General features: G+C 60.9%; 56 protein-coding genes and 1 pseudogene (2 of these 57 cut by a window edge). 28 read left to right on the top strand and 29 right to left on the bottom strand.

Annotated features, from left to right (window positions below):
- Both LQK83_RS03110 and LQK83_RS03105 read left to right on the top strand, forming a co-directional pair.
- Positions 1-132: the end of a D-alanyl-D-alanine carboxypeptidase gene (locus tag LQK83_RS03110; RefSeq protein ID WP_230836280.1), read on the top strand. The gene continues 1416 nt to the left of window position 1, outside the view; only the last 132 of its 1548 coding nucleotides appear in the window; its start codon lies beyond the left edge, outside the window; its stop codon occupies positions 130-132.
- Positions 133-282: 150 nt separating this feature from the next.
- Positions 283-534 carry a hypothetical protein gene (locus LQK83_RS03105; protein ID WP_230835810.1) on the top strand — a complete coding sequence of 84 codons (252 nt, stop codon included), beginning with the start codon at positions 283-285 and terminating at the stop codon, positions 532-534.
- A gap of 7 nt (positions 535-541) precedes the next feature.
- Here LQK83_RS03105 and folK read toward each other — a convergent pair whose 3' ends face one another.
- From folK to folP, 3 genes are all read right to left on the bottom strand, one after another.
- The gene (gene folK / locus LQK83_RS03100; protein ID WP_230835809.1) at positions 542-1066 is read right to left on the bottom strand and encodes a 2-amino-4-hydroxy-6-hydroxymethyldihydropteridine diphosphokinase; all 525 of its coding nucleotides are present in this window, start codon (positions 1064-1066) and stop codon (positions 542-544) included.
- On the bottom strand, positions 1056-1400 hold the full coding sequence (gene folB, locus LQK83_RS03095; RefSeq protein WP_269065259.1) for a dihydroneopterin aldolase: 345 nt from the start codon (positions 1398-1400) through the stop codon (positions 1056-1058). Before folB ends, folK begins: the two co-directional genes overlap by 11 nt.
- Positions 1401-1477: 77 nt before the next feature.
- Complete coding sequence (folP, locus tag LQK83_RS03090; RefSeq protein WP_230835807.1) at positions 1478-2338, bottom strand: dihydropteroate synthase; 861 nt, start codon at positions 2336-2338, stop codon at positions 1478-1480.
- 145 nt (positions 2339-2483) lie between these two features.
- On the opposite strand from folP, the gene LQK83_RS03085 reads away from it, so the two are divergent.
- Positions 2484-3131, top strand: a complete 648-nt coding sequence (locus LQK83_RS03085) for a DUF922 domain-containing Zn-dependent protease (protein WP_230835806.1) — start codon at positions 2484-2486, stop codon at positions 3129-3131.
- A 724-nt stretch (positions 3132-3855) separates the two neighbouring features.
- On the opposite strand, the gene LQK83_RS03080 is transcribed toward LQK83_RS03085, so the two are convergent.
- On the bottom strand, positions 3856-4176 hold the full coding sequence (locus LQK83_RS03080) for a 2Fe-2S iron-sulfur cluster-binding protein (protein ID WP_109857464.1): 321 nt from the start codon (positions 4174-4176) through the stop codon (positions 3856-3858).
- Between the two features lie 117 nt (positions 4177-4293).
- Positions 4294-4713 (bottom strand): RNA polymerase-binding protein DksA, encoded by a 420-nt coding sequence (gene dksA / locus LQK83_RS03075; protein WP_230835805.1) that lies wholly within the window; start codon positions 4711-4713, stop codon positions 4294-4296.
- A 398-nt stretch (positions 4714-5111) separates the two neighbouring features.
- Here dksA and LQK83_RS03070 point away from each other — a divergent pair, with 398 nt between their 5' ends.
- The gene (locus tag LQK83_RS03070; protein ID WP_230835804.1) at positions 5112-5606 is read left to right on the top strand and encodes a SixA phosphatase family protein; all 495 of its coding nucleotides are present in this window, start codon (positions 5112-5114) and stop codon (positions 5604-5606) included.
- Positions 5607-5670: 64 nt separating this feature from the next.
- Here the strand turns inward: LQK83_RS03070 and LQK83_RS03065 are convergent, their stop codons facing one another.
- Complete coding sequence (locus tag LQK83_RS03065) at positions 5671-6738, bottom strand: citrate synthase/methylcitrate synthase (RefSeq protein ID WP_230836278.1); 1068 nt, start codon at positions 6736-6738, stop codon at positions 5671-5673.
- Positions 6739-6880: 142 nt separating this feature from the next.
- Between LQK83_RS03065 and LQK83_RS03060 the strand changes: the two genes are divergently transcribed.
- From LQK83_RS03060 to LQK83_RS03040, 5 genes are all read left to right on the top strand, one after another.
- Complete coding sequence (locus tag LQK83_RS03060; RefSeq protein ID WP_230835803.1) at positions 6881-8074, top strand: citrate synthase family protein; 1194 nt, start codon at positions 6881-6883, stop codon at positions 8072-8074.
- Positions 8075-8232: 158 nt separating this feature from the next.
- On the top strand, positions 8233-8874 hold the full coding sequence (locus LQK83_RS03055) for a hypothetical protein (RefSeq protein WP_230835802.1): 642 nt from the start codon (positions 8233-8235) through the stop codon (positions 8872-8874).
- Positions 8875-9016: 142 nt separating this feature from the next.
- On the top strand, positions 9017-10486 hold the full coding sequence (locus LQK83_RS03050) for a YcjX family protein (protein WP_230835801.1): 1470 nt from the start codon (positions 9017-9019) through the stop codon (positions 10484-10486).
- Complete coding sequence (locus tag LQK83_RS03045) at positions 10483-11526, top strand: YcjF family protein (RefSeq protein ID WP_230835800.1); 1044 nt, start codon at positions 10483-10485, stop codon at positions 11524-11526. Before LQK83_RS03050 ends, LQK83_RS03045 begins: the two co-directional genes overlap by 4 nt.
- Before the next feature lie 193 nt (positions 11527-11719).
- Positions 11720-12247 carry a hypothetical protein gene (locus tag LQK83_RS03040; protein ID WP_230835799.1) on the top strand — a complete coding sequence of 176 codons (528 nt, stop codon included), beginning with the start codon at positions 11720-11722 and terminating at the stop codon, positions 12245-12247.
- Here the strand turns inward: LQK83_RS03040 and LQK83_RS03035 are convergent.
- Both LQK83_RS03035 and LQK83_RS03030 read right to left on the bottom strand, forming a co-directional pair.
- Positions 12240-13103: a class I SAM-dependent methyltransferase gene (locus tag LQK83_RS03035; RefSeq protein ID WP_230835798.1), complete on the bottom strand. Its 864-nt coding sequence runs from the start codon at positions 13101-13103 to the stop codon at positions 12240-12242. The two genes, LQK83_RS03040 and LQK83_RS03035, sit on opposite strands and share 8 nt — an antisense overlap.
- Positions 13104-13298: 195 nt before the next feature.
- Positions 13299-13652, bottom strand: a complete 354-nt coding sequence (locus LQK83_RS03030; protein ID WP_230835797.1) for a gamma-butyrobetaine hydroxylase-like domain-containing protein — start codon at positions 13650-13652, stop codon at positions 13299-13301.
- A 193-nt stretch (positions 13653-13845) separates the two neighbouring features.
- Between LQK83_RS03030 and moaA the strand changes: the two genes are divergently transcribed.
- The 5 genes and pseudogenes from moaA (at position 13846) to mobB (ending at position 17647) form a co-directional block, all read left to right on the top strand.
- Entirely contained in the window at positions 13846-14835 is a 990-nt protein-coding gene (gene moaA / locus LQK83_RS03025) for a GTP 3',8-cyclase MoaA (protein ID WP_230836276.1), read from the top strand.
- 40 nt (positions 14836-14875) lie between these two features.
- A complete protein-coding gene (locus tag LQK83_RS03020; protein WP_230835796.1) occupies positions 14876-15550 on the top strand; it encodes a DUF1176 domain-containing protein in 675 nt (224 codons plus the stop codon).
- A 50-nt stretch (positions 15551-15600) separates the two neighbouring features.
- The gene (locus LQK83_RS03015; RefSeq protein ID WP_230835795.1) at positions 15601-16506 is read left to right on the top strand and encodes a DMT family transporter; all 906 of its coding nucleotides are present in this window, start codon (positions 15601-15603) and stop codon (positions 16504-16506) included.
- 10 nt (positions 16507-16516) lie between these two features.
- A pseudogene (gene mobA / locus LQK83_RS03010) lies at positions 16517-17086 on the top strand (molybdenum cofactor guanylyltransferase MobA); the annotation flags it as partial.
- A 30-nt stretch (positions 17087-17116) separates the two neighbouring features.
- Entirely contained in the window at positions 17117-17647 is a 531-nt protein-coding gene (mobB, locus tag LQK83_RS03005) for a molybdopterin-guanine dinucleotide biosynthesis protein B (protein ID WP_230836274.1), read from the top strand.
- Between the two features lie 29 nt (positions 17648-17676).
- On the opposite strand, the gene LQK83_RS03000 is transcribed toward mobB, so the two are convergent.
- The 3 genes from LQK83_RS03000 to LQK83_RS02990 all read right to left on the bottom strand — a co-directional run bounded on the left by LQK83_RS03000 (position 17677) and on the right by LQK83_RS02990 (position 21655).
- On the bottom strand, positions 17677-18915 hold the full coding sequence (locus LQK83_RS03000) for a DUF1501 domain-containing protein (RefSeq protein WP_230835794.1): 1239 nt from the start codon (positions 18913-18915) through the stop codon (positions 17677-17679).
- 4 nt (positions 18916-18919) lie between these two features.
- Positions 18920-20455 (bottom strand): DUF1800 domain-containing protein, encoded by a 1536-nt coding sequence (locus tag LQK83_RS02995; RefSeq protein WP_230835793.1) that lies wholly within the window; start codon positions 20453-20455, stop codon positions 18920-18922.
- A 177-nt stretch (positions 20456-20632) separates the two neighbouring features.
- On the bottom strand, positions 20633-21655 hold the full coding sequence (locus LQK83_RS02990; RefSeq protein WP_230835792.1) for a potassium channel family protein: 1023 nt from the start codon (positions 21653-21655) through the stop codon (positions 20633-20635).
- 253 nt (positions 21656-21908) lie between these two features.
- On the opposite strand from LQK83_RS02990, the gene LQK83_RS02985 reads away from it, so the two are divergent.
- The 7 genes from LQK83_RS02985 to LQK83_RS02955 all read left to right on the top strand — a co-directional run bounded on the left by LQK83_RS02985 (position 21909) and on the right by LQK83_RS02955 (position 29695).
- Positions 21909-23081: a hypothetical protein gene (locus LQK83_RS02985; protein WP_230835791.1), complete on the top strand. Its 1173-nt coding sequence runs from the start codon at positions 21909-21911 to the stop codon at positions 23079-23081.
- Between the two features lie 98 nt (positions 23082-23179).
- Complete coding sequence (locus LQK83_RS02980) at positions 23180-23929, top strand: restriction endonuclease (RefSeq protein ID WP_230835790.1); 750 nt, start codon at positions 23180-23182, stop codon at positions 23927-23929.
- 194 nt (positions 23930-24123) lie between these two features.
- Positions 24124-27048, top strand: a complete 2925-nt coding sequence (uvrB, locus tag LQK83_RS02975) for an excinuclease ABC subunit UvrB (RefSeq protein ID WP_330166258.1) — start codon at positions 24124-24126, stop codon at positions 27046-27048.
- A gap of 109 nt (positions 27049-27157) precedes the next feature.
- Positions 27158-27649 carry a histidine kinase gene (locus LQK83_RS02970; RefSeq protein ID WP_230835789.1) on the top strand — a complete coding sequence of 164 codons (492 nt, stop codon included), beginning with the start codon at positions 27158-27160 and terminating at the stop codon, positions 27647-27649.
- 149 nt (positions 27650-27798) lie between these two features.
- Positions 27799-28290: a histidine kinase gene (locus LQK83_RS02965; protein WP_230835788.1), complete on the top strand. Its 492-nt coding sequence runs from the start codon at positions 27799-27801 to the stop codon at positions 28288-28290.
- 98 nt (positions 28291-28388) lie between these two features.
- Complete coding sequence (locus LQK83_RS02960) at positions 28389-28976, top strand: nucleoside 2-deoxyribosyltransferase (RefSeq protein WP_230835787.1); 588 nt, start codon at positions 28389-28391, stop codon at positions 28974-28976.
- Between the two features lie 230 nt (positions 28977-29206).
- Entirely contained in the window at positions 29207-29695 is a 489-nt protein-coding gene (locus LQK83_RS02955) for a histidine kinase (RefSeq protein WP_230835786.1), read from the top strand.
- A gap of 202 nt (positions 29696-29897) precedes the next feature.
- On the opposite strand, the gene LQK83_RS02950 is transcribed toward LQK83_RS02955, so the two are convergent.
- From LQK83_RS02950 to LQK83_RS02940, 3 genes are all read right to left on the bottom strand, one after another.
- Positions 29898-31211 carry a L,D-transpeptidase family protein gene (locus tag LQK83_RS02950; RefSeq protein WP_230835785.1) on the bottom strand — a complete coding sequence of 438 codons (1314 nt, stop codon included), beginning with the start codon at positions 31209-31211 and terminating at the stop codon, positions 29898-29900.
- A gap of 250 nt (positions 31212-31461) precedes the next feature.
- Positions 31462-31971, bottom strand: coding sequence for a transcriptional regulator LdtR (ldtR, locus tag LQK83_RS02945; protein ID WP_230835784.1), 510 nt, complete (start codon positions 31969-31971; stop codon positions 31462-31464).
- A gap of 127 nt (positions 31972-32098) precedes the next feature.
- On the bottom strand, positions 32099-32584 hold the full coding sequence (locus LQK83_RS02940; protein WP_230835783.1) for a DUF6163 family protein: 486 nt from the start codon (positions 32582-32584) through the stop codon (positions 32099-32101).
- Positions 32585-32671: 87 nt separating this feature from the next.
- On the opposite strand from LQK83_RS02940, the gene hemB reads away from it, so the two are divergent.
- Complete coding sequence (gene hemB, locus LQK83_RS02935; RefSeq protein ID WP_230835782.1) at positions 32672-33685, top strand: porphobilinogen synthase; 1014 nt, start codon at positions 32672-32674, stop codon at positions 33683-33685.
- An 89-nt stretch (positions 33686-33774) separates the two neighbouring features.
- Positions 33775-34227, top strand: coding sequence for an RDD family protein (locus LQK83_RS02930; protein ID WP_230835781.1), 453 nt, complete (start codon positions 33775-33777; stop codon positions 34225-34227).
- A gap of 26 nt (positions 34228-34253) precedes the next feature.
- On the opposite strand, the gene dusA is transcribed toward LQK83_RS02930, so the two are convergent.
- Together dusA and LQK83_RS02920 are read right to left on the bottom strand one after the other, a co-directional pair.
- A complete protein-coding gene (gene dusA / locus LQK83_RS02925) occupies positions 34254-35264 on the bottom strand; it encodes a tRNA dihydrouridine(20/20a) synthase DusA (RefSeq protein WP_230835780.1) in 1011 nt (336 codons plus the stop codon).
- Positions 35265-35267: 3 nt separating this feature from the next.
- Positions 35268-35948 (bottom strand): TerC family protein, encoded by a 681-nt coding sequence (locus tag LQK83_RS02920; RefSeq protein ID WP_230835779.1) that lies wholly within the window; start codon positions 35946-35948, stop codon positions 35268-35270.
- Positions 35949-36122: 174 nt separating this feature from the next.
- Between LQK83_RS02920 and LQK83_RS02915 the strand changes: the two genes are divergently transcribed.
- On the top strand, positions 36123-36659 hold the full coding sequence (locus LQK83_RS02915; RefSeq protein WP_230835778.1) for a gamma carbonic anhydrase family protein: 537 nt from the start codon (positions 36123-36125) through the stop codon (positions 36657-36659).
- 46 nt (positions 36660-36705) lie between these two features.
- Positions 36706-37812 carry an alcohol dehydrogenase catalytic domain-containing protein gene (locus LQK83_RS02910; RefSeq protein ID WP_330166257.1) on the top strand — a complete coding sequence of 369 codons (1107 nt, stop codon included), beginning with the start codon at positions 36706-36708 and terminating at the stop codon, positions 37810-37812.
- Between the two features lie 6 nt (positions 37813-37818).
- On the opposite strand, the gene LQK83_RS02905 is transcribed toward LQK83_RS02910, so the two are convergent.
- From LQK83_RS02905 to LQK83_RS02895, 3 genes are read right to left on the bottom strand one after another with little or no spacing between them, the layout of a single operon-like run.
- Positions 37819-38214 carry a Fur family transcriptional regulator gene (locus LQK83_RS02905; protein ID WP_230835777.1) on the bottom strand — a complete coding sequence of 132 codons (396 nt, stop codon included), beginning with the start codon at positions 38212-38214 and terminating at the stop codon, positions 37819-37821.
- On the bottom strand, positions 38211-39119 hold the full coding sequence (locus LQK83_RS02900) for a metal ABC transporter permease (RefSeq protein ID WP_230836269.1): 909 nt from the start codon (positions 39117-39119) through the stop codon (positions 38211-38213). The genes LQK83_RS02905 and LQK83_RS02900 overlap by 4 nt, the downstream gene beginning before the upstream one ends.
- Positions 39052-39972 carry an ATP-binding cassette domain-containing protein gene (locus LQK83_RS02895; protein ID WP_230835776.1) on the bottom strand — a complete coding sequence of 307 codons (921 nt, stop codon included), beginning with the start codon at positions 39970-39972 and terminating at the stop codon, positions 39052-39054. The genes LQK83_RS02900 and LQK83_RS02895 overlap by 68 nt, the downstream gene beginning before the upstream one ends.
- 90 nt (positions 39973-40062) lie before the next feature.
- Here LQK83_RS02895 and znuA point away from each other — a divergent pair, with 90 nt between their 5' ends.
- A complete protein-coding gene (gene znuA / locus LQK83_RS02890) occupies positions 40063-41049 on the top strand; it encodes a zinc ABC transporter substrate-binding protein ZnuA (RefSeq protein WP_230835775.1) in 987 nt (328 codons plus the stop codon).
- Positions 41050-41148: 99 nt separating this feature from the next.
- Complete coding sequence (locus tag LQK83_RS02885; protein ID WP_230835774.1) at positions 41149-43074, top strand: O-linked N-acetylglucosamine transferase, SPINDLY family protein; 1926 nt, start codon at positions 41149-41151, stop codon at positions 43072-43074.
- Positions 43075-43241: 167 nt separating this feature from the next.
- Here LQK83_RS02885 and LQK83_RS02880 read toward each other — a convergent pair whose 3' ends face one another.
- From LQK83_RS02880 to LQK83_RS02840, 9 genes are all read right to left on the bottom strand, one after another.
- On the bottom strand, positions 43242-44849 hold the full coding sequence (locus LQK83_RS02880; protein WP_269065154.1) for a glycoside hydrolase family 43 protein: 1608 nt from the start codon (positions 44847-44849) through the stop codon (positions 43242-43244).
- 5 nt (positions 44850-44854) lie between these two features.
- Positions 44855-45907: an L-glyceraldehyde 3-phosphate reductase gene (mgrA, locus tag LQK83_RS02875; protein WP_230835772.1), complete on the bottom strand. Its 1053-nt coding sequence runs from the start codon at positions 45905-45907 to the stop codon at positions 44855-44857.
- Positions 45908-45980: 73 nt separating this feature from the next.
- The gene (locus tag LQK83_RS02870; protein ID WP_230835771.1) at positions 45981-47120 is read right to left on the bottom strand and encodes a Gfo/Idh/MocA family protein; all 1140 of its coding nucleotides are present in this window, start codon (positions 47118-47120) and stop codon (positions 45981-45983) included.
- An 11-nt stretch (positions 47121-47131) separates the two neighbouring features.
- A complete protein-coding gene (locus tag LQK83_RS02865; RefSeq protein ID WP_230835770.1) occupies positions 47132-47896 on the bottom strand; it encodes a sugar phosphate isomerase/epimerase family protein in 765 nt (254 codons plus the stop codon).
- A 92-nt stretch (positions 47897-47988) separates the two neighbouring features.
- Positions 47989-50451: a beta-mannosidase gene (locus tag LQK83_RS02860; RefSeq protein WP_230835769.1), complete on the bottom strand. Its 2463-nt coding sequence runs from the start codon at positions 50449-50451 to the stop codon at positions 47989-47991.
- Between the two features lie 70 nt (positions 50452-50521).
- The gene (locus LQK83_RS02855; RefSeq protein ID WP_230835768.1) at positions 50522-51607 is read right to left on the bottom strand and encodes an ABC transporter ATP-binding protein; all 1086 of its coding nucleotides are present in this window, start codon (positions 51605-51607) and stop codon (positions 50522-50524) included.
- A gap of 4 nt (positions 51608-51611) precedes the next feature.
- On the bottom strand, positions 51612-52538 hold the full coding sequence (locus tag LQK83_RS02850; protein WP_230835767.1) for a carbohydrate ABC transporter permease: 927 nt from the start codon (positions 52536-52538) through the stop codon (positions 51612-51614).
- The gene (locus LQK83_RS02845; RefSeq protein WP_230835766.1) at positions 52538-53437 is read right to left on the bottom strand and encodes a carbohydrate ABC transporter permease; all 900 of its coding nucleotides are present in this window, start codon (positions 53435-53437) and stop codon (positions 52538-52540) included. The genes LQK83_RS02850 and LQK83_RS02845 overlap by 1 nt, the downstream gene beginning before the upstream one ends.
- Positions 53438-53529: 92 nt before the next feature.
- Positions 53530-54765 (bottom strand): ABC transporter substrate-binding protein, encoded by a 1236-nt coding sequence (locus tag LQK83_RS02840; RefSeq protein ID WP_230835765.1) that lies wholly within the window; start codon positions 54763-54765, stop codon positions 53530-53532.
- 435 nt (positions 54766-55200) lie between these two features.
- On the opposite strand from LQK83_RS02840, the gene LQK83_RS02835 reads away from it, so the two are divergent.
- The gene (locus LQK83_RS02835) at positions 55201-56253 is read left to right on the top strand and encodes a LacI family transcriptional regulator (protein ID WP_230835764.1); all 1053 of its coding nucleotides are present in this window, start codon (positions 55201-55203) and stop codon (positions 56251-56253) included.
- Between the two features lie 15 nt (positions 56254-56268).
- On the opposite strand, the gene LQK83_RS02830 is transcribed toward LQK83_RS02835, so the two are convergent.
- Positions 56269-56282 carry the final stretch of an MBL fold metallo-hydrolase gene (locus LQK83_RS02830; RefSeq protein WP_230835763.1) on the bottom strand. Its footprint extends 838 nt past the window's final position, so the window shows 14 of its 852 coding nt (coding positions 839-852); the start codon falls outside the window, past its right edge; the stop codon is at positions 56269-56271.

The raw sequence follows: 56282 nt of genomic DNA, 5'->3' as shown, positions 1-56282 counted from the left end.
GTTGCAGCAATGTCTGACGGCGCCAAGGTCTACCGCGCTCGCTTCAGCGGCTTCCGCGGCCAGGATTCGGCAGTGAATGCCTGCAAGGCGCTCAAGCGCCGCGGCATCAGCTGCTGGGCAAGCCTGGAGTAGACCGATGAATTGGGTGCGAAACAACATCACGGCCGCACCGACAACCTCCCGCGTCGCGACAATCCACCGCCGCGCCGCCGGACCATCAACGACCCGGGAGCCCGCAAGTCCGCGGCTTACCCTCGATTTTTACTGCGTACGAGGCCTGTCATGTCGATGAACGAAAACTTCCAGGGCAACGAAACCAATGCCCTGCGTCCCTTCCGCAACATGCTGCATCCGCTGCACGAAGCGGCCATGCGGCTGGCTGGTGCCGGTGGCAAGGCGCGCACCCGCGATCTCGTGTCCATGCTCCTGAGCCACGGCGCCCGCGCTTGGCGCAGCGCGCAGCCGCGGACGCAGATCCACCTCTACACGACCGCCCCGAACGGCCGCCGTCCGGTGCGCATCCGTCTCGGGTGACAGTCGGTCAGGCCAGAGCCTGCCACCAGTTGCCGTCTTTCGAGACCGGCTCAATACCGCCCGCGTCAACCTTTGTCAGAAGGTCGCGGGCGTTTTGCTTTGCGATCACCGTATCCGGCGCATAATCGCAAAGCGGCTGCAGCACGAAGGCGCGCTCGACAATTCGGGGATGCGGCAGCAGCAGCCGCTCTGCGTCGCTCGTCACACCTTCATAGGTCAGAATATCGATATCGAGTGTGCGTGGCCCCCAGCGCTCGATACGCACACGGTTCATCTCCTTCTCGAGACCGAGACAGAGATCGAGAAGCGCTTCCGGCGACAGGCTCGTCTCGATCAGCGCGCAGGCGTTGAAGAACCAGTCCTGATCCGTCTTGCCCCAGGGGGGCGTCCGGTAAAGCCGCGAGACGGTGACGACGCGGCAATCCGCGCGGGCGTCGATCATCCTGAGCGCCGCCGCCATATTGGCCGCAGGATCTCCGATGTTTCCGCCAAGCCCGAGATTGGCCCGCCGAACACCAGGCTCAGGGGACATGCGTCACCGTCACTTCGACATAGTCGAGCACGCCCGGGACCGGCGCATTCGGCTTGCGCACCGTGATCTCGGCGCGCTTGATGTGGGGAAACTTCTCCGTCAGCCCGGTGGCAATGTCGGCCGCCAGCGCCTCGATGAGATAGCGCCGCTGCCCCAGCACGACCGATTCGATCACCTTGAAGGCCACGCCGTAATCGACGGTGCCGTCCAGCTTGTCGTCCTGAAGTGGCGCGTCCGCCTCGACATCCAGCCGGGCGTCGACAAAGAAGCGCTGTCCGAGAAAGGCCTCCTCGTCGAAGAAACCGTGACGGGCGAAGAACGCGCAGTTCTTCATGTAGATCGTATAGTGCTTCACCGGTTCATCCCTTTCGGCGCGTGGTGGATCGTGCGTTGCAGATCGCCGCCCCCAATTCAAGACGCAATCATAGCATCCGCCACGGCAAGCGCATCCCTGCTGCTTGCGACATCATGCACCCTGAACACGCTGGCGCCGGCAAGCCGCAGGATCGCACTGGTGGCCGCCGTCGCCACATCCCGCTCCGCCGCCACCGTCTGCCCGGTAATGTCACCAAGAAAGCGCTTGCGCGAGGTGCCTGCCAGAAGCGGCAGCCCCAGACCATGCAACGCACCAAACCGCCGCATCAACTCGATATTGATCGCCGCCGTCTCCTTGGCAAAGCCGAAGCCCGGATCAAGCACGATGCTCCCACGCGCAATGCCCGCCGCATCCGCAATCTCGAGCGAGCGGGCGAAAAACGCCAGCTGATCCTCGATCGCATCGGACAGAACCGCCCGTCCCCGCCCCGTATGCATGATGCAGACGCCTGCGCCATGCCGCGCGGCGACGGACGCAATCTCGGGCTCGCGCGTTAGCCCCCAGACATCGTTGACAATATGCGCGCCGGCGTTCAGCGCAGCCTCAGCCGTTTCGGCCCGGTAGGTATCGACCGAGATGACCGGCCCCGCGCCGCCAAACCGTTGGACAAGCGCCTCGATGACCGGCAGGATCCGGCTCCGCTCTTCCGCGCCATCCACCGCGGCCGCTCCCGGTCGCGTCGATTCGCCGCCGATATCGAGGATATGCGCGCCCGCTTCAGCCAGGCGCAGCGCTTGCGCGACCGCCGCCTCTCCGGTCTCGAAACGCCCGCCATCGGAAAACGAATCCGGCGTGACATTGACGATTGCCATGATCAGACCGCGCGGCCCCAAAACCAGAGAGCGCCCATGCGCCAGCGACCATTCACGCGGTTCGAAAAAGGCTCGGTCCTGCATCCCTGATCTCCGCCCTTAATACTTTCGCAACACCTGAGGCGGAATCGCGACCTCTATTGCTTTTTTTATTGCTCTCAACCTCGCTATGCATCAAGCTCGGCCCAAAGACAATGAACGGGAACTTTCGAAACGGGAGCTTGCGCGCATGAACTTTGTGTCGGTGTGGGCGTCTTGGCGCGTCTTGGCCTTTCTTGGAACCGTCCTGTGCGGTCTTGTCGCGCTGGCCTCGCTTGCCAAAGCCGATCCAAGCATCCGCAAATCCACCGTCTATTTCAGCGTCAGCGGCAGGACAGCCTCCGAACTCGACAATGCCCTGATGCGCAATGGCCCGAAGGTCGGCGGCATGGCGCGCCACCCGGGTGCCGCCCAGATCAAGTTCTCCGGCGATATCAAGTATAGCGAAACGAAGGGGCGCTGCTCGGTCGCGGCCGCGCGCGTGAACCTGAACCTACGGCTCATACTTCCCAACTGGAAGAACCGCGCCGGCGCGCCGCTGGGTCTTGCCGTTCTGTGGGATTCACTGGCCGGGGACATCCATCGCCACGAGGAGCGCCACGCCGAAATCGCCACCCAGCATGCGCGCCAGATGGAACAGGCGCTGAAATCGCTGCCTCCCCAGAAAACCTGCGAGGAAATGCAGGCTCTGGTCACACGAACGACCGATGAGCAGATTGCCCTGCACGACGAAGACCAGCAGCGCTTCGATCGCGTCGAGATGGCCAATTTCGAAGCCCGTATCATGCGCCTCATCAAGGAACGTCAGGCGCAGATGCAGGCCAGCGCCGCAAAGTGAACCGGACGCCAGCCAGCCAGCTGAACGCGAATTCTGCCCCTTTGCAGATTCCCGCCGGCGCCTCGGCCGGACTGCACAAGCGAAACCTCTAAACTGTATAAATCTGGATGCGCCTCCGGTCAGCTGGTCAGCTTGCCTCGGTCTTGGTCTGCTTCATGACAGGCGCGACGATCCATAGTCGCAATTCTCTGCCGCACTGACGAAACTTGCGCGAAGCAGACTCTGCCAACAGGCAATCACCCTGCAAAAGTTACAGTGGCAAAGACGTAACTCCTGAGTTACATTGATCTCTATCCAACGTCCGCGCGGCCACCGAGCCAGCGCCAGAGAAGACGGACCGGCGCTGAGGCGCCTGATTTTGAGACGGATGAGCCGTCGTGTTTCAGTTTGGTTGAGGCCGCGCGTCAGACTTGCGTCAGAGTTTGAGGGAGCTTGATCACTCCCTAGGACGGTTTGCGGGATATCGCATTTACACATTCGATCTGACGGCCGCGAGGGGAAAAGGCGGCGTCGGATCCGGGACATTCAACCTTCTCCTGGCGCGCGTCCTACAGACGACAGGGCGCATCCTCCCTCGCCCCTGGCGCGCCCGCCTGGCCTCGCTTGACGGTATCCGCAAGCGAGGCTTTTTTTATCCCATTCAATGAACGGTCGGAGTAGCCTCTTCGTCGACCATGCCTGAGAACGTGACGTGAGCGCGGAGTGTGCAAAGTAGCGCCTGAGGTCAGGCCTGCTTTTCAGGCACGCGTACGACGAGGCCGTCAAAAGCATCCGACATCTTGATCTGACAGGAAAGCCGCGATGTGGGGCGCACATCGAAGGCGAAATCAAGCATGTCCTCTTCCATCGGCTCGGGCGAACCAACCTTCTCGGACCACGCCTCGTCGACATAGACATGACAGGTGGCACAGGCACAGGCGCCGCCGCATTCGGCCTCAATGCCCGGCACCGAGTTGCGAACGGCATTTTCCATGACCGTCGAACCGGACTGCGCATCAATTTCGAAAGGCGTTCCGTCGAACGCGATGATTGTCAGCTTGGGCATGGGAAACCTGTATCCTTCAACAAATGCGCCCCGCTCCGGATCGAGATCCGCGCGAGGCGTAATCCTGCCGCAGGCCCTGCCTGCAAGCAATCTCGTCAATTCCTGCGACCAGAACGATCACTCGTCGCGATAGACCTTCTCGCGACGCTCGTGACGCTCCTGCGCCTCGATCGACAGCGTGGCGATCGGCCTCGCGTCCAGGCGCTTCAGCCCGATCGGTTCGCCCGTTTCCTCGCAGTAACCATAGGTGCCGTCTTCGATCCGAAGCAGAGCAGCGTCGATCTTGGAAATCAACTTGCGCTGGCGATCGCGAGCGCGCAACTCGATGGCACGGTCGGTTTCGGAGGAGGCACGATCGGCGAGATCGGGATGATTTGCGCTTTCTTCTGCGAGGTGATCGAGCGTCTCGCGCGCTTCGCGGAGAATTTCATTCTTCCAGTTGATCAGCTTGGCTCGGAAATAAGCCTGCTGATTGGGGTTCATGAACTCCTCGTCTTCAGAAAGGACGTACTTGCTAAGTTCGATAGTCTCACTCAACGCGATTCTCCTGGAGAACATCACTTTCAGCGGGTGTATAGCCACATTGGGGTCACAGTTCAAGCAAGGAATGCCGCCTTTCAACGGTTGAACAGGATAAAATCAGATCGCCTAAAAAATCGTCAAGCTTTTGAATAGGTGTGACAATTTGATGAACAGATTCGTGTCTGCACTGCGCGCACACCTCTTCGATCACGCATCTGTGCTCACATCTTGACGGCTGCTGTCATCTTAACCGTAGGGCCAACTTGACCGTCCTCGGGCGGCCCCCTAGATTTCGTCTCACGCGCCGCGGTCCGTTGAAAGACGCAGCCGGGACCCCGCGGCGACTATCTCATCCGGGCGGCTTCGCTCATCTTCCATACGTTCCGGCGCAAGGCGGTCCAGGCAACAGGTTCATGCAGACAACTCTTCCAACGGTCAGCCGCCTCTTTCTTCTCAGACACGCGCAAAGCGCGTGGCCGAAGCCCGGGGAGCGCGATTTCGACCGGCAACTGGACACAATAGGCAGGGCGGAAGCCGAGCGCATCGGGCGCGCCGCCGCCGGCATGGACCTGAGCCCCACCCTGCTGGTCTGCTCCACCGCCGAACGCTGCAAGCAGACGGCCGCCGCCTTCATGGCGGCCATGGAGCACGCGCCTGACGTGTCGCTCGATCCTGACCTCTACAGCGCCGGCCCGGATCACTATATGGCGATATGCCAAGCCGTGGCGAGCGGCAGCAGCGTCATGATCGTCGGACACAATCCGATGATCGAGGAAGCCTTCAACCGTCTTGCCGGCGCGCGGGTGGCAAGCAGCCATATCCCGGCCGGCTTTCCAACGGCAGGCCTTGCCGCCTTCACCCGCAGCGGCGACGAGCCCTGGCGGCTAGAGACACTGCTCACGCCCTGACGAGCGCCCGCTTATTGAGCCTAAAGCCCGTGCCTCAAGCCTCTTAGCCTCGCCCGCTTTTGTCTCAGACTGGAGCGGGTCCGACATAGCGTGATTGTGGACGAATGAGCCGCGCCACCTTGTCCTGCTCGAGCACATGCGCGGTCCAGCCGGCCATGCGGCCGCAGGCAAAGACATTGGTGAAACTTCTGCGCGGAAAGCCGACCGCTTCCAGAACAAGCGCCGTGTAGAACTCGACATTGGTCTGCAGAGGCTTCTGCGGCTTGCGCTCGGCCAGCAGCGCAAGCGCCTCGGCCTCGACCTTCTCGGCAAAGGCAATGCGGCCGCCCGTATCCTTGAGGCCTGCGACCGCCCGCTTCAGCGCATCTGCGCGCGGATCACGCACCCGGTAAATCCGATGCCCGAAGCCCATAAGCCGCTCGCCGCGATCCAGCGCGGCCACCAGCCAGGGACGAATATTATCCTCGCCACCAATGGAATCCAGCATGTCGAGAACGGGCCCCGGCGCACCACCGTGAAGAGGCCCTTTCAAGGCGCAAAGTCCGCCGATGACGGAGGAGAACAGGCCGGCCTGCGTCGAGGCGATGACACGGGCGGCAAAGGTCGAGGCATTGAGCCCATGATCAGCCACCGTGACGAGATAGGTCTCCAGTGCCGCGACCTTGTCAGCCGGCTGCTCCGAGCCATGCAGCATGCGCAGGAAATCCGCCGCAAGCCCCAGCGAGGCATCCGGCGCGACCGGCTCAAGTCCGCGCCCGCGCCGCGCGATTGCCGCCGCAAAGACAGGCGTCGCCGCCACAGCCACCAGGCGGTGACTTTCCGCTTCAGCATCCGGCAGAAGCGACAGAAGCAGACGCAAGGCCTCGACTTCGGAAAGGCCCTCAAGCGCCGGCAGGGCCGCCTTCATTCGATCAAAAGCCACCTCGCGCGCTGCGCCGAGCCGCATCCGGAGCCGTGCTTCATCGAGATTTTCGGGAGCAAGATCGCGCCAGAGTAGCGCCAGAACCGCCTCGAAGGACCAGCCGGCCAGCTGATCCAGTTCATGCCCGCGCAGAACCAGGCGTCCCGCTGCCCCATCGACATGCGACAGCACCGTCTCCGCGACCACAACGCCCTCCAGCCCGGGAGACACAACGTCACCCACCAGAGACTCTTTTGATTTCAAGGAGATATTCATGACTATTAACCTCGCGACAGATTTCGTGTTGACCGTCACGATCCTGTCAGCGAAGGATATATAGTCAATCTTGATTCAACCAATCAATGTGTATTCCATGGCTGCTCACGATCAATATGTCGATGCTGAAACCGCTGCCGAGCTTCTCGGTGTCAGCCGCGCCACGCTCTATGCCTATGTGAGTCGCGGTCAGATCCATACATCCGGTTCTGATGGCGATCCGCGCCGACGGCTTTACAGCGCCTACGACATTGACGAACTCAACAAGCGCAAGACCATCGGCCGGCGCCCCCGCGCCGTGGCCGAGACGACGCTGGACTGGGGCCTGCCGGTTCTTGCCTCCTCCATCTCGCTGATTGATGAAGGCCGGCTTTATTATCGCGGCCATGATGCCGCTCGCCTTGCCGAAAACTCGACGCTCGAAGACACCGCCCGCCTGCTCTGGGATTGCGGCGCGACCGATCCCTTTGCCGATCCCGCCAACATACCCGAACGCTTCGACCCTTATGTGACCAACCTCACGCGGCCGCTGCCTTTGACCGAACGGTGTCAGTCGCTGCTGCCGCTGGTCGCCGCAGGCAGAACGACCGCGTGGCAGCGAAGCGCACGCGCACTCTGGCCTGGCGCCGCCACTCTTATCCGGGCCATGGCAGGGGCGGCAAGCTGCAGCTCCGCAGACGGTGCGCCTGTCCACAAGCATCTCGCGCGCGAATGGGAATGCGGCGATTTCGGCGGCGATCTCATCCGCCGCGCGCTCATTCTGCTTGCCGACCACGAACTCAACGCTTCCGCCTTCGCCGTCCGCGTCGTGGCTTCCACCGGCGCCTCGCTGGGCGCTTGCCTCAATGCCGGCCTCTCGGCCCTGAGCGGGCCCATGCATGGCGGCACAACCAGCCTTGTCGAACTTCTGTTCGACGATGTCCGTCAGGCCGGGGGTGCCGCCGCTGCGGTCGAAACGCGGCTGCGGCGCGGCGACGGCGTGCCAGGCTTCTCGCATCCCCTTTATCCGGAAGGCGATCCACGCGCCGCGGCCCTCATGCCGCTGCTGCCTCGCGACGCCAGCCGCGACGATCTCATCGCGGTCATGGAAGACACGGCCGGCAAGCGGCCCAATATCGACTTTGCTCTCGTATCGCTGCGGCGCGCGCTGGGCCTCCCGCGTGGCAGCGCGCTTGCCCTCTTCGCCGTCGGCCGCTCGGTCGGCTGGATCGCGCATGCATTGGAACAGAACGCAGAAGGCGGCCTGATCCGGCCCCGCGCCCGCTATGTTGGTCCGGCGCCGGAAGATTGAGGCCCTGCAGTGAGATCTTCAGGGCCGACACCCAACGGGACTAAGGCCACAACTAAACGCAACCTTAAAATGAATATTTTCTTTGAAATAATCTAAGATTGAACATCATATACAATTTTGGATAGCTATGCGGAATCCCTCAACCAAAAGGAGTCCGCATGCGTATTTCCTATGTCGTTACGAGCATATTGCTGGCACTTTGTCTCACTGGCTGCGATCAGCCATCCCTCGCCGTTCGCGGCGATAGCACCGCACTGGCCTCGCGCAGCGGCATGGCGAAAATCTGGAACCTGCGTCCGAGCTGGGATTCAAAGCGCTGGTGGGTGATCGTCGGAAAGTCGTTCACGCCCGAACGCGCCGTCTTCAACGACGGCGTCGGTGGCCAGAGCATCCGCGCCCTGCGCGACAAGATGCTGGCCGACCACATTCACCGCGGTCTGCCCACCGTCATTTATGATCGGCGCAACGACGGGGAGGACCCTGTCCAATACGTTGCAGACCTGAAGGAAGCGGTGGCCACGCTGACGACGCGGGACTTTCTGATCCTGCCCCAGGTGCCGCAATCGGCCGGCTATCCTGAAACGCCGGACCAGATGGACGCCATGAAGGAAATCGACACACAGGTGCTCGCTCTTTGGCCTGAAAACACGTTCTCTCCCGCCGAGAGGAAGGCCTTCATGGATGCGCTCGCGCCGGACGAGACGCGCATCGATGGGCTCCATCGCAACGAAAAGGGCCAGATGATCGAGGCGGAATGGATTGGTCAATGGCTCCATCGGCGCATCGAAACCGGGTCGTAACAAACAGCGCGCCAGTCCTGGACCCCATCTGCGCAGGCGCAAGGCAACCGTCCTGAGCAGGAGGCGTCAAGGCCGCCTCGATTGAACCGGCGGGATGCCTAACCTATATCTTCGTCATGATCCCGCCGACCCGCGAGCCTGCATGACCCCTTCCCTGACATCGCTGACGGATGACGTGCTGATTGCGGCGGAGAACCTCGCCGATCTCGGCAAGGGTCTCGTCAATCCATCGCTGCGCCTCGGCGTTACCGGTCTGTCCCGCTCCGGGAAGACGGTGTTCATCACCGCGCTCGTCCATAATCTCGTCCATGGCGGCCGGCTCCCACTGGTACGCGCCCTGCATCAGGGCCGCGTCTCCTCCGTCCATCTCGATCCGCAGCCCGACGATGCCGTGCCGCGCTTTCAGTACGAAGACCATGTCCGCGACATGGTGGAAAAACGTATCTGGCCGGATAGTACCCGCTCGATCTCCGAGCTGCGGCTGACGGTCCATTACGAAAGCGCCAGCGGCTGGAACCGCTTCTTCCGACCCGGCACGCTGAATATCGATATCGTCGATTATCCGGGCGAATGGCTGCTTGACCTGCCTCTTCTGGGCCAGGACTATTCGGAATTCTCGAAGAACGCGCAGACGCTCTCCCGCTCTGACATCCGCGGCCCGCTGGCGCGGGAATGGCTGGCGCTCGCCGAGCGCATCGATCCGGACTCGTCTGCTGACGAGTTGGTGGTGCGCGACATGGCGCAGGCCTATGCGGCCTATCTCAAAGCCTGCAAGTCGGACGAACGCTCGCTCTCCATGCTGCCACCCGGCCGCTTTCTCATGCCCGGCGACCTTGAAGGCTCGCCGGCACTAACCTTTGCACCCCTCATCCGCCTCATTGACGGCCCTGCGCCGAAGGGCTCCTATCAGGCCATGATGGAGCGCCGTTTCGAAGCCTACAAGGCGATCGTGGTGCGCCCCTTCTTCCGCGATCACTTCGCCCGGCTGGACCGCCAGATCGTGCTGGTGGACACGCTGCAGGCCGTCAATCGCGGGCCGGAGGCGCTGAAAGATCTGGAACATGCGCTGGGCGACGTGCTTTCATGCTTCCGCGCCGGCAAGGGCAACCTGCTCTCCTCGATCCTGACGCGCCGCATCGACAAGGTGCTGATCGCCGCGACCAAGGCCGACCATCTGCATCACGAAAGCCACGACCGGTTGGAACTCCTCACCCGCCGTCTCGTCTCCGGTGCACTCACCCGCATCGGCATGTCGGGCGCCGGCATCGAGACGGTGGCGCTTGCCTCCGTTCGCGCCACCCGCGAGGCCACCGTCAAACATGGCGGCGAAGACCTGCCTGTCATCAGCGGCACACCGATCGACGGAGAAATCATCGACGGAGAACGCTTCGACGGCAAGCGCCGCACCGCTGTTTTCCCCGGCGACCTGCCGAAAGACCCCGAAACGCTGTTCGACAGTGCCGGCCACGCCAGCCTCCTGAAACCCGGCGATTTCACCGCAGTCCGCTTCCGCCCGCCTGAACTCGGCTCGGCAGCAGGGCTGGAACTGACTTTGCCGCATATACGGCTCGACCGCGCCATCGAATTTTTGATCGGAGACCGGCTGGCATGAGCGACGCCCCGCGCAAACCCATGAACTTCTCCGAAGCGCCGGAAACGAAAGTGGAAACGGCTACGCGCCGCCCCGCATGGTTCGACAACGGCGTGGTGGAAACGCCGTTGGAAGAGGACATCTTCGAGGCCGAAGGCATCGACGCGGAACGGCGGATTGCCGAAACCGGCACGCTGAAACCCGCCCGCCGCTTCCCCTTCTTCAAGATCTTCTCCGGAGCGCTCGGTGTGCTTGTGTCCATGGGCATGGGCCTCTGGATCGACAGCATCGTGAAGGATCTCTTTGGGCGCGAGGACTGGCTCGGCTATGTGGCGCTGGCCGCAGTCGCCGTTCTTGTCCTGTCTGCCATCGGCTTTGTGGCCCGCGAACTCTACGGCCTGAAAAGCCTGACCAACATCCAGACGCTGAAGCAGGAAGCGCGCGACGCCGCCCGATCGAAGAGCCGCGACGATGCCGCCAAGACGGTCAAGGCGCTCTCCGCTCATCTTTCGCATCGCCCGGAAACCGCGCGCGGCCGCAAGGCGCTGGAGGATCACGCCCGCGAGATCATCGACAATCCCGGCATGATGGCGCTCGCGGAAAGCGAACTTCTCTCCCCCCTGGATGAGGAAGCGCGCCGCATGATTGCCAATGCCGCCCGCCGCGTTTCCGTGGTCACTGCGGTGAGTCCACGCGCCTTGGTCGATATCGGTTACGTGCTTTTCGAGGCCGCGCGCCTCATCCGCATGCTGGCCTTTCTCTATGGTGGCCGGCCCGGTTTCTTCGGCCTGATCCGTTTGCTGCGCGAAACCGTGGCTCACCTTGCGGTGACGGGCGCAATTGCGGTCGGCGATGACGCGATCCAGCAGGTGCTCGGTCATGGCCTCGCGTCGAAGGTTTCCGCCCGTCTCGGCGAAGGCGTGGCCAATGGATTGATGACCGCGCGCATCGGCATTGCGGCTATGGATCTGTGCCGTCCGATGGATTTCGCGGAAATCCGTCGCCCAAAGGTCACAGACTTTCTGAATGTCCTGAAAGACGCGTCGAAAACCCCTCGGTGACGTTGGACAAGCGCAAAAATTTCGGTTACCGCCTCTGATCAGGAAGTGTTTCGAGTGCTTCGTTTTGTTGTTCGCGGGGATGTGGACAGCGTGAGGGAAACGGTCCCTGGACATCTGTTTTTCATAGTCCATTAACCAATCCGCGCGAGACTCCGAGACAGTTCCGGTGCCTATCCCCGTTGAAGGAAGTCCGATGTCCGCCAAGCTTTCCATCGCTGCAGCCGTTTTCGCGCTTGCTGCTGTTTCGCCGCTCGCAGCTCATGCCGGCGACCGCGAATTTTTCGACAGCACCGCCGGCATCTGGCAGGGGCCGGGCGAAATCGTCGCCGGCAAGTACAAGGGCACGAAATTCACATGCGACCTCAAAGGCGAGTCGAAGTCGACCGGCGCAGGTCTGAAGCTTGATGGCTCCTGCCGCGTCGGCGTATTCGCGCAGCCGATGTCTGCCACGATCGAACGCAGCGGCGAAAGCTACAAGGGCAGTTTCCTAGACGGTTCTGACGGCAAGGGTCTCGACATCGTTTCGGGCGCCGTTGTCGGCAACCGCGTCATCGTCGGCATCAACCGCAAGAACCTGAACGGCGCCATGATCGCCCGTCTCAAGGACAAGAACACACTGAACGTCACCATCTCCGTTCGCGTCAACGACAGCCTCGTGCCCGTCATCGGCATGACGCTCGGCCGCAAGATGGATCAGGCCTCGGTCAGCGCGGTCAAATAGGATCGGCACTCGACAACAAGTCGAGCTTTCGCGGAGCCGACGAGTGCCGGTTCTCGCTCTCCTGATCGTGACCCCGCACGGCGAGGACGTGGAAATACTCCACGTCGCAAGTCTCGCCACCGAAATCCAGCATTTCCCCCTGAGGTGAGAACAGGTCAAAACGAGCCTCGAAGCCCGCATGCGTCAATTGCCTGCGCAACTGTGCCGGCGTCGTCGCATAGACCATGATCCCGAAATGATGCGCATGGTGCAGAATGACATTGTGCTCACCCTGAATTTCGTAGCGGCGATACCAATGCTGACGGAACCATCCCATTGACCGCATGGTCAAGCGATACGCCAGACGCACAGGATCGGCCGTCCATGTCACCCTCGGGCTGAACCGCGACGTGCCAAAGCCGTTCCAGCCGCGATTAAAGGTCGAGAAGACAAAACAGCCTCCCGGCCTCAGAACACGGGCGACCTCGTTCAGAACTTGAAGACGGCCCTCGCCCTCCACGGAATCGATCCCGTTATAGCTGAAGACGACAAGATCGAATGATGCATCCTCGAACGCGGCAAGATTACGCGCATCCATGACTTCAAAGCGAAGCTCGGGCAGCAGCCGGTGCGACAGATCAATCATTTCCCGCGTGTAGTCGATCCCGACATAGCTGCGCGAGCGCGGCGCGAGAAGCTCTGCCGTCCGGCCCGCCCCCACCCCGATATCCAGAACACGCGCGCCCGAGGCTGCCGCCAGCGCCAGATCGAAGGCCTTTTCCTCGCCCTGATCGATATACCCGTGAATGGCGCGATAGTACCGCCGCTCCAGCGGATTTTTCCAGGTTCGACGATTGATAAGCTCGACCTTACTCATGACCAGACGCCAAAAACCGTTAATGACGGAAAACGGTTCCACGCTGGAAGCGGGCAGTCAAATTAAAGTTTCGTTAAGATTCTCCACGCATCAAGCGGCTATAAATCGTTGATTGCTCTTCTTGAAAGCAGCACCTTTTTTTCGGATAGCGCAAGCGCCCAAAGCACCTCCCGCACCGGCCTTATTGCGAACGAACTAGCCGCGTTCCATCCCTTTGACCGTGAGATCCGCCAGATAATCCGCAAACAGCGCATCCCCCTCCTCGCCCAGCTGGCGAAGATAGGTCCAGGTATAGATCCCGCTGTCATGCATGTCGTCGAAACCGATGCGGACCGCGTAGTTCCCGGATGGCTGCACGCTGATGATCTCGACTTGGCGCTTGCCCGGTACGGTCACCTTCTGGCCCGGTCCATGGCCCTGAACTTCCGCTGATGGAGACAGGACGCGCAGCATCTCGGCGGCAAGCGGAAACACCTTTCCGTCATCGAATGTCACCGTCATGGTGCGGCGATCCTTGGAGACCTTGATGGCGGTTGGACGGCTTGTCATGGCTCTGCTTTCAAAGATTTGATTGGCGCGTGGTCCGCCCCATATAATAGACAGAGGGAGCGGCGCAAAGCACCGTTTCCATTCCGTCGGAACGACTTGACCCGAAGCATTCCCGTCGTCACATTGGGGGCGGAGGAGTAAGACGTTGAACCAGCACAATCCGGTGACAGCCGACACGACCGCGCGCCCGCCCATGATCGACCCTTTCGGGCGTATGGTCTCATACCTGCGCGTTTCCGTGACCGACCGCTGCGACTTCCGCTGCACCTATTGCATGGCAGAACACATGACCTTCCTGCCGAAGCGCGATCTGCTGACGCTGGAAGAACTGGACCGGCTCTGTTCGGCCTTCATCGCCAAGGGCGTGAAGAAGCTTCGCCTCACCGGCGGCGAGCCGCTGGTGCGCAAGAACATCATGTACCTGATCCGCGAGCTCGGAAAGAAGGTCCATTCCGGGGAACTGGAGGAGCTGACACTGACCACCAACGGCTCCAATCTGGAGCGCTTTGCGCCGGAACTGGCCGAAGCCGGCATCCGCCGCATCAATGTCTCCGTCGATACGCTCGACACGGCGAAGTTCCGCGAGATCACCCGGCTCGGCGATCTCGGCAAGGTGCTGGCAGGTATCGAGGCAGCTCAAAAGGCCGGCATCAAGGTCAAGCTGAACGCGGTCGCGCTCAAGGATTTCAACGAGAAGGAAATCCCGGGCATGATCGAATGGGCGCATGGTCGCGGCATGGACATGACGCTGATCGAGACCATGCCGATGGGCGAGATTGAGGAAGACCGCACCGATCAATATCTGCCGCTCTCCAAGGTGCGCGCCGACCTGGCCGAACGCTTCACGCTGAGCGACATTCCTTTCCGCACCGGCGGTCCGGCCCGCTATGTCGAGGTGAAGGAGACCGGCGGCAGGCTCGGCTTCATCACGCCGATGACGCATAATTTCTGTGAGAGCTGCAATCGCGTGCGCCTGACCTGCACCGGTACGCTCTACATGTGCCTCGGCCAGAACGATGCGGCGGATCTCCGTGCGGTGCTTCGCGAAAGCGACGATCCGGAGGTTCTTTCCGCGGCGATAGACGAGGCAATCCGCCGCAAGCCGAAGGGCCACGATTTCATCATCGACCGCGATCATAAACGCCCCGCCGTGGCGCGTCACATGAGCGTCACCGGCGGGTGATCATGTCCGACACGATGGCAAAGAAGGAAGAAATTTGAACGTGCAGACGCTTTCTTCAACCCTTGCCGCAATCCTTCTTGCAACGGTAACCGCAACCGCCTTCGCTGAAGACAAGCCGGCTGAGCCCGCCAAGGCGGAGGACCCGGGCATCGTTGCGGCCACGAGCTTTGCCTTCGCTGCCGTTCCTGGTCAATGCGACGAGCGCACCGCCGACAATGCCAAAAAGGACGAGGATAGCGCCTACCCACTCACCTGGAAAGACAAGTATGGCGACCCGCCGGTCGAGCATAAGGCGACACTCTACGAAATCTATTGCTATTCCGGCGCCTACAACACGGCCTTCCTCTATGTCCTGAAGGACACCGAAAACAAGCTTTCCCTCATCTCCTTCGCCTCACCCACCTTCGATATCGCCTATGTGTCCGGCGACGAAACCGAAACGAAGCTGAAGCGCGATCCGACCGTTACCGGATACGCAGCCAGCTTTTTCCTGACCAACGCCTCCTTCGACGAGAAGACACAGACAATCTCCGAATTCGCCAAATGGCGCGGGATTGGCGACGCGTGGTCGGCGGGCGACTGGCAGTTGCGCGATGGCCAGTTCGTGCTGACGCGTTACGAGATCGATCCGATCTATGAGGCCAATCTGGATAACCCATCCCAAAAGCTGCAAGACAAGAGTTTCCAGCTTTTCCCGCCGATGAAAAAGAAATAAGCCAAGCTGATCAAGCAACACGAATCTCGAGCGCGGAAAGCACGCCGGAAATGCCCTTGTCGGACAATATAAAAGGCGCGCTCTACATGACCGCGGCCATGGCAGGCTTCGGCTTCAACGACATGCTGGTCAAGACGGCGACAAAGACGCTGGCGACCGGCGAGATCATCCTGATCCGCGGCACGATATCCACCTGCCTGATCTTTCTGCTGGCGCTGCATATGGGGGCGCTCAGGCCGCTGAAAACCGCGCTTCACCCGATGCTGGCGCTGCGCGTACTGGCGGAGGTCACGGCCACCTTCACCTATATCTATGCGCTGGGACAACTCCCGCTCGCCAATGCCGGCGCGATCCTGCAATTCCTGCCGCTCGCCGTCACGCTGGGCGCCGCGATCTTTCTGGGAGAGCCAGTCGGCTGGCGGCGCTGGGGCGCGATCATCGCCGGCTTCCTCGGCGTGTTGCTCATCATCAAGCCCGGCCCGGATGGCTTCTCGCTGGCCTCCCTCCTGGCGCTCGCCTGCGTCTTCGCCGCCGCCGCGCGCGACATCGCGACCAAGCGCCTGCCGCAGGGGATTCCCACGGTCTATGTCACGCTCCTGACCTCCTTTGCTGTCACCGCAGGTGCCGGCCTCTTCATCACCCCACTGGGTGGCTGGCAAACCCCGCCACTCATCGACGTGAGCATTCTCGCGCTCGCTGCCATCTGTCTGATGGTCGGCTATCTGGCCCTAATTACGGCGATGCGCACGGGCGAAATCTCCTTCATCGCGCCCTTCCGCTACACCTACATGATCTGGGCGCTGGCGCTAAGCTTCACGGTCTTTGGCGACCTGCCGGACATGTTCATGATGATCGGCTGCGCGATTGTCGTCGCCTCTGGCATCTATACATTCTGCCGCGAGAACCGCCGCCGGACCGACATGCCAGCCCAGTCGCTACCGCGCGCGCCGCATTGATGAGCAAACCATGAGCGAAGAAACTCTCCAGAAATTTCCTGGTCTGGTCCTGGCAGGCGGCCGCTCCACCCGCATGGGCGAGGACAAAACGGTCAAACGCTTAGCCGGCAAACCTTTGGCACAGATCGTTGCGGCGCGCCTCGCAAACCAGGTGCCCCGTGTCTTCATCAATACGTCCAATACGGCGCTCGACAGCCTTGGCTTCGACCTCCTGCCCGACGCGCTGGAAGGGCAGCAGGGCCCGCTCGCAGGCATCCTTGCCGGCCTGGACCATCTCGCCTCAAGCCTGCCGACTGCAACACACCTTGCCACCGTCCCCGCCGACGCACCTTTCTTCCCGGAAACGCTGGTCGCCCGCCTTGCCAGCGCCATTGTTGACCCCGAGACCATCGCCATGGCCGCCTATTGCGGCGATCCCGAACCGGCTTTCGCACTTTGGCCTGTGGCGCTCGCCGCCCGCCTGCGTCACTGGCTGGAGACCGGCGAGAGCCGCGCCATCCGCGCCTTCGCCGCAACATGTCAGGTCCGCCTCATCGATTTCGTGGATGAGCCCCCCCACAGCTTCTTCAACGTCAACCGCCCGCGCGATTTCGAGCGCGCCAGAGACCTGATGGGCCTTGGACACTCCCCGAAAATTCTGGGCATTTCCGGCTGGAAGAATTCCGGCAAGACGGGACTGACGGTCCGCCTCGTCGAGGAGCTGATCGCCCGCGGCTACCGCGTCTCGACCATCAAGCATGCTCACCACGACTTCGACATCGACAAGGTCGGCGCCGACAGCTTCCGCCACCGGCAAGCCGGCGCGCATGAAGTCACCATTGTCTCCGGCACCCGCTACGCCATCATGCGCGAGCTGCGCGGCAATCCCGAACCCGCCTTCGAGGAGGTGCTGTCCCGCCTTGCCCCCTGCGATATTGTCGTGATCGAAGGCTACAAGCGCGAACCGGTCCCAAAGATCGAGGCGCGGCGACTGGAGGCCAAGAGCCGCGTTCCGCTGGCTCCGGAAGATCCGCATATCGTGGCTATTGCGGCAGATCATGCGGTGGACGATACGGATCTGCCGGTGTTCGATCTGGATGACACGATGGCAATTGCGGATTTCACGGAGAGGCTGCTTGGATTTGCGGAGGTTAATCGATAAATCAGCGCGGAAGGTTTCAATCGCGCCCCTCACCCCACCTTCAACAACCCATCCAAGGGCTTGATAGCGCCGCTGTCCGGGAACACATCCCTCCCAAGCGCCGCTTCCTCGATCCCGAGATGATCGCGCAACGCGCCCTTCAGCACAGCCCGCAGGTCCGTCGTCGGCGCAAGATCGCGTTGCTGGAACAGTGCCTTGTCCGCGAGACCGGGCCAATCGGCGAGCACGCGGCCACCCTTGACCGCACCGCCGGCCAGGAACGCCACCGTGGCTGTGCCGTGGTCGGTGCCTTCCGTGCCGTTCATTCGCACGGTGCGGCCGAATTCGGTGGCCACGACCACGACAGTCTCGTCCCAGGCCGGCCCGAGCGAAACTTTCAGCGCCGCCAGACCCGCATCAAGTTCCGCCAGCGCCTTGCCGAGATTGTCACCTTCGGGCCGCTCGGTCGCATGCGTGTCCCAGCCATCGAGATCGATCGCGCCGATGCGCGGGCCATTGGGGTCGGTGAAGAGCTTTGCGACCATTTCCATGCCCTTGACGAAATTCGAATTCGCCTCCGGATGGGCGGCACCGGGCTGTCCCATGGCCGCATTCATCCCGGCATTGGCAACGGCAATACGTTCGAGATCGAGGCCGCGACCGAAGGCGTTGGCGAGCGTCGGGTCTGCCGACTTGTAGAAGTTCAAAAGTCGGGCCCGTGCATCCTCCGGTGCCGGCTTGACGCCACCGGCTGCCCAGGTCAGCGTCGAGGCGGGCCCGCGCATGATCAGCGGCACCGTCGGACCGATCGCCAGGCCTCCGGTTTTCACGCTGCCCGCCTTGCCCAACTGCGACATGGCGCGATTGAGCCAGCCGGTGCTCACGGCACCTGTACCCGGCATCCCGCTTTCCAGAACGTCCTGCCCGTCGAAATGCGAGCGGTCGCGATAGGGGGTCGCCACGGCATGGATCGCCAGCGCCTGCCCCTGGGCAAACATGTCATGCAGCGCGGCAAGTTTCGGGTTCATCACAAAGCCGCCGACGATGGGAAGGCCTGCCGGACTCCCGTCAGCACCCAGAATCAAGCCGGCCCGGGCGCGCTCGAAATCCGGATCGAAGGCCGGCTCGATGACTGCAAGCCCGTCCATGCCGCCGCGCAGCACGACCATCAGGAAGCGCGGATCGCGCCCCGGCGCGGCGCTGGCAAATTGTGGTGCGAAGGACCAGGCGGTGAAGGCGCTGGCGGTCAGCAGGAAGCCACGGCGGGTCGGATGCAGAAATTCGAACATGGTGTTACCTCACCTGAATTTCGGGGGACATGACAATCATGGCCAGCGCCTCGCGGCGGCTTGCGGCCCGTTTGATCGCCGTCTGCATGTCGGGCTTCAGCGCAGGACCGAAGAGCGCATTGGCGAGCTCCATCGGCTCAGGCGGGTTCTTCGGCTGTCCGGCGAGCTGAAGCGCATAGTCAAAGCGCTTGACCAGCGCATTGGGCGCGGCCCAGGCCATGTCGGTATCAGGGAAGCCGTTGGGAGAGCGCGGCGTCCAGAGTGGCTGCCCCAGCACCCGGGCAAAGTTGACCACCTTTTTCGGATCGGTATTCAGCGCGAGAACGCGCTCGCAGCAGATCGCCATGTCATAGGGAGAGATGACTTTGGCGGGCGCCAGGCTCCAGGCCTCCGGCGCTTTGACCAGCGTCATGAAAGTCTCGCGCAGATCGCCATCCGTTTCGTGGAAGCGCTTGGCGACCGTCTGAACCAGCGTCGGCGAGGCCTTGTCGCCGACGAAATGGCGCACCAGCTTGTCGGCGATATGTTGCGCGGTCGCCGGATGCGCGGCCAGCATGTCGAGCAGCGCTTCGCCCTGAGCCTCACCGCCCTCGGAAAAGGGCGTTCCCATCACCGTAAAGGCGCCGGGCTCGTGCCGGTTAGCGTCGAACTTGAACGCCCCGGGCGTCGGATCCTTGTCCCCCGCAATGCCCCAGCCGGTGATGATACGTGCCGCGTTGGTCACATCGGTCTGATTGTATCCGGCCTTCACGCCGACCGTATGCAGCTCCAGAAGCTCGCGGCCGAGGTTTTCGTTCAACCCCTTCTTCTGTTTCTGACCGGCCTTGGAATTCGGCCCGAAGGAAACCTGATTGTCGAGATAGTAAAGCATGGCCGGGTGATGCATGATCGCGCCCAGCATATCGCGAAACCGGCCGGTGACATGAGGCCGGATCGCCTCACGCTCATAGGCACCGGCAATGACCCGCACATCTTCGCCCTTGGAGCAGGAAATGCAGAAATGCCCCGCCCAGAAATCCGTCAGCCGCTCGATCAGCGGCCGCTCGGACGTTACGGCCATCTGCTGGCGATAGGCGGCCTCATTATCGAACTGGATGCGGACGAACTCGTTCTTCTGCTTGAATATTTCCTTGTTCTCGGCGGTGGCGGCCGCAGCCGCGTCCGGCGCCTTGACCATGGTCACGGAGCCCGCCATCGCGGCCCCATCCGGAGCCTTGGCCGCGCCAGCCGCCGCATGGGCCGGAGCGACATTTGCTGCAGTCCCGCTGACAGGCGCGCCGTTCGCCGATACCCCGTTGGCGGGGGCGGCAGGACTGGCGACCGCCATGCGCGCATCCCGCACCTCCCGTTGCCGTTCACGCAATTGCTGGAGGATGTCGGTCGAAGCAAGCAATCCCGATCCGTCAGAAAATTTATAACCATCAAGCTGCGCAAGAACCGCTTCTCGCGCATCCGGACCGACCTTTCGCCAGCCATCGGGCGCCGGGCCGAAGCCGAAGCGCCTTTGCGCCGTCACTGCCATGTCATCTGCAAGCGCCATGCGGAAACCTCCATGGTAAACACGACTGCAACGTGGGATCTACACCGTTCGATTGAGCATTTTCGCATCGTCAATTTCGCAGATTTACCCATCCATGCCGACACGATTACGGCGCGGCTCGAATCTTACGTAGATTTAATCTGCCAAGGTTATCGAAATCGATAGACGAACTTTCCCTTACTCGAACAAGGCCCGCGCCGCCGTCACGCTGCGCCCCACGATCACGATCCCGTCCCCACTGGCGACGACCAGCGCAGGATCGGGTGACGCAATCGTCTCGCCGCTCTGCCGGTTGACCTGCACGATGAAGAAGCCGCCATGCGCCGTCGCCTCGATCTCGGCGATGGAAAGCCCCGTCAGCGGCCCCTCGGCCGGCACGATGACGACATCCATTTCCAGCCCCAGCCCCCGCAGGGAGTGCTCCAGCTCCTGCATCTGCGAACTGGTTCGCAGCCGCCGCGCGGCTTCCGGATAGAGGATCAGTTCGGCAATCCGCTCCGCCCCGATATGCGCCGGCAGCACGACCTTGTCGGCGCCGGCCTGCTTCAACTTGTTCTCGGTGGACGGCACCTCGCCGCGCGCGATGATCTCGATCTTCGGATTGAGCGCGCGGGCCGAGAGCGTGATGAAGACATTGGCCGCATCGTTCGGCAGCACGCAGGCCAGCGTATGCGCCCGGTCTATCCCGGCATGTTTCAGCACCTCCTCATGCGTGCCGTCGCCGACGAGACAGAGATAGCCGTTCTCGCGGATCTCGGAGGCCCGCGCCTCGCTCATTTCCAGCACGACGAACTTGCGCCCCGCCGCCTTGAGCTCCCGCGCCAGCATATAGCCGATGCGCCCGAAGCCGACGACGATGACATGGTCCTTCAGCTTGTCGATTTCGGATTGCATGCGATTGCTCCCCAGGATTTGCCGGATCTGCGTGATGGTGAGAAACTGAATGAGTGCACCGGTGAGAAGGATCATCCCCGTGCAGCCGAAGATCATTAGAAACACGGTCACCAGATGGAGATAGGTCGTGTCGATCGGATGCACTTCGCCATAGCCGACCGTGTAGACGGTGAGCAGCACCATGTAGAACGCATCGCCGAAATCCCACCCCGCCCACATATAGGCGAAGGTCGCGATCACCACGACCGTGAGATTGAACAGCACGATATTCGCCAGAGTGCGCCCCGGCGACCGGAAGAGATTCATGGATATGTGTCCCCAGAGCCGGGAATCACGCGGGGTTCCGGGCTTGCGGGGGAGTATTCAAGGGATGTGGGGAGGTTGGCAAGGGTGGAGGCTATTACATCCCGAGCTGTCACTACCAAGAACAGTCTCTGTACGACAGGGAACGAAAAGCCTCCCGATTCAAAATTCTTCTTTAGGTAGCATTCCATGTCTTGACGACCAACCATCTATATCATCAGATCAAAATAAGCCCATTGGTTCTGAGACAATTCAAATGCACACCCCGCTTTCCGTAGACCTGACGCCCATCGAAGTGCCGCTGCAACAGCTTTTTTTGGACCCAAACAACCCGCGTTTTGTGGGAAGTGACTGGATTTTTATACCCGACAATGACGCCGTCACCACTGAGGTTCAGGATGCAACTGCCAGCCGTTTGGTCGAAAACCATGACGTTGACAAGCTTAAGTCAGTTATGGAGCACAACGGATACCTTCCGATTGATCGTGTAGTAGTGCGGCGTCTCAGCCAAGATCAGTACATGGTGCTGGAAGGAAATCGAAGAATTTGTGCCGCCAAGCAGATAAACGGCCACGCAGAAGACGGCAGCAAGCTACCGAATGCTATCATGGAGACACTGAAGATTATTCCGTGCCTCCTTTACGAAGGTGCACAAGATGGCGTGAACGCATCTTGGATTTTCCAAGGTCTTCGACATATTTCTGGAATTTCAGAATGGCCAGCTTTCAACAAGGCAAAACTCCTTGTTGAACAGATGGAGGCTCAGGGCCTTAGCTTCACCCATGTTGGGAAAAGTTTCGGGTTATCTGCATTTGGCGCGGCACAATGGGTCCGAGGGTACTACGCATTCCAGCAAGCAAAGGAAGAAACCGAGTTTGGTCGGTATATTGACGAACGAGTTTATCCGTTTTTCCAGGAATTGTTTGGACGAAGCAGCATTGCTCTCAAGGAATGGTTACAATGGGACGATGATGCAAAGCGCTTCAACGACTCTGCTAACCTGAATGAGTTCATGTCGTGGTTCTATCCAGTCAACAAGGATGAGGAAGAAACAGACGGCATCGACAAGGAGCCGACGAAATCTGAGGTGACAGATGCGTGGCAAAGAAGACGCATTTCCAAGCGAGATGATCTTAGAAATATCTCCTATTTGATCCACAAATCTTCCAAAGACTGGATGGAATTCAGAAGCGGAACAGACTTGGAGAAGTCGTACAATCGAGCGATTCTAGCGGAACTCGAACAAAATCGAGACGACGAAACATCTACAGTTGACCGATTCTTTAGAGCGTTACAAGAAGCGGACAAACAACTTCAAAACACACCCCTTTCCGTACTAACCAATGCGAACCATAGGAAAACACTTAAAGAATTACTGAGCTCGATCTCGAAGACAGAAGAAAAAATAAATCCGTTCCTAGCATCATGAGCTTATCTAGATCCGATATAATAAAAGGAATATTTCGTCTTCAGCCAGCGGTCGGAGAATTTTCTATAGAATCTCTTTCTCTAAGCGCAATAAAACATTTGCAAGGAAAGACATCTATTCGCGACGAGGAGTTCGTAGCAAAATTTCGGAAAGCATTGTTTTCCGATTTGAGAGTCTATGATCTCGAACATATCGGATTCGGCGGGCTACCTACCTTCAGCTACATTGAACGGCCATCTTTGCGGGTAAAGTGGATAATCGACGACGATCAGGATCGCAGGCGTCTTCAGAAACTGAGAAATCGATCCTTTGCGATTGATTGGATAGAATCGCTCGAAAATGACCGCAACTTTGAATTCCTTGGGGGTCTTTTAATGCGGAAATTGGGTGCCAGCCGCGTCCACATTACGCCCCCGGGGAACGAGTTCGGAATAGACTTCCTTGCAATCGTCCCGGCTTTCTCAAAATCGAAGCTCTTCATATCCGGCGGACGTGGCGTTCGTATAGTCGGCCAGTCAAAATACTACAAGAGCGCCGTCGCGCGAGAGAAAATTCAATCTTTCAATGACTGCATGACATCAATCAGGAACAATCGCGAAGAACTGACCCGGATCATCCCAGCCTGGTTTAGAAATTGCTCAGCTCCTCTGATGGGGTGCTTTGTTGCACATAGTGGATATCAGCAAGGTGCTCGTGTAAACGCAGAGCAAAACGGTCACATACTTTTGGATACCCGGGCGGCATCTGAGATATTGATAAGCATCGAGCGAATGGATCATGTTAAAGACAATGCGGATCTATCAAGGCAGCTGTGGCATGAACTACGGGCTATCGAGAAAAATGCATAAACCGTGCTCTCGATCTACATAGGTAGAAACCACTTTCCGATCGTCCAACTTCCTTACATTCATAATGCTAATGACACGAAACATATTCTGTACTGCATAATATTAACACACCACTTCCACTTCCTGTCAGCATCCCCGCCCTTCCTGCCCCTCCGCCCCTTCCCTTTTCCCCTGACTCGCCCCATATTCCGGGCATGGCCAGATCACCGAAAAATTCTCCCCGCTCCTCCGGTTTCGAGGAGGCGCCGCAGGCTCCTTTTGAGGGGGCGCCGCTTGAGGGCGGTATTTCCGACTGGATCAAACAGCTCGAGGCGGAAGCCGAGGCGGATAGCCGGCGTTCCGAGATGCGGGAAATCCGGTCGAAGGCCGGGACGCATCGGGTGACGGTGGAGAACAAGGCGCTGAAGGAGGCTTCCGCGCCTGTGCCGGCAGGCAAGGCTTCACGGCGCGGCCCACCCCCCTCTGTCCCTGCCGGGACATCTCCCCCTCAAGGGGGGAGATCGAACCTGCGCGAGGTTCAAGGCGTTGGTGACAAGCGCACGTCGCGCGGGACCTCCATCGGCGCGTCCTCCGATCCCAAGACCCGCGCCGCAGCCGGTCTCAATCCGGTCGCCGGCATGGAACTGTCGCTGGAAGAGGCCGATGCGTTGGCCTCGACGGGTGGCGTCACGGCGACGGTGGATGCGCTGTCGAAACTGATCGAGAGCGGCAATCCGCTGTTCAAGGACGGCAAGATCTGGACGCCGCATCGTCCCGCCCGGCCGGAAAAGTCCGAAGGCGGCATCGCCATTCGCATGGTCAGCGAATATGAGCCCGCGGGTGACCAGCCGACGGCGATTGCCGATCTGGTCTCGGGCCTCGAATCCGGCGAACGGTCTCAGGTGCTTCTCGGCGTCACCGGCTCGGGCAAGACGTTTACGATGGCCAAGGTCATCGAGCAGACGCAGCGCCCTGCCGTCATTCTCGCGCCCAACAAGACGCTGGCGGCGCAGCTCTATTCGGAGTTCAAGAACTTCTTCCCGCACAATGCGGTCGAGTATTTCGTCTCCTACTACGATTACTACCAGCCGGAAGCCTATGTGCCGCGCTCGGACACCTATATCGAGAAGGAATCGTCGATCAACGAGCAGATCGACCGCATGCGCCACGCCGCGACCCGCGCCATTCTCGAGCGTGACGACTGCATCATCGTCGCTTCCGTCTCCTGCATCTACGGTATCGGTTCGGTCGAAACCTATACGGCCATGACCTTCCAGATGAAGGTCGGCGACCGGCTCGACCAGCGCCAGCTTCTTGCCGACCTCGTGGCCCAGCAGTACAAGCGCCGCGACATGGATTTTACCCGCGGCTCCTTCCGGGTGCGCGGCGACACGATTGAAATCTTCCCCGCCCACCTTGAAGATGCCGCCTGGCGCATCGCCATGTGGGGCGACGAGATCGAGAGCATTTCGGAATTCGATCCGCTGACCGGCCACAAGACCGGCGATCTGGAGAGCGTCAAGATCTACGCCAACTCGCACTATGTGACGCCGCGCCCGACGCTGAACCAGGCGATCAAGTCGATCAAGGAAGAGCTGAAGGGCCGTCTTGTCGAGTTGGAAAAGGCCGGGCGTCTCCTTGAAGCGCAGCGGCTGGAACAGCGCACGAAATACGATCTCGAAATGCTGGAAGCCACCGGCTCCTGCGCCGGGATCGAAAACTATTCGCGCTACCTCACCGGGCGCAACCCCGGCGAGCCGCCGCCGACGCTGTTTGAATATATCCCCGATAACGCCCTGATTTTCATCGACGAAAGCCATGTCACCATCCCGCAGATCGGCGGCATGTATCGCGGCGACTTTCGGCGCAAGGCGACGCTGGCCGAGTATGGCTTCCGCCTGCCCTCCTGCATGGACAACCGGCCGCTGCGCTTCGAGGAATGGGACGCCATGCGCCCGGACACCATCGCCGTGTCGGCGACGCCGGGCAATTGGGAAATGGAGCAGGCCGGCGGCGTCTTCGCCGAACAGGTCATCCGCCCGACAGGCCTCATCGATCCGCCGGTGGAAATCCGCCCGGCCAAGAGCCAGGTGGACGACGTTCTCGGCGAAATCCGCGAGACCGCCGCCAAGGGCTATCGCACGCTGGTCACGGTTCTGACCAAGCGCATGGCCGAGGACCTCACGGAATATCTGCACGAACAGGGCGTCCGCGTCCGCTACATGCATTCCGACATCGACACGCTGGAGCGCATCGAGATCATCCGCGACCTGCGCCTCGGCGCATTCGACGTGCTGGTGGGCATCAACCTGTTGCGCGAAGGTCTCGACATTCCGGAATGCGGCTTCGTGGCGATCCTCGATGCCGACAAGGAAGGCTTCCTGCGCTCTGAAACCTCGCTGGTGCAGACCATCGGCCGCGCAGCACGTAACGTCGACGGCCGCGTCATCCTCTATGCCGACCAGATCACCGGCTCCATGCAGCGCGCCATGGACGAGACCTCGCGCCGCCGCGAAAAGCAGATGGCCTATAACGAAGCCAACGGCATCACGCCGGAATCGGTCAAGGCGCGCATTTCCGATATTCTGGATAGCGTCTACGAACGCGACCACGTCCGCGCCGACATTCAGGTCCGCGGCGTCAAGGGCGGAACCGCCACCGACCTCGTCGGAAACAATCTTCAAGCCCATCTCAACGCGCTGGAAAAGCAGATGCGCGACGCCGCGGCCGATCTCGACTTCGAGACCGCCGCACGTCTCCGCGACGAGATCAAGCGCCTCAAGGCCGCCGAACTTGCCGTCATGGACGATCCGCTGGCGAGGGAAGAGTCACGCAGCCAGGAGAAGGGTGGAAAGTCTGCCGCACCCGCCCTCTTCGCCAAGCCTTCGCTGGACGACATGGGCCCCGGCACGGATACCGCCAAGCCACTGTTCCGCAAGAACTCTCTCGACGAAATGACCGTCGGCCGCACGGAGAAGCCGGTGCGCGGCGCCATCCCCGACAAGCCCGCCCTCGAGAAACACATCGACGACCCGCGCCCGCTGGTGCGCGGCAAGGCGGGCGTCGGGTCCTATGAGGATCCCGTGGACGAAAAGCGCAAGGGGCGTACCAAAGGCAAGACCGGCCGGCCGGGGCGGTGAAGTCGGTCCCACCCAAGTCCATCCGACAACATTTCCGGGATGAATGTCCGCATGCGTGAATTCGCATGTATGGTCTGCGCGCAATTTTTGCCACAAGGACCCACTGCACATGAAGAATTTCGTAATGGCCGCGGCTGCCGCGCTTCTGCTCTCCACCGCCGCGCAGGCCAAGGATTTCAGCATTCCGTCCGAAAAGCCGGTTGCTTCGATCTCCATGCCGGACGGCTGGACGGCCAACGAAACCGACTCGGGCCTGGAAGGCACGTCTGCCGACAGCGCCGTCTATTTTGCCGTTGATATTTCCGATACCGGTGCTCTCGACAAGACGATCCCGGAAGCCGCCAAGTTCCTCGAAGAACAGGGCGTGAAGATCGACGAGAAGACGGAGAAGCAGAAGCAGGACAAGCTGAACGGCAAGGATGCCGTTTTCGTCAGCTGGGCCGGCACGGACAAGGACGGCCCGGCGACCATCGGACTTGCGATCGTCGTTCTCGACGAAAAGAACTCCCTCATCCTCACCTATTGGGGCACGAAGGGCGAAGAAGACAAGCACGGCGCCGAGATCAACTCGATCATCGGCTCGATCAAGGCTGCCAAGTAAAGGCTGACCGACAAGTGCCAGGGATAAAGGGGCGGATGGTGTAGACCTCCGCCCCTTAACCATTGTTTCAAAAGAACAATCTCCGCCCCTACCGCATTTCGGGAATCTCGGCTAGATTCCCGTCGCTTCGTTCCTGAGGGGGTTCACAAATGAAAATGCTGATCATCGCGGCTTCGGCTGCGCTTCTCTTTGCGTCCACGGCCTACGCAAAAGTCTGGGAAATTCCGTCCAACCGCCCGATCGCCACGCTTGACATGCCCGGCTCGTGGAAGACCAACGAGACCGACAATGGTCTGGAAGGCACCTCCGACGACGGGGCGGTCTATTTCTCCGTCGACCTCGCCTCGCCCAAGAAGATGGATGGCATCATTGATGACGCCGCCAAGTTCCTCGACGATCAGGGCATCAAGATCGACACGAACACGCAGAAGTATTCGGAAGACAAGCTGAACGGCAAGGACATCGTCTATATCAGCTGGTCCGGCACCGACAAGGACGGTCCCGCCTCCGTCGGCCTCGCAGTCCTGATCCTCGACGAGAAGACCGTGCTGGTCCTCACCTATTGGGGCACCCAGGGCGAGGAAGACAAGCACATGCCTGAAATCGGCAAAATTCTCAATTCGATCAAGCTGGCGCAGTAAGAACGCGATTGCGCGTTTGCTATCTGCTCATTGCCGAAGACCGTCCCGGACCCTATGAAGGGACATTGTCCCCTCCTTTACCGCTGGACGGTCTTTTCATGTTGAAGCTTTATCTCGCCGGACCCGAGGTCTTTCTCCCCAATGCTCGCGCGGTGCTCGACGCCAAGGCAGCCATGACGCGCGCCTATGGTTTCGAGCCCATCTGCCCCGGCGATCTCGTGATCGAACCCGCACCGACGCGCCACCAGTTCGGCCTCAACATCAGCGCGACGGATGAGGGCTTCATGAACGCCGCAGACGGGGTGATCGCCAACCTCACACCATTCCGGGGCATTGCTGCCGATCCCGGCACGGCCTTCGAACTCGGCTACATGTGCGCCACCGGCAAGCTCGTGGCCGCCTATACCAACATCGCCGAAAACCACTACGCCCGCACGGTTGCCTGGTATGACGGCAAGGTGGAGCTGGCGGAAGATGGCCGCAAGCGCGGCCCGGACGGCCTGTCGCTCGAGGATTTCGACATGATCGAAAACCTTATGCTGCATGGCGGCGTCGAACGGCGCGGCGGACCGGTCGTGATCCACAAGGCGAGCCAGGACGCTCTCTATTCCGACCTCACCGGTTTCGAAGCCTGCCTGCGGATCCTGGCGGAAAAGCACGGCAAGATGGGCGGCCCCCTCCCGTGATGACAAGGATGAGACATCTTGCGCGCGGATATTTTTGGGATCATCCGCTCGCCGGTGTCTTTTGTCGCAGTGCACAGTCTATAGTCGTCTGACCGTAGGCGGAAGCGGCCTGCGGGAGCCGGATATCCGAACCCCGATATCGTCGGCAAGGTGATGACCGCTTCGCTCATTCAGGCCGACCGGGCTGTCGCAATCAGACGAAGCAACCGGGGCGCAAAAGGGGACCCAACATGAAGAAACTTCTCGTCGCGACCGCCCTCCTCCTCCTCTCGACGGCCGCCTATGCCGGCGAAATCCAGATCCCGTCGAACCGCCCGATCATCTCGGCCGATGTTCCGGACGACTGGACGACCAACGAGACAAATACCGGCATCGAAATCAACTCCGCCGACAACTCGGTCTATCTCGCCATCGACATCGCCTCGCCGAAGAAGACCGGCGACATGATCGACGAAGCCGCCAAGTTCCTCGACAGTCAGGGCGTCAAGATCGACGAGAAGACGCAGAAATACACGGAAGACAAGCTGAACGGTAAGGATATCGTCTATATCGAATGGTCCGGCAAGGACAAGGACGGCCCCGCCTCCGTCGGCCTCGCCGCCCTCGTGCTGAACGAGAAAACCGTCGCCGTGCTGACCTATTGGGGCACCCCGGGCCAGGAAGAGAAGAACTCGGCGGCTGTGGGCAAGATCATGGCGTCGATCAAGTCGGCGGAGTGAACGCCGACTTCTCCGCCACACCCGGGCCCGCTGTTAAGCCTTGAGCATCTGCTGACGAAACCAGCCAGGAGACGTTGCGACAGGAAGCAAGCAGACCAGATCGCCGGGACAGAACCGACCATGGCGACCGGGAAATAGCGCAAGTTCAAAAAAGGGCGGCCTCATCGACCGCCCTTTCACATCTCAAATCACACCGCGCCGCTTACTGCGCGTTTACCGAGCCATCGACCGTTTCCTGGTTCAGGCCGGTCTGCAGGGCCAGCTGCTGGGCGCCGTCCATCGAGTAGATGTCGTCGCGGAACTGGACGATACCGTCCTTGGCCGACCAGGCGGTGAAATACTTGAAATAGACCGGCACTTCCTGCGCCAGCTTGATCGGCGTGTTGACGCGCGTCTGGATGACCTGCTCGATATGCTGGCGGTCCCACGGCGGCGTGTCGCGCAGCAGCCAGGTGGCGAGGTCGCGGACGTTCTGGACGCGGACGCAGCCCGAGGATTCGAAACGGACAAGCTTATTGAACAGGCCCTGCTGGGGCGTGTCGTGCATGTACTCGTCGTTCGGGTTGTGGAAGTTGATCTTGGTGGACGCCATGGCGTTGATCTTGCCGGGGTCCTGACGGAAGGTCAGGTTCGGTGCCTTCGCGGCAAACCAGTCGATCGTCTTCGGATCGACTTCCTGACCCTTGCCGTCGAGCAGGCGGATATTGTTGCGCGTCAGATAGGTCGGATCCTTCTGCATCAGCGGCATGATGTCCTTCTGGACGATCGAGCGCGGCGCGGTCCAATACGGGTTGAGGATGACCTCATAGATCTTGGAGTCGATGATGTGCGTCGGGCGCGACGGACGGCCGACGACGGCGGTATGGCGCTGCACGACGCGGCCGTTTTCAACAGCTTCGATGTAGGCGGCCGGAATATTGACCATAACGTAACGCTGACCCAGGTCTGCCTTGACCTCCTGAAGACGCTTGAAGTTCGTCTGCAGCTGCATCAGGCGGATATCGGCCGGAATGTTCATGGCCTTGAGCGTAAAATCGCCCAGAACACCATCCTGCGGCAGACCATGGCGGGCCTGGAAGCGCTTCACGGCGGCGGTCACGTAGGAATCATAGGCGTTCGAAATGCCGGCCGCCTGCGGCAGGTCGCCGGAAATCATCAGGCGCTTGCGCAGAACCTGAACGGCAGGATCGGCCACGCCGAGCTGCAGCTTCTGGGTTGGATTGACCTGAGGCCAGCCGCCCTGCGTCACAATCTCCTGATACTTGTTGATCGCCTGCTGGATATTCGGGATCGCTTCCGGCCCGAAGATCGGATTGGTCGTGGCCACAGCCGAGGCGGAGCTGATCGCCTTGGAGTCAAACTGGTCGTCCCAGTCCCCACGGCGCGGCGCATCGATCACGCTCTGAAGGTCCATATCATCCGCAAAGGCGCTACCGGCAACGGCGACCAGCCCGCCTGCCGCTGCGCTGCGGAGGAAAGCGCGGCGGGAGAGATCAAGTATTTTCTTGTCCGACATTCTCAAACCAATCCATCGAAATCGCTGTACGATCGGGCCGGGGGCGCCCGTTCGGGCATAATGCTCTTCCTGTACGCAACAAGCCGAACGCATGACCTTTGGTACCCCGGGTGACATAGCAATATGGCCGATTCGTGTCCCGGCGTCGCAGATTCCTTGCAATGCGCAAGAACATAATCGCAGCGCGAAAGACGAAAGGCCGGACGAAACCGCCCGGCCCTTTCGAGAGATCACGATAATACCGCGTCTTTTACAGACGGTAGAGGATGCTATCGTTCCAGAAGCGATCGAGGCGCTGCAGCAGCTTGTTCATCTGCGTGAACTCGTCCTCGCCGATGCCGCCGACCTTCTGGATCGAGCCGATATGGCGTTCATAGAGCCGTGCAACCGTCTCGGCGATGTCCTGACCGTCCTTGGTCAGACTGATGCGGACGGCGCGACGGTCGACCCGCGAACGGCTGTGGTTGATGAGGCCGAGATCGACCAGCTTCTTGACGTTGTAGGACACGTTCGAGCCGAGGTAGTAGCCCCGCGAGCGAAGCTCGCCGGCGGTCAGCTCGGAATTGCCGATGTTGAAAAGAAGGAGTGCCTGGACGGCGTTGACATCCGAACGACCCTGGCGGTCGAACTCGTCCTTGATGACATCCAGCAGGCGGCGGTGCAGCCGTTCTACCAGGTGCAGCGACTCCATATAGAGATCGCGGATCGGGTCTTCATGCGTTTCGACTTTGGCGACGGCCTGCTTCTGGTTCTTGATCATGACTGCCTCTCTGTTTTTGTGGCGGTTCTTTTGTTTTCTTCCGCCTATGACCAGAGACTATCGAATGCATCTAAAATTCTACTTAAAACGCAGGATTAACAGGGCGTTACTATTCGAGGAGCATGAGTTACAGTGAATCAGTCCTTACCCGGCTGCGGCCGCGCCGCTCCAGATAGAGTCCGATTCGGAAAGCCAGATAGAGGCAAGCCACGCTGACATCCATGACGATCAGCATGTCGTCAGCGCCAAAGATACGGGACCAGAGCGTATGCGCCAGCACCTCGCCGATCGCCACCGCCGCCCAGATCGCAGCCCCCCAGGCGGAGCCCATCCAAAGGCCGAGCGAAATGATGGGATAGGAGACCGCCAGGATCGTCGCCATCGTCCGCCACGGCACCGTCATCACGTCGAAACGAATGTGGCTGCCGCTGGAAACACCCAGTACGAGGTCCCAGTAGCGCAGTCCGAAATAGAAGCAGGCCACCGCCGTCATGCGCATGAAGACGGTAAAAAGCGTCTCGATCAGGGTGCGCCGGACGGCCGGTCTTGAATCTCCACTCATTCTCAGACGATAAGCGAGCCGGCGTCCGACCGCCAGCCCGACCCGTGTCATTTCGGCGCGCCATCAACGGTTCATTCGCCGTTCCGTTTCGGGACCACGCGTGATAACAGAAGCCATTCTTCCAAAGGACGTCCCATCATGACCGACAAGACCCACGCCGTAGACCTGATCACCGGCCATCGCCGCATGCGCCGCAACAGGAAGGCCGACTGGACGCGCCGTCTGGTGCGCGAGACTTCGCTGACGGTGGACGATCTGATCTGGCCGGTCTTCGTTGTCCCGGGAACCAACATCGCCGATCCGATCGCCGCCATGCCGGGCGTCAACCGCATGAGCGTCGACAGGCTGGTGGAAGCGGCCCGGGAGGCCGCAGCCCTCGGCATCCCGGCGATCGCCACCTTCCCCAACATCGAGATGGAAAAGCGCGACATCACCGGCTCGAACATTCTGGAGCGTGAGAACCTTATCAATCAGGCAACCGCGGCCGTGAAGAAGGCCGTGCCGGAAATCGGCGTCATCACCGACGTCGCGCTCGATCCCTTCACCAGCCATGGCCATGACGGGATCCTGCGCGATGGCATCATCGTCAATGACGAGACGGTGGAACTTGTGGCCCGCGCCGCCGTCATCCAGGCGGATGCCGGCTCCGACATCATCGCTCCTTCGGAAATGATGGACGGTCGCATCGGCGCCATCCGCTCGGCACTGGACGCTGCGGGACACCAGAATGTCGGCATCATGTCCTATGCAACGAAGTTTTCTTCCGGACATTACGGCCCCTATCGCGAGGCGATCTCGACCGGCGGGCTCCTGAAGGGCGACAAGAACTCCTATTACATCGATCCCGCCAACGGCACGGAAGCTATCCGCGACGCGGCGCTCGACGTCGAGGAAGGGGCCGACATGCTGATGGTCAAGCCCGGCCTGCCCTATCTCGACATCATCTGGCGCATGAAGCAGGAATTCGGCCTGCCCGTCTTCGCCTATCAGGTGTCAGGCGAATATTCGATGGTCAAGGCCGCCGCTGCCAACGGCTGGATCGACGGTCAGCGCGTGATGATGGAGCAGCTTCTCTGTTTCAAGCGCGCCGGTTGCGACGGTATCCTCACCTATTTTGCGCCCGAAGTGGCCAAAATCCTCAGCAAGGGCTGAGCGCAGCCTCGTCCGCGTTGAAGATCGACCAATACTGCACCATATAAAGGTGGAGCCGGCACTTCGATCGGCATTGGAGACGAACGACGATGAGCATGACCCGTGAAGACAACTATCCGCTCGACTGGCGCGCCTATCAGGGTGTGTTGTCGCGCCGCATTTTCGGTTTCTGCATCGACTATATCATCGTGGCGCTGCTGATGTTGCCGGCGATCGTGGTGGTGTTTTTCTTCGGCCTGATCACGTTCGGCCTCGGCTTCTACCTCTATCCGGTGCTGTTCTTCGTCGTGGCAGGTCTTTACTTCGGCCTTTCGATCAGCGGCCCGGCACAGGCAACGCCCGGCATGCGTGCAATGGGTCTGAGAATGCGCCGGCTGGACAACCAGCCAATCGACTTCATGGTCGCGCTGGTCCACCTGGCCCTGTTCTGGATCATGAATGCCGTTCTGACGCCGCTCATTCTTCTGGCCGGCCTCTTCACCAATCACGGTCGCCTGGTCCACGACCTGCTGCTCGGCACGGAAATGATCCGCGCCGACTGACCAGCGAACATCACTAAAATGAGATCTCAGCCGGCGAGCGCCGCCGGCTGCATGGCCTCGAAGGCGCGGGCCAGAACCTCGACGCCCGCGCCGGGTTTCGGCGCATCGGTCGACAGCACTTGCCGATAGCGCCGTGCGCCAGGCATACCCTGAAACAGTCCGAGCATGTGCCGCGTGACGGTCGAAAGCTTGCCACCCGAGGCCACGAACCGCGCGCAATAGGCGGTCATAGCCTCCAGAAGCTCCTCCCGCGACAGCGGCTCGTGCTCCTCCCCGAAAAGCACCGCATCCACATCTCCAAGGATCGACGTGTTGTGATAGGCGGCCCGGCCGATCATCACGCCGTCGACATGCGCCAGATGCGCCCTCGCCTCATCGAGTGTCAGAATGCCGCCATTGATGCCGATAAAGACATCGGGAAAGCGCTGCTTCAGGCGATAGACGATGTCGTAGTCCAGCGGCGGAATATCGCGGTTTTCCTTGGGGCTGAGGCCCTGCAGCCAAGCCTTGCGGGCGTGAACCCACACCGCGTCTGCCCCTGCCTCCAATACCGGGACCACGAGACCGGGAAGCGCTTCTTCCGGATCCTGCTCGTCCACACCGATCCGGCACTTGACCGTCACCGGGACGTTTGAAACCATTTTCATCGCCGCCACAGCCCGAGCGACGACATCCGGCGTCTGCATGAGACAGGCCCCGAACGTGCCGGACTGGACACGATCAGACGGGCAGCCAACATTGAGGTTGATCTCGTCATAGCCGAAATCGCTGGCAATTCGCACCGCCTCCGTCAGCTTGCCCGGATCGGACCCGCCGAGTTGCAGTGCGACCGGATGCTCTGACGGATCGAAGCCCAGCAGCCTTTCGCGGTCGCCATGGATGATCGCATCGGCCACCACCATTTCGGTGTAAAGCAGCGCGCGCTTCGAAAGCAGCCGCGCCAGATAGCGATAGTGACGGTCGGTCCAGTCCAGCATGGGTGCAATGGAGAAGATCTTCTCACCCGATGCCACGGCTTCAGCGTAGAAATTTCCCATGCCTCACCCCTTCAGGAACGGAACGTAAGGCAGGCCCCCATGGGTCAGATCGTCGGTCCCGTCGAAGATCATGTTGATCGCGACATAGACGATGACAAGGAGACCGAGCCAGGCGATCCAGCGGTGCTTGTGGAGAAGTTTGGCAATGACGGACGAGGCGACGCCCATCAGCACGACAGAAAGCGAAAGCCCAAAGACCATGGCGCCGAGGTGATCATGCGCAGCCCCCGCAACGGCCAGAACGTTGTCGAGCGACATGGAGACATCGGCAATGATGATCTGCGTGACGGCCTGCCGCAGCGTCTTGCGCGGCGCGGCGTCCAGCACGGGATCAGCACCATCCGGCACACCATCGGTCGCTGCATCCAGCGCCGCGTCGCCATGCGCGCGCTCGGTTGCGCTGGTGCGCAATTCCTGCCACATCTTCCAGCAGACCCACAGAAGCAGGATGCCGCCGGCCAGCAGCAGTCCGGTCAATTGGAGAAGCTGCGTGGCCACGATCGCAAACAGGATGCGCAGTACCGTGGCCGCCAGAATGCCGATCAGGATGGCCTTGCTGCGCAGGCTCTTGTCGAGACCGGCCGCCGCCATGCCAATGACGATGGCATTGTCGCCCGCCAGCACCAGATCGATCATCGCCACCTGAAAAAGGGCGTAGATAGCGGACATTTCAAGGCCGAACATCCCGATCACATCTCCTGTTCTGATTTTTGCAAAGGGGCTTGTCGAGCATAGTCATCAATATTGCTGTGACCTGCCGGGAACGCGGGCCCGTGTCAACCGGATATGGGTCCTAGCCTCTTGAATAACCAGCCTTTCCATCCAATAAATGGCTTCATAGTGCAACGGGAGGACGAAATGCCGCTTTACGAACTGGATGGAATTGCCCCGAAGACGCCCGAAAACGGCGAATACTGGGTCGCGCCGGGTGCCCATGTCATCGGCAAGGTGGAACTCGCCGAGGATGTCGGCATCTGGTTCGGCGCGACGCTGCGCGGCGATAACGAGATCATCGCTATCGGCAAGGGCTCAAACATCCAGGAAAACACCGTGATCCACACCGATCCCGGCTTCCCAGTCCATATTGGACAGAACTGCACCATCGGCCACAGCGCCGTCATCCATGGCTGCACCATAGGCGACAACTCGCTGATCGGCATGGGCGCAACCGTGCTCAACGGCGCAAAGATCGGCAACAACTGCCTCGTCGGCGCCAATGCACTCGTCACCGAAGGCAAGCAGTTCCCGGACAATTCTCTCATCGTCGGCGCCCCGGCCCGCGCCATTCGTACGCTCGAAGCAGACGACGCGGCACGGCTCGGCCTGTCCGCGCAGAATTATGTCCGCAACTGGAAACGCTTCAGCAAAGGCCTGAAGCAGATCCCTGTGACCTGAAAGGCCCCGCAAAGGCGAGGCGTTGACCGGGGCGTCCAATTGGTTCATGGCTGAACAAAATGAAACGCTGCCGATCCACGCCTTGTCCGGCGGCAGTCGCAGGGAGACGACAGCGATGACCATTGCGAAGACCATGCACGCCCTGCTCCAGAAACACGACGGCTATTCCGGCACGCAGACGGGCATCCTCTTCGACACGATGGAACCCTTCATCGAGAATGGCGAGATCGCGGTGCCGGAACCGCAGGACGGACAGGTTTTGATCAGGACCCGGCTCGCCAATATCAACCCCTCCGATCTCCATTTCATCAAGGGAGAATACGGCCAGCCACGCCGCAAGGGATTTCCCGCCGGCTTCGAAGGCGTCGGCGATGTGGTCTCCGGTAAGGGCAGCTATGCCGAAAAGCTCGTCGGCAAGCGCGTCGCCTTCTCCGTCTCCATGGACGGTTCGGGAAGCTGGGCCGATTATGCCCTGACCGCCGCCCACAATTGCATCCCGGTGCGGTCCGACATGCAGGATGTGGACGCCGCCGGGCACATCGTCAATCCGCTGACCGCCTATGCGATGTTCCAGATCGTCCGCCAGGCCGAAAGCAAGAGCTTCATCCAGACGGCCGGCGCCAGCCAGGTCTCCAAGCTGGTCACATCACTGGCGAGAGACGAAGGCTATCGCGCCATCGTCTTCGTCCGCCGCCGCGAGATGATAGAGCCGCTGAAGGCGCTCGGCGCCGCCCATGTTCTCGTCGAAACCGATCCGGACGTGCTCGACCAGTTCCGCGCCATTGCCCGGCAGGAAAAGCCGCGCGTCATGCTGGACGCGGTCGCCAATCAGCTCTCCGCCGACATCTTCTTCGCCATGCCGAACCGCGCCAACTGGGTGATCTACGGCAAGCTCGATTCCAGCGCGATCAGCGCCCGCGAACTCGGCCAGTTCATCTTCATGAGCAAATCGATCACCGGTTTCTGGCTGACCGAATGGTTCCGCGACACACCACCCGAAGAACAGATCCGCGTCATCGGCGAAGTCCAGCAGCGCTTCGTCGACCGCCGCTGGACGACGGACGTCGCCGAAATCATTCCGCTGAAAAACGCGATCGAGAAACTGCCGGCGGCGCTGGCGGCGCGGAACGGGAAAATCCTGCTCTCACCCTGATCGAGGTCAGGCGCAGTTCGCACATTTCCCGCGAATTTCCACCACTGTCTTTTCCGGCTTGAAGCCCTTCGCTCCAAGGAAATGCTCGAGGTCGTGTTCGAACCCGTGATGATGGAATTCGAAGACATTGCCGCACTCGTTGCAGATGGCGAAAGCCGTGAGCCCATGGCTACCGCATTTTTCTTCCGGATGCGCGCAAGCCACAAAGGCGTTGAGGCTTTCAAGCTTGTGCACGAGCCCATCGGCGACCAGCTTGTCGAGCGCGCGATAGACCTGCAACGGCGCGCGGAACCCCTCCTCCCGCAGATTATCAAGGATCTGATAGGCGCTCATCGGCCCGCCGGCATTCGTCAGCCTGTCAAAGACGAGGGCTTGGTTCTTGGTGAGACCCGCAACGCTCATGATATGCCTCCACGCCGGCTGTCCGCCCGCTGTCCCGGGCCCGGCTGATCGATGGTCTTCCTCTGCCCGAACGGCAGAAGGCTGACAAGAAAGATGACAAGCGCCGCCACCACGATGGACGGTCCCGATGGCGTGTCGAAACGCAGCGAGCCGAACAGCCCGCCCGCAACCGCGACCATCCCGAGGCCCGAGGCCATCACGGCCATGATCTCGGGCGAACCCGCAAAACGCCGCGCAGCAGCTGCCGGAATGATCAACATGGCCGTGACCAGCAGGATGCCGACAACCTTGATGGCAATCGCAATGACAAGTGCCAGAAGGAGCATGAAGAAGAGCCTCGTGCGTTCCGGCTCCATACCTTCGGCTTCAGCAAGCTCCGGATTAACGGTGGCGGCAATCAGCGGCCGCCAGATTTTCGCCAGCGCCAGAAGAACGAGAACGCCGCCGCCCCAGATCATCAAGATGTCCGTCTGGCCGACCGCAAGGATATCACCGAAGAGATAGGTCATCAGGTCGAAGCGGACCCAGGTAAGAAAGGCCGCCAGCACGAGACCGATGGCAAGCGTCGAATGCGACAGAATGCCGAGCAGCGCATCCGTCGAAAGCGCGCCGCGCCGCTGCAGCGCCAGAAGCGCCAGCGAAACGAGCGTCGCGACGCCAAAGACGGCCACGGTCAGATTGACATGCAGGAGAAGCGAAAGGGCGACCCCAAGCAGCGCCGAATGCGCCATCGTGTCACCGAAATAGGCCATGCGCCGCCAGATCACGAAACAGCCGAGCGGTCCTGCGACCAGCGCCAGCCCGAGACCGGCCAGAAGCGCGCGGATGAAGAAGTCATCAAGCATGGCGATGCCCGCCCTTCGGCGCCTGGTCGTGGTGCGCGTGATCACGATCATGATGCGCATGGTCATGGCCTGCATGATCGTGGCCCGCATGCGCATGGTCCGCGTGATCGTGATGATGCCCGTCGTCCGGATGGCAATGGTCTGTCACCGTTCCGTCCGCATGCCGCACCCGCCCATCCGGCAGATGCTCGTGGTCGTGATGATGATCGTAGAAGGCAATCGCCGCCGAGCCGCGTGCGCCAAACAGATTGCGATAGGCATTGCTCTCACTCACCGCCTTCGGTGTGCCGCGACAGCAGACATGGCCGTTGAGGCAAATGACCGTATCGGCCTCCGCCATGACGATATGCAGATCATGCGAAATCAGGAGAATGCCGCAGCCGATCTGGCGGCGAATACGCCCAATGAGTTCATAAAGCAGCGCCTCGCCAGCATAATCGACGCCCTGGACGGGCTCGTCAAGCACCAGAAGGTCCGGCTTGCGGGCAATGGCGCGGGCGAGAAGCGCGCGCTGAAACTCGCCGCCGGAGAGATGGTGAACCTCGGCCTTCTTCATATGCGCGATGCCTGTGGCCGCAAGCGCCGCGTCGATCTCCTGTGCCGGCAGAGCGCCCGTCAGGGTCATCAGACGTTCCACGGTGAGCGGCATGGTCCAGTCGATGGCGAGCTTCTGCGGCACATAGCCGACCTTGAGCCCGCCACGGCGGATCACCTCGCCCTCGGAGGGCTTCAGCACGCCTGTTGCCATCTTCGCCGTGGTGGACTTGCCCGAACCGTTCGGACCGATCAGCGTCACGATCTCGCCGGGCAAAACCGAAAAGTCGACGCCACGCACGAGCCAGCGTCCGCCGCGCGAGATCCCTGCCCCGCGAAGCGTTACCAGCGGCTCTGCGCCATTGCCCTTATGCAACATCAGTTCCGTCATCCCGCCCTTGTCAGGCCTTATCGCACACGTTATATCGTGACACAAGTTTGTAACAGTATAACATATCTGAGGTTATCCATGCCCATTTGCAAGACTGTGTCTGGTCTGGCCGTCCTTTTCCTCGCCGGCTCGACCAGCTTTGCCGCGCTTCCGGCCGAGGCGGACGACCTGCATGTCGTCGCCTCGATCAAGCCGATCCACTCGCTGGTCGCGGCCGTCATGCAGGGCGTCGGCGAACCCGCCCTCATCGTCAAGGGTGCAGCCTCGCCGCATACCTACACGATGAAGCCCTCGGACGCCGCAGCACTTTCGCAGGCCAATGTCGTCTTCTGGACCGGCCACGACATGGAAAAATTCATGGACAAGCCGCTGGCCTCGCTCTCCGGCAAGGCGACGACCGTCGCTCTTCTGGAAACCCCGGCAGTCGTGACGCTGAAACCCCGTGAAGGCGGCACGTTCGAGCCGCATGACCACGGCGGCGAGGCGCAGGCGGATCACGATCACGCTCATGAAGTGGCCGATCATCACGATCACGAGGAAGAAGAAACCGATCCGCATTTCTGGCTGGACCCGGAAAATGCCCGTGCGGCCGTCAAGGTCATTGCCGCAACCCTTTCCGCGGCGGACCCGAGCAATACAACCGCCTATTCCGAAAACGCGGCCCGCACCGATGCGGCGCTCGCCGCGCTCGAAACCAGAATCACTGACCAGCTTGCCCCCTACAAGGACAAGCATTTCGTGGTCTTCCACGATGCCTACCAGTATTTCGAGAAGCGATTTGGCCTGAATGCCACCGGCTCGGTCACGGTGAGCCCCGATGTGCAGCCGGGAGCGGCCCGTGTTGCCGAGATCCAGAAGAAGATCCGGACGCTCGGCGCAGTCTGCATTTTCTCCGAACCGCAATTCGAGCCGAAGCTGATGGACACGATCGCCTCGGGAACGAAAACTTTCCGGGGAGAACTCGATCCGGAAGGCGCCACTCTTGAGGAAGGCGTCGATCTTTACCCGCGTCTCTTGCAGTCTCTGGCTGACAATTTGCAAGAATGCCTCAGCAAGGAAGCCTGAACGGTTGGCAACCGGGCCTTGGGGGTGTCGCGCCCCTTGCCGGCTCCATTTTAGTCTTGCAAGAATTGCCGAACGATTCGCAGACCGGAGTCCGCAATTTTGACTGAGCCCACACTGCAGGCGGCCGTCGCCGCCTTCGAGGCCGGCGACCTCGACAGGACCTTCATCATCATCAATGAATTGATGACGAGCGGCGGTGCTAACGACGTGAATGTCTTGTCGCTTCTGGCCCGTACGTTTCATAAAGCCGGTATGCTGGTCGAAGCCGCCGAAGTGCTGGAGCGTGCCGCGCAACGCGAGACACCCCATGCCTCGGCCTTCCTTCTCAATGCCATGCAGCTTTACGAAGAGGCGGGGCAGCACGAGAAGGCCTTCCTTCTGTCCCTGCAGCTCAACAAGGTGATCCCGGACCATCAGGATGTCGTCTACATCCTGATCAAGGGTTTCCTGGAGCGCGGCGAGAAAGAGCTCGTCGAAGCGCACAAGCGCCGGCTGATCAACTCGACCAATCCGGAACATCTGGCGCTGGCCTCGCGTCTCGTCGGCAGCGCCGAGCTGACGGAAGATCACCTGACGCTCTACAAGAAGCTCTATGCGATTGCGCCGGATCAGGGACCGATCCTGTTCTCCCTGATGGAACTGGCGGCCGTATTCCACGACTTCGACACGCTCAACGCGCTCGAAACGCGGCTGAAGAACGATTTCGCTGCCGGGAATACCGCGATCTTCAAGGGCGACATTCCGCGCCACAGCCTGATCTGGAGCGAGAACGAGACCATCAACCGCCTCGCGGAAAATGCCAGCGACATGCCCGACAAGCCGGACGGGCTCGACATGATCCGGCGGGTCCAGGCGCATGACTGGAGCGCGCGCATCAAGGTCGGATACGTATCTGACGAGTTTACCGACCAGCATCCGTCCATGCATCTCATTCGCGGCGTCCTCAACGCCCATGACCCGGACAAGTTCGAAATCTACCTGATCGACGCCACGCCGCCGGAGAAGCTCGGTTTCAACAACCGTGCCCGCTACGGAACGATCATTTCCATCCACGACCTCGACGACACCGCCGCCGCGCGCGCGATCACCAGTGCCGGCATCGACATTCTGGTCGACCTGAAGGGCTATACCGGCGGCGCAAGGCCGGGATTGTTCAATCAGCTGGCAGCCCCCGTCCAGATCTCCTGGCTCGGCTTCCCCGGTACGCTGGTCAATCTCGATCTCGACTATGTGATCGGCGATCCGGTCGTATTGCCGGAAAGCTCGAAGCCCCATTACGGCGAGAAATTCTGCCGCTTGCCGGAAAGCTTCATGCCGAACGACCCGGTCCGCCGCCCGCTGCCCGAGCCGCGCACACGACGTGACCTCGCTCTGCCGGAAAGCAAGTTCGTCTTCTCCGCGTTTGCACCGCCGGACAAGATTTCGCCGGAAGCCTTCGGTCTCTGGATCGCGATCATGAAGAAAGTGCCCGACAGCGTGCTCTGGCTTGCGGAGACCTCGGTCCTGGCGCGCCAGAACCTGACCCGCTTCGCTCTACTGCAGGGCGTCATGCCGAACCGGCTCGTCTTCGCACCCAACGTCTTCTACGAAGACCACCTTGCCCGCATCCAGGCGGCAGATCTCGCGCTCGACACCTTCCCCTATAACGGGGCGCTGGAAAGCTCGGATCTTCTATGGACAGGCGTGCCGGTCGTCACCCGCAAGGGCAGCCATTTCGCCTCGCGCATCACCGAAAGCCTGCTCAACGCTGTCGGCGCGCCCGAACTCGTCGCCGCCGACAATGCCGGCTATATCGAGCTTGCGGTGTCACTCGCAACCGACCGTCACCGGCTGGGGACGATCCGCGAGAAGCTTGCCACCAATCGCTTCCGCGCTCCGCTGTTCGACGCTGAACGCTTTTGCCGCCATCTTGAGGCGGGCTATGAGGCGATGGTCGAGCGGGCGAAATCGGGTCTGGACCCGGAGCATATCGACGTGCCGGCGCTCCCTGCGCGGGACGGTAGCTTCATGCCGGCGACGCCGTAAGGGCTCTCCCAAAATCCGTCATCCCAGACTTGATCCGGGACCCAGCCAGCCCGCGTCTGCGGGCTGAAAGAACTCTTCAAACGGAGTGAGAGATCAAGGAGTCTTACGCGCGCTGGACAGCGCGCACTGGATGCCGGATCAAGTCCGGCATGACGGAGTGTCTGGCTTCACAACACCCGATACGTAAACCCGTCAAAATCCGCGGGCTTGCCATGCCCTGTGATGTCGAAGGCAAACATCGCGGCAAAGGCGCCGGTGAAGGAGCCATGTTCGTTCAAGCCGCCACCCTCGTCAGATATCACGCTCGCATCGAGAACCGGCCCGACTGGCAGCCATTCGCCCTCACCCGCCTTGCGCCAGAAGAACTGCAGGTCATTGTCGCGGACCTCCATTGCCAGATCGAGAACACCTTCAGGCACCGACACGCCCATGCCGATCGGGTATTCCAGCTTGCCGGTCGGATAGGCGCCGGGGCAGGACAGAATGATGAGCGATGCGCCCAGTTCCTCATCCCAGGAAAGACCCAGCGCGTGGAACTTGAAGCGGCCGTAGTAATGCGTCAGCCCCGCGACATGCTGGTAGGTCTCTGCCTTGAAATCGAGCGTGGTTTCGGCGCGGAAGGAATGATGTTCCTGCCGGCGCCCGACCAGCCCCTGCTCGAACCAGTTGCCGATGCTCTGGCGGCCGAAGATGCGGAGGTATCCGGGCCGTTCCGTCAGCGAGAAGATGCGCTCCGGATAAGGCGTGCGCAGCCACTGGAATTCCATCGGCAGCTTGGCATCGTCGAAGGTCTGGACGATCTCGGTCGGCTTCGGGTTCTTTTTCGCTCCGGTCGGCGACTGCACCTCGACCGAAGGCACCTGCCCGCCCTCGGCAAGATAGAGCCACCCATCACGCCACTCGACCTTCTGGATCGACGTTTCGCGGCCCAGCGTGCAACGGCGATTGGGGGCCAGCGGACGGCCGCAGAGATGGGTGTGGTAGAATTGCCCGTCCGGCGTCTCGACATATTGCCCATGGCCGGCGCGCTGCAGCGGGGCATTCGGGCTGTCCTTGGAGGTAATGACATAGAGGTTCGGGTGATCCTCATACGGCCCCTCGATAGTGCGTGACCGCGCCATGGTGACCGCATGGGTGTAACCCGTGCCGCCTTCCGCGCAGGTGAGATAATACCAGCCGTCGCGCTTGAAGAGGTGCGGCCCCTCGACCAGACCAAGCGGCGTGCCGGAATAGATGTTGCGCACCGGCCCAACCAGCTTGCCGGCCTTGGCATCATATTCCTGCAGCACGATGCCGTCGAAGGCAACATGGCCCTTGGAATGGCGGGCCTCTGGTCGGTGGTTCCACTGCTGGTTCACGAACCACTTGCGCCCGTCATCGTCGTGGAACAGCGATGGATCGAAGCCCGAGGAGTTGACGAAGACCGGGTCTGACCATTCGCCCTCGATCGTCGGAGAGGTCACGATATAGTTCGGCGCATCCTTGAACGAGCCCTCGAAACGCTTGACGTCGGTGAAGACCAGCCAGAACTGCCCGTCCGCATAGGACAGGCACGGCGCCCAGATGCCGCAGCTATCGGGATTGCCGAGCATGTTGAGCTGGCTAGGCCGCTCCAGTGGTCGGCGCACAAGGGTCCAGTTCACCAGATCGCGCGAGTGATGGATCTGCACGCCGGGAAACCACTCGAAGGTCGAGGTCGCGATGTAATACTCATCGCCGACGCGGCAGATCGACGGGTCCGGGTTGAAGCCGGGAAGAATGGGGTTCTGGATCATGACGCTCACTTCTTCTTGCGCGGCGGGCCCTTGCGCTCGGCAGAGGCGGCCCAGAGATTGATGTCGGCTTCGCGGGCGTAAGTGTCGATTTCGGCGAGTTCCGCATCGGTGAAGTCGAGATTGTCGAGCGCGGCGACGCAATCGATGACCTGCGCGGCGCGGCTCGCCCCGATCAGCGCCGAGGTGATGCGGCCCCTGCGCAGGACCCAGGCAATCGCCATCTGCGCCAGCGTCTGGCCGCGCTTCTCAGCGATGCGGTTCAGCGCACGGATATTCTCGATATTCTTCTCGTTGAGAAAATCCGGGTTCAGCGACTTGTCCTGTGCGGCGCGGCTCGCATCCGGAATGCCGTTGAGGTATTTCGACGTCAGCATGCCCTGCGCCAGCGGCGAGAAGACGATGGAGCCGACGCCGAGTTCTTCCAGCGTGTCGACCAGCCCGTCCTCCTCGATCCAGCGATTGATCATCGAATAGCTTGGCTGATGGATGAGACACGGCGTACCGAGATCGTTGAGGATCGCGACAGCCTCGCGCGTGCGCTTCGAATTGTAGGACGAAATCCCGACATACTGCGCCCGGCCCGATCGCACGATATGATCAAGCGCGCCGCAGGTCTCTTCGAGCGGCGTGTCGGGATCAAAGCGGTGCGAATAGAAGATGTCGACATAGTCGAGGCCCATCCGCTTCAGCGATTGGTCGCAGGACGCAATCACATATTTGCGGCTGCCCCATTCGCCATAAGGGCCCGGCCACATCAGATAACCGGCCTTGGAAGAGATGATCAGCTCGTCGCGATAGCCCGCGAAGTCGGTCTTCAGGATGTCGCCGAAGGCCGTCTCGGCGCTGCCGGGTGGCGGGCCGTAATTGTTGGCGAGATCGAAATGCGTGATGCCGAGATCGAATGCCGTGCGGCAGATGTCACGCTTGGTGGCCATCGGCGTATCCTCGCCGAAATTGTGCCAGAGCCCCAGCGAGATCGCCGGAAGCTTCAGGCCGCTCTTGCCGCAGCGGTTATATTTCATCTTCTCGTAGCGGTTTTCGGCGGGCTGCCAGGCCATGATGTCATCCTTGAGCTATAACAGGGAAAGCCGCGCCTGTTCGGGCGCGGCTCGAAGCTTTGAAATGAAGGTGTCAGCGCATCAGCGCTGCCGCCTCCTCCATGGTGAAGGGCGCGGGCTGGGTGCATTTCGTGCCGATATCGACCGAACGCTTCTCCTCCGCCGACTTCAGGATCGAAAGCAGCACGTCAACGACATGCAGCGCGCGATCCAGCGAGCAGCGATGCTCGCGTCCCTCCTCATGCGCCGCCATCATGTCAGAAAGACCGGCGGCGCGATAGTTGGCGAGCATGCGCCCGTCCTGCGTCTGGAACTTGGCACTTGTCAGCGGATGGTCCCAAAGCTCCACCGCTTCGAAGCCCTTGCCGCCGCGCTGCGCCATCTCCACCGAACCGCCGAAGAAGTTCGGATCCGGCACATGCAGGGCGCCGTCAACACCATAAAGCTCCATGTTCGTGTGCTTGTTGGCAATGACGTCCCAGCTGCCCATGAGCGCAATATGCGCGCCGTTCTCGAATTCGAGGATGGCGTGAATATTCGTCGGGGTCGAAACCGGCACGGCTTCGCCATTGCGCGGACCGTTGCCGATGACGCGCTCGGAGCGTGCCATGTTGGCCATAGCCATCACGCGTTTGACCGGACCGACCAGGTTGACGAGGTTCGTCACATAGTAAGGCCCCATGTCGAGGATCGGCCCGCCGCCGGGACGGAAGAAGAAATCCGGGTTCGGATGCCAGGCTTCCATGCCGGCGCCCAGCACATGCGCCGTGCCGGACATGACCTTGCCGATGGCGCCGTCGTCAATCAGCTTGCGGGCAAACTGATGCGCGCCGCCGAGGAACGTATCCGGCGCCGAGCCGACACGCAGCCCCTTGGCGTCTGCGATCCTGCGAAGCTCTTCGCCTTCCTCCACGGAGAGCACGAAGGGCTTCTCCGAATAGACATGCTTGCCGGCTTCCAGCGCGCGCTTCGACATCGCAAAATGCGCTTCCGGGATCGTCAGGTTGACGATGACATCCACCTCCGGATCAGCTAGCAGCGCCTCGACCGTTTCCGCGCGAACGCCAAATTCCGCGGCGCGCGCTTCGGCCGCTGCCGGGTTGATATCGGCGCAGGCCACAGCCTTGAGGTTCTTGAACAGCGGGATCAGCTTGAAATAGGCGGCGGAAATGTTTCCGCAGCCTAGGATCCCAACTCCATATTCACGTGCCATGACTGCAATCCTCAATACGTCTTGAACGAAGCGATCGAGCGGCTGACCATGCGCTTGAGATCGTTCGGGTTATCGTGTTCAGCAATGTAATATTTCGCGCTTGTGGTCTCGCGCAGGAACGGCATGAGCTTCGCCCACGGCACGACGCCATGGCCGACATCGGCCCAGCCGCCCTCGTCCGCAGCCTCACCGGCCGGCGCAATGTCCTTCACATGGACGGTTAAGACCTTGTCCTTGTACTTTTCAATCCAGGCAAAGGGGTCGGCCTTGCCGCGGACGATCCAGGCGATATCGGCTTCCCAGTCGAGATCCGGCGCGCCTTCGAAGATACGATCCAAGACGACCGAACCGTCTTCGAGGGCCGCAAATTCGAAGTCGTGGTTGTGCCAGGCAAAACCGAAACCGGCGGCGCGATAGGGCTGACCGGCCTTCTGCAGCCGGCGGCCGAAATCCGTCCAGCCTTCGACCGAGTTGGGACGCTGGTCGGGCATCAGGTAGGGGCAGATGATGATCTCCATGCCCACGGCCTTGGCGAAGGCGATGACCTTGTCCGGATTCTGCTCCAGCGCGTCGATGGAGAAATGGCCGGTCGGCATCGCCAGACCGTTGGCGTCGAGCTGCGCCTTCAGCGCCTTGCCGGCAGCCTCGTCGGCATCGCCATAGACGCCACCGAAACCTTCGGCATAGGAATAGCCATTGGCGGCCAGAAGCTTGAAGACGTCTTCAAGCGGCGGATAGTTGCGCGAGCTGAAAAGCTGAAAGCTGAACTTTTCCATGGGGTAACTCCTCCTCGTTGTATTGTTTCCGTTACGTCAGCCGGCATCCTTGGGCGATGCCGCCTTACGGGCGCGGTCAGCGCCCGAAAAGATTAGCCGGCGTAACAGCTGTGAAGATCCAGCACGCTGAACTGCGGCGCGACGGCCAGACGGTTCGCGGGCGTGAAGATGACGGTCTTGGTTTCTCCGGCGGTCAGGTCGAAGGCATTGTCGGAATAGCGCCCCTCGCAATCGGCCTCGAGCATGACATGCAGCGCCAGTCCCTTCGCGGTGACCCGCACTTCGAACACGCCGCCCGTGAAGGGCTGCACGTCGATTGCGAGACCCGAAGGCTTCAGGTCCAGCGACTTGTAGGTCGCAGTCGCATGATGCCCCTCACCCGTCATGCCGTTGGCGGCGGTGAAGGACCAGAAGAGCAGCATGTTTTCCGGAATGTCGGCGCGGGTGATCGTCGCAGCGGTCACCGCCCGGTCGGCAGGTGCCACACAGTCGAAACGGCGGAACGGCCGCCGCTTGCCGGCGAGATCGACCAGCCAAGTCTCGATCTTGACGGTCGTGTCCTCCAGCGTGTCGTTGACCACGGAGAGCGCAATCTCGCTCTCGTCCTCGGACGGGATCGCCGCCACGGCGACCTGCTGGAAGAAGCGGCGCGCCATGTAATGCATCGCTTTCCAGCCGCCGCCGTAATCGAGGCTCGCCCAGGAGGCGACCGGCCAGGTGTCGTTGAGCTGCCAGTAGAGCGTGCCCATGCAATGCGGCTTCAGCGACCGCCAGAAATCCACCGCCGTGCGGATCGCCAGCCCCTGCTGGACCTGGCTGAGATAGACGAAGGACGGGAAGTCCTTGGGGAAGCGGAAATAGCGGAACATCGTCCCCGCAATCCGCTCGTTGCCACCGGCATTCTTCTGGTGCGATTCCATCACCGGAGAAGCGATGTTCATGTCCGCCTGATCGGCAAACTGCCGGATCACCGGCATGGACGTATAGGACTGGAAGCCGAATTCCGAGCAGAAGCGCGGGCGCACGGTCCTGTAATTGTCGAACGACTTGTTCTCGTGCCAGACCGACCAGTAATGCATGTCGCCCGAGCCATCGGCGTGCCAGGCATCGCCGAAGTCTAGATAGCCGGATGCCGGGCTCGACGGCCACCAGATGAGATCCGGCCCTGCCTCCTTCAGCGCCACCTCGATCGTCCGGTTCAGCCGGTCATAGGAGACGAGATAGCGGTCGCGATTGTTGCGGGTGACATCGAACCAGCCGAGCGCGCCGATCAGTTCGTTATCACCGCACCAGAGCACAATGGAGGCATGCGACGAGAGCCGGCGCACCTGATAGAGCACCTCCTCGCGCACTTCGGCGAGGAAATCCTCGGTCGAGGGATAGATATTGCAGGCGAACATGAAGTCCTGCCAGACCATCAGCCCCTTGGCGTCGCAGAGATCGTAGAACCAGTCCTGCTCGTAGAACCCGCCGCCCCAGACGCGGATCATGTTCATGTTGGCGTCGACCGCCGACTGAAGCAGATCCTCGGTCTTGGCCTCGCTGGTTTTGGAGAACAGCGCATCGGCCGGAATCCAGTCCGCGCCACGGCAGAAAATCTCGCGGCCATTGATGCGGAAGGCAAAGCGGCTGCCCGCCTCGTCCTTGTCCGTCAGCAGCTCGACCTTGCGGATGCCGATCTTGCGGCTGACCCGCTCGCGCGTCGTCTCGACGGCGAGATCGTAAAGCGCCTGCTCACCCGAGCCCGCCGGCCACCAGAGCTTAGGCTTCTCGATACGATAGATCTGCGTGACTTTCGTCAGCCCCTTGCCGACCGAGCAATCCAGCCGGTCGCGCTCGCCGTCGAAGGTGAGATAGAGCGGCACGACACCAGGCTCGAACGCATGCAGCGTGACAGTTACGGTGACATCCACCGCGCCATTGTCGTGATGCGTCTGCCGCGCCTCGACATGCTCGATCCGTGCCGGCTCCATGCGCTTGAGCGCAACCGTGCCGTAAAGCCCCAGCGGTGCCAGCGCGATATTCCAGTCCCAGCCGAAATCACACTGCGCCTTGCGCAGCAGATTGCCGTTCGGGATCGGTGAGTTGCCTTCATGATGCGGCACGAAGAAAGGCTGCAGCGCCTGCCGCCGCGCGCCTTCGGTCACCGAGGAGTGAATGACGATGCGGATTTCGTTGCGGCCCACTTTCAGCGCGTGGCTGACATCGGGACGATAGCGCCGAAAGACGTTCTGCGCCTTGAGCACCACGGTATCGTTGATCGAAACGGTCGCGACCGTGTCGAGATAGTCGATATCGAGATACCAGCCTTGCGCGCCGGCGCTGTCACCCAGCTCGAAGATACGCGTCAGCACCCAATCCTTCTCGGCCAGATGCCGGAGCTTGTATTCGTTGCGGCCGTAATAGGGATCGGGGATCAGCCCCGCGCCTTCCAGCGCCGAATGAACATCGCCCGGTACGGTCATGTCGACCGAGGGAAACCCCTCCGACGCCACATGCCATTCGCCCGAAAGATCAACGCAATCCTTCTCCGCCCCGACCCATTCCACCGGCATCGCACTCACCCTGTCACGTTTTCAAGATGGAAGACGGGCGCAAGCCCGCCGACCCTGTCAGAACACGAACTCAGATCCGCAGCTCGCTTTCGGCATCGAAGAGCGAAGCCACGCCCATGTCATAGGACAGCCTCAGCTGCGTGCCCGGCCTATAGCGCCGGCTCCCGCCAATGCGCACGGACATCGACTGACCGGCATGCTTCAGCCAGATCAGATTGTCGGCGCCCATCGGCTCCTCGATCTCCACGACGGCCTGATGTGTGTTGCCCGCCTCCGGCCCATCGACCGTTATGTGCTCCGGACGCAACCCCAGCACCGCTTTCGTCCCCGGTTGCAATAGGCCCTTGGCCTTGTAGCCATCGAGCATGAAGGTCACCCCATTGGTCACGAAAGCCGGGCGGCCCTCTGCGGTCGTGATCTCGCCCTTGAAGAAGTTCATCGCCGGCGAGCCGATGAAGCCCGCCACATAGAGGTTCTTCGGCTCGTTGTAGATCGTCATCGGATCGTCGAGCTGCTGAATGACCCCGCCACGCATGATAGCGATGCGATCGGCCAGCGTCAGCGCCTCGATCTGGTCATGGGTGACGTAGATCATCGTGTTCTTGAGATTCTGGTGCAGGCGCTTGATCTCGACGCGCAGTTCGGAACGCAGCTTGGCATCGAGGTTCGACAGCGGCTCGTCGAACAGAAAGACATCCACATCGCGCACCAGCGCACGGCCAATGGCGACGCGTTGACGCTGACCGCCGGAAAGCGCCGCAGGCTTGCGCTGCAGGAGCGGGCCGATCTGGAGGATTTCGGCGGCGCGCGCCACGCGCCGGTCGATCTCGTCCTTCGCCATGCCGGCAATGCGCAGGCCGAACGAGAGGTTCTTCTCCACCGTCATCTGCGGATAGAGCGCATAGGACTGGAACACCATGCCGATGCCGCGGTCCTTTGGCTCTTCCCAGGTGACGTTCTTGTTCTTGATGAAGATCTGCCCGTCCGTCGGTTCGAGAAGGCCTGCTATGCAGTTGAGCAAAGTGGACTTGCCGCAGCCCGACGAGCCGAGAAGAACGAGAAACTCGCCGTCGCCGATGTCGAGATTGAGCTTGTCCAGCACTGTGATCGCGCCGAATTTCAGCGTCAGGTCCTTGACCGAAACACTCGTGTTCATTCGATTATCCCTTTACAGCGCCGGCGGCGATGCCGCGCACGAACAGTTTGCCGGAGACGAAATAGACGATCAGCGGCACAAGCCCCGTGATCAGCGTCGCGGCCATGTTGACGTTGTATTCCTTGACCCCCTGAACGGAGTTCACGATGTTGTTGAGCTGAACCGTCATCGGATAGGTGTCCGGCTTGGTGAAGACGACGCCGAAAAGGAAGTCGTTCCAGATACCGGTGATCTGAATGATCATCGCCACCACGAAGATCGGCAGCGAGATCGGCAGCATGATCCGGAAATAGATGTTCCAGAACCCCGCCCCGTCGACACGCGCCGCCTTGAACAATTCCTCCGGCAGTGCGGTGAAATAGTTCCGGAAGAGCAGCGTCAGGATCGGCATGCCGAAGACCGTATGCACGATGATCAGGCCCTGAAGCGTTCCATAGACCCCGAGGTCTCGCAGGATGATGACCATCGGATAGAGCATCACCTGATAGGGAATGAAGGCTCCGACGATCAGGATCGTGAAGAAGAGATCAGCGCCCTTGAACCGCCAGTTGGCCAGCATGTAGCCGTTGAGCGAGGCGACCGCGATCGAGATGATGACCGATGGAACCGTGATGATCACGGAATTCCAGAAGCCGCGCGAAAGCCCGTCGCAATTCAGACCCGTGCAGGCCTGCGACCAGGCCTTGACCCACGGCTCGAAGGTGATTTGCACTGGCGGAGCAAAGATGTTGCCAAGCCGGATTTCCGGCATGCCCTTCAGCGATGTCACGATCATCACATAGAGCGGCAGGATGTAATAGACGGCGGCGACGACGAGCGTGCCGTAGATGATGATGTTGCGGCGGGAAAAGGCCTTTTTCGGCTTGGCGCCACGCGGTTCTGCGCCCGTGCTCGTGCCCAAGTTGGTGTTGGTGGAAGAAATGGCGGTCATCAGCGTGCCTTTCTGCCGGAGAATTCGAAATAGGCCCACGGAACGACGATGACGATCACGCTGACCAGCATCATGGTCGAGGCCGCGAAGCCCTGGCCGAGATTCTGCGAATAGAACATGAGGTCGTAGACGTATTTCGCAGGGACTTCGGATGCCCCGCCCGGTCCCCCGCCCGTCTGTGCGACGATCAGATCGTAGACCTTGATGATGCCGGAGCCGATGAGCACAAGCGTCGTGACGAAGACGGGACGCATCATCGGGATGATGATGAACACATAGGTCTTCCATGTCGGAATGCCGTCGACGCGCGCGGCCCGCCAGATTTCCTCGTCAATCCCGCGAAGGCCGGCCAGCATCAGCACCATGATCAGCCCCGTGCCCTGCCAGAGACCGGCAATCAGCACACCATAGATCACGATATCGGCATTGTAGAGCGGATCGAAGGTAAAGCTCGTATAGCCGAGGCTGCGCACGATGTGCTGCACCCCGAGATCCGGATTGAGCAGCCATTGCCACACAAGCCCGGTGACGATGAAGGATAGCGCGAACGGATAGAGAAAGATGGTCCGGAACGTGTTCTCGAACCGGATCTTCTGATCCATCGCGACAGCCAGAATGAAGCCGATGACAAGCGAAAAGATCAGCGACAACACGCCGTAAATCGCCAGGTTTTCAACGGAGACCAGCCAGCGCGGCGTGGACCATAGGCGCGTATACTGGTCGAAGCCGACGAAATTCAATCGCGGCAGCAGCTTCGAATTGGTGAATGAATAGACGACGGTCCAGATCGTTCCACCGAGAAAGACGACAAGAGCCGTGAACGCCATCGGAATGGCGGCAATCTTGGCGCTGATATTCTTGAAAAGCGAATTCCTTCGCCTGGGCGCTGCGCGCTCCATCTCCCCTCCTCCCGGTTACGTCTGGCGACGTCCGGCGCTCTTCTTCTGACAGAAACCGGGCCGGCCGAAAGCCGGCCCGAAACGCTCGGCAATCAATCGGCCTTGGCGATAATCGCAGCGTACTGCTTCTGGGCTTCTTCGGGGGTGATGGAGAAGTCGTGCCAGAACTTGTCGATGACGTCCTGAAGCTGGCCGGTCGTGTCCGGCGACAGGGTCTGATTGCCATCAGGCAGGACATTACCCTTCTTGAGGATTTCGAGACCCTTCTTCATGCAGTCATTGGCCGAAGCAAGATCGACGTCGCCGCGAACCGGCAGCGAACCCTTCTTGAGGTTGAAGGCAACCTGCGTTTTCTTGTCCAGCAGCGTCTTAGCCAGAACCATCTGGGCCTTGGTCTTTTCCGGATCCTTCTGCTTGGGGAAATAGAAACTGTCACCGCCGGTGCTGATGATTTCGTTCACGCCGAGCCCGGGAAGGCAGGTATAATCCTTGCCGGCGACCTTGCCCGCCACGGCGAATTCGCCCTGCGCCCAGTCGCCCATGATCTGGGCGGCGGCCTTGCCGGTGATGACCATGTTCGTCGCCTGGTTCCAGTCCTGAACCTTCGTGTCCTTGGACCATTCGCGCGCCTGAGCAGCCGCCTTGAAGATCTTCAGCATTTCCGGACCGGCGGCAAACTTTGCGTCCTTGTCGACATTGACCTTCTTCCAGAGATCAACACCGCCCAGCGCAACCTGCAGAACGCCGAAGAGACCGTTCGACTGCCAGGCCTGACCACCCACGGCGAGCGGAATGATGCCGGCCTTCTGCAGTTCCGGCACATCGGCGACGAACTCGTCCCAGTTTTTCGGAACCGGCTTGCCGATCTTCTCGAAAACCGCGTTGTTCATCCACATCCACTGCCAGGAGTGAATATTGATCGGCACGCAATACCACTTGCCGTCCTTGACGCAGGATTTGTAGAGGCTCGGCGGGTTGATGATCTTGTCCCAGCCTTCGGCCTTGGCGACCTCGGTAACGTCCTGCATCAGGCCGGCTTCCACCAGTTCGTCAGCCTGACGGCCGGTGTTGAACTGCGTCGCGCCCATCGGATCGCCGCCGGTGATGCGGCTGATCATGATCGGACGCGCGACATCACCACCACCGGCAATCGCGCCGTCGACCCAGTGATTGCCGGTTGCGTCGAATGCCTTGGCAAGCTCGGCGACAGCGGCAGCCTCCCCGCCGGATGTCCACCAATGCGTCACCTCAAGATCGGTTGCCTGAGCTGCGCCGACAGAAAGCGTCACGGATGCTGCGAGTGCAGCAGCCAGAGAACGAATATTCATGAGTTCCTCCCTCACTGAAACGTTACCGGAAAAAACCTATGACAAAGTCCGGAAACACGCAACCGGCTCTTCGCAAATTTTTTTCTCCCACCAAATTAATCTCATAACGTGTGCCACAGAAAGGGACGGCGGGCCCGACAAAGGAAGAAACGCACGTTCCAGCATCCACATAAGTCACTGAATACAAGATATTTTTATGAATATGAGAACGATATCACTTTGCGGCGCGAATTCGCGATGCAACAAATAATTGCTGTCACGCGACATTCGGCAAAATTCGCAGATTCGGCTTTTGTGGGGAAATTCCCTCTCGACTTCCGAACTGTAACGTTACAGATTTGAGACGGGATATTTGCGGAGACATGCCATTGACCAAGCACGGCAGAACCTCGAAAATCCGGCGAGTGAAGGCATGGTGTCGCGAAGGAGTGCAAGGTGTCAGGATCGGATCGGGCGAGCGCCGGAAAGGCTCATGCGCCGCAAATTCTGGAAGGCGAACGTCCGACGCTGAAGACGATTGCCTATCTCACCGGTCTGGGCGTCACGACGGTTTCCCGCGCGCTCAAGGATGCACCCGACATCGGTGCAGACACGAAGGAACGTGTGCGCCTTGTCGCGCGCCAGCTCGGCTATCAGCCCAACCGCGCCGGCGTCCGCCTGCGAACAGGCAAGACCAATGTTATCGCCCTGGTGCTCGGCATGGACGCTGAAATCATGTCCATGACCGGACGCATGGTCTACGGCATATCCGAAGTGCTGACGGGCACGCCCTATCACCTCGTTCTGACGCCGCATATCAGCAGCGCCGACCCCATGGTGCCGGTCCGCTACATCGCGGAGACAGGCTCGGCCGATGGGGTCATCCTCTCGCGAACCGAGCCGGACGACACGCGCATCCGCTTTCTGACGGAGCGCAACATACCCTTCGTCACGCATGGCCGCACGGAAATGGGGCTCACGCATCCCTACCACGATTTCGACAACGAGGCCTTCGCCTACAAGGCGGTCGAGAGGCTGGCGGCGCGCGGACGCAAGCGCCTCGCGATCCTGCCGCCCCCCAAGCAGCTGACCTATTCCGGCCACACCATGAACGGCTTCAGACGCGGCCTGCGGGATTATGGTCTGGAAGAGGTCCCCTTCGACGGGATCGACATTGAGGTGCCCGCGGCAGAACAGAAGGACGCGGTCGAAAACCTCATGCGCGGCGCAAACGCTCCCGACGGGCTCATCTGTTGCTCCGGCAGTTCGGCGATTGCCGCGGCGGCAGGCATTGCCTCGTCAGGCAAGGCGATCGGCCGTGAGATCGATATGGCAGCGAAGGAATCCGCGGGCGTCCTGCCGTGGTTCCAGCCGCAGATCATCGCCATGAACGAGGATTTCACCAGCGCCGGCCGGGAACTTGCGCGCGCGCTGCTCGCCCGTATCGCCGGCGCTGACCCGACAAGCTGGCAGAGCATCGCGACATCGACCTGGACGGACGAAACGTGAGAACCGGGATGGCCCTCAGAGGGTAATTT

It is taken from the genome of Rhizobium sp. C1, assembly GCF_021026335.1.
Taxonomy (GTDB): domain Bacteria; phylum Pseudomonadota; class Alphaproteobacteria; order Rhizobiales; family Rhizobiaceae; genus Ensifer_A.
Note: the sequence above shows the minus strand (reverse complement) of the source record. Positions and strands in the feature narration are given on the sequence as shown.

Bases quoted from the DNA above. Each gene is read 5' to 3' on its own strand.
- LQK83_RS02845 (WP_230835766.1), bottom strand. From the start codon at position 53,437: ATGGAGCGCGCAGCGCCCAGGCGAAGGAATTCGCTTTTCAAGAATATC.
- LQK83_RS03000 (WP_230835794.1), bottom strand. From the start codon at position 18,915: ATGTTCGAATTTCTGCATCCGACCCGCCGTGGCTTCCTGCTGACCGCC.
- moaA (WP_230836276.1), top strand. From the start codon at position 13,846: ATGATCGACCCTTTCGGGCGTATGGTCTCATACCTGCGCGTTTCCGTG.
- LQK83_RS02915 (WP_230835778.1), top strand. From the start codon at position 36,123: ATGCCGCTTTACGAACTGGATGGAATTGCCCCGAAGACGCCCGAAAAC.
- hemB (WP_230835782.1), top strand. From the start codon at position 32,672: ATGACCGACAAGACCCACGCCGTAGACCTGATCACCGGCCATCGCCGC.
- LQK83_RS02950 (WP_230835785.1), bottom strand. From the start codon at position 31,211: ATGTCGGACAAGAAAATACTTGATCTCTCCCGCCGCGCTTTCCTCCGC.
- LQK83_RS02880 (WP_269065154.1), bottom strand. From the start codon at position 44,849: ATGATCCAGAACCCCATTCTTCCCGGCTTCAACCCGGACCCGTCGATC.
- dusA (WP_230835780.1), bottom strand. From the start codon at position 35,264: ATGGGAAATTTCTACGCTGAAGCCGTGGCATCGGGTGAGAAGATCTTC.
- LQK83_RS03040 (WP_230835799.1), top strand. From the start codon at position 11,720: ATGTCCGCCAAGCTTTCCATCGCTGCAGCCGTTTTCGCGCTTGCTGCT.
- folB (WP_269065259.1), bottom strand. From the start codon at position 1,400: ATGAAGAACTGCGCGTTCTTCGCCCGTCACGGTTTCTTCGACGAGGAG.
- folP (WP_230835807.1), bottom strand. From the start codon at position 2,338: ATGCAGGACCGAGCCTTTTTCGAACCGCGTGAATGGTCGCTGGCGCAT.
- mgrA (WP_230835772.1), bottom strand. From the start codon at position 45,907: ATGGCCTGGCAGCCCGCCGAAAACCGCTACGAGAAGATGAAATATAAC.
- LQK83_RS02985 (WP_230835791.1), top strand. From the start codon at position 21,909: ATGCACACCCCGCTTTCCGTAGACCTGACGCCCATCGAAGTGCCGCTG.
- uvrB (WP_330166258.1), top strand. From the start codon at position 24,124: ATGGCCAGATCACCGAAAAATTCTCCCCGCTCCTCCGGTTTCGAGGAG.
- LQK83_RS02840 (WP_230835765.1), bottom strand. From the start codon at position 54,765: ATGAATATTCGTTCTCTGGCTGCTGCACTCGCAGCATCCGTGACGCTT.
- LQK83_RS02995 (WP_230835793.1), bottom strand. From the start codon at position 20,455: ATGGCGCTTGCAGATGACATGGCAGTGACGGCGCAAAGGCGCTTCGGC.
- LQK83_RS02850 (WP_230835767.1), bottom strand. From the start codon at position 52,538: ATGACCGCCATTTCTTCCACCAACACCAACTTGGGCACGAGCACGGGC.
- LQK83_RS02900 (WP_230836269.1), bottom strand. From the start codon at position 39,119: ATGCGCATCATGATCGTGATCACGCGCACCACGACCAGGCGCCGAAGG.
- ldtR (WP_230835784.1), bottom strand. From the start codon at position 31,971: ATGATCAAGAACCAGAAGCAGGCCGTCGCCAAAGTCGAAACGCATGAA.
- LQK83_RS02870 (WP_230835771.1), bottom strand. From the start codon at position 47,120: ATGGCACGTGAATATGGAGTTGGGATCCTAGGCTGCGGAAACATTTCC.
- LQK83_RS03050 (WP_230835801.1), top strand. From the start codon at position 9,017: ATGACCCCTTCCCTGACATCGCTGACGGATGACGTGCTGATTGCGGCG.
- LQK83_RS02895 (WP_230835776.1), bottom strand. From the start codon at position 39,972: ATGTTGCATAAGGGCAATGGCGCAGAGCCGCTGGTAACGCTTCGCGGG.
- LQK83_RS02970 (WP_230835789.1), top strand. From the start codon at position 27,158: ATGAAGAATTTCGTAATGGCCGCGGCTGCCGCGCTTCTGCTCTCCACC.
- mobB (WP_230836274.1), top strand. From the start codon at position 17,117: ATGGGCCTTGGACACTCCCCGAAAATTCTGGGCATTTCCGGCTGGAAG.
- LQK83_RS03080 (WP_109857464.1), bottom strand. From the start codon at position 4,176: ATGCCCAAGCTGACAATCATCGCGTTCGACGGAACGCCTTTCGAAATT.
- LQK83_RS02920 (WP_230835779.1), bottom strand. From the start codon at position 35,948: ATGTTCGGCCTTGAAATGTCCGCTATCTACGCCCTTTTTCAGGTGGCG.
- LQK83_RS03085 (WP_230835806.1), top strand. From the start codon at position 2,484: ATGAACTTTGTGTCGGTGTGGGCGTCTTGGCGCGTCTTGGCCTTTCTT.
- LQK83_RS03035 (WP_230835798.1), bottom strand. From the start codon at position 13,103: ATGAGTAAGGTCGAGCTTATCAATCGTCGAACCTGGAAAAATCCGCTG.
- folK (WP_230835809.1), bottom strand. From the start codon at position 1,066: ATGTCCCCTGAGCCTGGTGTTCGGCGGGCCAATCTCGGGCTTGGCGGA.
- LQK83_RS02930 (WP_230835781.1), top strand. From the start codon at position 33,775: ATGAGCATGACCCGTGAAGACAACTATCCGCTCGACTGGCGCGCCTAT.
- LQK83_RS03055 (WP_230835802.1), top strand. From the start codon at position 8,233: ATGCGTATTTCCTATGTCGTTACGAGCATATTGCTGGCACTTTGTCTC.
- LQK83_RS03105 (WP_230835810.1), top strand. From the start codon at position 283: ATGTCGATGAACGAAAACTTCCAGGGCAACGAAACCAATGCCCTGCGT.
- LQK83_RS02990 (WP_230835792.1), bottom strand. From the start codon at position 21,655: ATGAATCTCTTCCGGTCGCCGGGGCGCACTCTGGCGAATATCGTGCTG.
- LQK83_RS02940 (WP_230835783.1), bottom strand. From the start codon at position 32,584: ATGACACGGGTCGGGCTGGCGGTCGGACGCCGGCTCGCTTATCGTCTG.
- LQK83_RS02965 (WP_230835788.1), top strand. From the start codon at position 27,799: ATGAAAATGCTGATCATCGCGGCTTCGGCTGCGCTTCTCTTTGCGTCC.
- LQK83_RS03060 (WP_230835803.1), top strand. From the start codon at position 6,881: ATGGCTGCTCACGATCAATATGTCGATGCTGAAACCGCTGCCGAGCTT.
- LQK83_RS02860 (WP_230835769.1), bottom strand. From the start codon at position 50,451: ATGCCGGTGGAATGGGTCGGGGCGGAGAAGGATTGCGTTGATCTTTCG.
- LQK83_RS02910 (WP_330166257.1), top strand. From the start codon at position 36,706: ATGGCTGAACAAAATGAAACGCTGCCGATCCACGCCTTGTCCGGCGGC.
- LQK83_RS03045 (WP_230835800.1), top strand. From the start codon at position 10,483: ATGAGCGACGCCCCGCGCAAACCCATGAACTTCTCCGAAGCGCCGGAA.
- LQK83_RS02855 (WP_230835768.1), bottom strand. From the start codon at position 51,607: ATGAACACGAGTGTTTCGGTCAAGGACCTGACGCTGAAATTCGGCGCG.
- LQK83_RS02955 (WP_230835786.1), top strand. From the start codon at position 29,207: ATGAAGAAACTTCTCGTCGCGACCGCCCTCCTCCTCCTCTCGACGGCC.
- LQK83_RS02960 (WP_230835787.1), top strand. From the start codon at position 28,389: ATGTTGAAGCTTTATCTCGCCGGACCCGAGGTCTTTCTCCCCAATGCT.
- LQK83_RS02905 (WP_230835777.1), bottom strand. From the start codon at position 38,214: ATGAGCGTTGCGGGTCTCACCAAGAACCAAGCCCTCGTCTTTGACAGG.
- LQK83_RS03030 (WP_230835797.1), bottom strand. From the start codon at position 13,652: ATGACAAGCCGTCCAACCGCCATCAAGGTCTCCAAGGATCGCCGCACC.
- LQK83_RS03015 (WP_230835795.1), top strand. From the start codon at position 15,601: ATGCCCTTGTCGGACAATATAAAAGGCGCGCTCTACATGACCGCGGCC.
- LQK83_RS02865 (WP_230835770.1), bottom strand. From the start codon at position 47,896: ATGGAAAAGTTCAGCTTTCAGCTTTTCAGCTCGCGCAACTATCCGCCG.
- znuA (WP_230835775.1), top strand. From the start codon at position 40,063: ATGCCCATTTGCAAGACTGTGTCTGGTCTGGCCGTCCTTTTCCTCGCC.
- LQK83_RS03070 (WP_230835804.1), top strand. From the start codon at position 5,112: ATGCAGACAACTCTTCCAACGGTCAGCCGCCTCTTTCTTCTCAGACAC.